56 protein-coding genes and 1 tRNA gene (2 of these 57 cut by a window edge) are annotated in these 54,308 nt (G+C 63.4%); 29 read left to right on the top strand and 28 right to left on the bottom strand.

What is annotated here, in order from left to right:
• The 3 genes from PXK07_RS06105 to PXK07_RS06095 form a co-directional block, all read left to right on the top strand.
• On the top strand, positions 1-500 hold the 3' portion of the coding sequence (locus tag PXK07_RS06105) for an OmpA family protein (RefSeq protein ID WP_274847311.1). 418 nt of this gene lie to the left of the window's left edge; 500 of the gene's 918 nt are visible here — the last part of the coding sequence; its start codon lies off the left edge, out of view; the stop codon is at positions 498-500.
• 270 nt (positions 501-770) lie between these two features.
• A complete protein-coding gene (locus PXK07_RS06100) occupies positions 771-2,162 on the top strand; it encodes an MATE family efflux transporter (protein WP_274847310.1) in 1,392 nt (463 codons plus the stop codon).
• On the top strand, positions 2,159-2,587 hold the full coding sequence (locus PXK07_RS06095) for a glyoxalase superfamily protein (protein WP_274847309.1): 429 nt from the start codon (positions 2,159-2,161) through the stop codon (positions 2,585-2,587). Before PXK07_RS06100 ends, PXK07_RS06095 begins: the two co-directional genes overlap by 4 nt.
• Positions 2,588-2,665: 78 nt before the next feature.
• On the opposite strand, the gene PXK07_RS06090 is transcribed toward PXK07_RS06095, so the two are convergent.
• Entirely contained in the window at positions 2,666-3,571 is a 906-nt protein-coding gene (locus PXK07_RS06090; protein ID WP_274847308.1) for a LysR family transcriptional regulator, read from the bottom strand.
• A 254-nt stretch (positions 3,572-3,825) separates the two neighbouring features.
• Here PXK07_RS06090 and PXK07_RS06085 point away from each other — a divergent pair, with 254 nt between their 5' ends.
• Together PXK07_RS06085 and PXK07_RS06080 are read left to right on the top strand one after the other, a co-directional pair.
• On the top strand, positions 3,826-4,149 hold the full coding sequence (locus tag PXK07_RS06085; protein ID WP_274847307.1) for an NIPSNAP family protein: 324 nt from the start codon (positions 3,826-3,828) through the stop codon (positions 4,147-4,149).
• Positions 4,146-4,490 carry an antibiotic biosynthesis monooxygenase family protein gene (locus tag PXK07_RS06080; RefSeq protein WP_274847306.1) on the top strand — a complete coding sequence of 115 codons (345 nt, stop codon included), beginning with the start codon at positions 4,146-4,148 and terminating at the stop codon, positions 4,488-4,490. The genes PXK07_RS06085 and PXK07_RS06080 overlap by 4 nt, the downstream gene beginning before the upstream one ends.
• A gap of 31 nt (positions 4,491-4,521) precedes the next feature.
• On the opposite strand, the gene PXK07_RS06075 is transcribed toward PXK07_RS06080, so the two are convergent.
• Both PXK07_RS06075 and PXK07_RS06070 read right to left on the bottom strand, forming a co-directional pair.
• Complete coding sequence (locus PXK07_RS06075; protein WP_274847305.1) at positions 4,522-5,463, bottom strand: CorA family divalent cation transporter; 942 nt, start codon at positions 5,461-5,463, stop codon at positions 4,522-4,524.
• Positions 5,464-5,671: 208 nt separating this feature from the next.
• The gene (locus PXK07_RS06070) at positions 5,672-7,699 is read right to left on the bottom strand and encodes an NADPH-dependent 2,4-dienoyl-CoA reductase (protein ID WP_274847304.1); all 2,028 of its coding nucleotides are present in this window, start codon (positions 7,697-7,699) and stop codon (positions 5,672-5,674) included.
• A gap of 136 nt (positions 7,700-7,835) precedes the next feature.
• On the opposite strand from PXK07_RS06070, the gene PXK07_RS06065 reads away from it, so the two are divergent.
• Together PXK07_RS06065 and PXK07_RS06060 are read left to right on the top strand one after the other, a co-directional pair.
• Positions 7,836-8,318, top strand: coding sequence for an RNA pyrophosphohydrolase (locus PXK07_RS06065; protein WP_274847303.1), 483 nt, complete (start codon positions 7,836-7,838; stop codon positions 8,316-8,318).
• Between the two features lies 1 nt (position 8,319).
• Positions 8,320-8,841: a hypothetical protein gene (locus PXK07_RS06060; RefSeq protein ID WP_274847302.1), complete on the top strand. Its 522-nt coding sequence runs from the start codon at positions 8,320-8,322 to the stop codon at positions 8,839-8,841.
• A gap of 9 nt (positions 8,842-8,850) precedes the next feature.
• Here the strand turns inward: PXK07_RS06060 and PXK07_RS06055 are convergent, their stop codons facing one another.
• Positions 8,851-9,741, bottom strand: coding sequence for an EamA family transporter (locus PXK07_RS06055; protein WP_274847326.1), 891 nt, complete (start codon positions 9,739-9,741; stop codon positions 8,851-8,853).
• 84 nt (positions 9,742-9,825) lie between these two features.
• On the opposite strand from PXK07_RS06055, the gene PXK07_RS06050 reads away from it, so the two are divergent.
• Complete coding sequence (locus tag PXK07_RS06050) at positions 9,826-10,314, top strand: MarR family winged helix-turn-helix transcriptional regulator (RefSeq protein WP_274847301.1); 489 nt, start codon at positions 9,826-9,828, stop codon at positions 10,312-10,314.
• A gap of 145 nt (positions 10,315-10,459) precedes the next feature.
• Here PXK07_RS06050 and PXK07_RS06045 read toward each other — a convergent pair whose 3' ends face one another.
• Positions 10,460-11,449, bottom strand: coding sequence for an adenosine kinase (locus PXK07_RS06045; protein WP_274847300.1), 990 nt, complete (start codon positions 11,447-11,449; stop codon positions 10,460-10,462).
• Entirely contained in the window at positions 11,446-12,090 is a 645-nt protein-coding gene (nth, locus tag PXK07_RS06040) for an endonuclease III (protein ID WP_274847299.1), read from the bottom strand. The genes PXK07_RS06045 and nth overlap by 4 nt, the downstream gene beginning before the upstream one ends.
• A 181-nt stretch (positions 12,091-12,271) precedes the next feature.
• Between nth and PXK07_RS06035 the strand changes: the two genes are divergently transcribed.
• From PXK07_RS06035 to PXK07_RS06020, 4 genes are all read left to right on the top strand, one after another.
• Positions 12,272-13,147 (top strand): bifunctional helix-turn-helix domain-containing protein/methylated-DNA--[protein]-cysteine S-methyltransferase, encoded by an 876-nt coding sequence (locus PXK07_RS06035; protein WP_274847298.1) that lies wholly within the window; start codon positions 12,272-12,274, stop codon positions 13,145-13,147.
• Between the two features lie 133 nt (positions 13,148-13,280).
• Positions 13,281-13,940 (top strand): OmpA family protein, encoded by a 660-nt coding sequence (locus tag PXK07_RS06030; protein ID WP_274847297.1) that lies wholly within the window; start codon positions 13,281-13,283, stop codon positions 13,938-13,940.
• Between the two features lie 129 nt (positions 13,941-14,069).
• Positions 14,070-14,612 (top strand): NADPH-dependent FMN reductase, encoded by a 543-nt coding sequence (locus tag PXK07_RS06025; RefSeq protein ID WP_274847296.1) that lies wholly within the window; start codon positions 14,070-14,072, stop codon positions 14,610-14,612.
• A 71-nt stretch (positions 14,613-14,683) separates the two neighbouring features.
• On the top strand, positions 14,684-15,505 hold the full coding sequence (locus PXK07_RS06020; protein WP_274847295.1) for an FAS1-like dehydratase domain-containing protein: 822 nt from the start codon (positions 14,684-14,686) through the stop codon (positions 15,503-15,505).
• Between the two features lie 226 nt (positions 15,506-15,731).
• Here PXK07_RS06020 and PXK07_RS06015 read toward each other — a convergent pair whose 3' ends face one another.
• The gene (locus PXK07_RS06015) at positions 15,732-16,790 is read right to left on the bottom strand and encodes an NAD(P)/FAD-dependent oxidoreductase (RefSeq protein WP_446728353.1); all 1,059 of its coding nucleotides are present in this window, start codon (positions 16,788-16,790) and stop codon (positions 15,732-15,734) included.
• Between the two features lie 64 nt (positions 16,791-16,854).
• Between PXK07_RS06015 and mnmD the strand changes: the two genes are divergently transcribed.
• Positions 16,855-17,553 (top strand): tRNA (5-methylaminomethyl-2-thiouridine)(34)-methyltransferase MnmD, encoded by a 699-nt coding sequence (mnmD, locus tag PXK07_RS06010; RefSeq protein WP_274847293.1) that lies wholly within the window; start codon positions 16,855-16,857, stop codon positions 17,551-17,553.
• On the top strand, positions 17,550-18,437 hold the full coding sequence (locus tag PXK07_RS06005) for a DMT family transporter (RefSeq protein WP_274847292.1): 888 nt from the start codon (positions 17,550-17,552) through the stop codon (positions 18,435-18,437). The genes mnmD and PXK07_RS06005 overlap by 4 nt, the downstream gene beginning before the upstream one ends.
• On the opposite strand, the gene PXK07_RS06000 is transcribed toward PXK07_RS06005, so the two are convergent.
• Positions 18,411-20,369, bottom strand: coding sequence for a lytic transglycosylase domain-containing protein (locus PXK07_RS06000; RefSeq protein ID WP_274847291.1), 1,959 nt, complete (start codon positions 20,367-20,369; stop codon positions 18,411-18,413). The two genes, PXK07_RS06005 and PXK07_RS06000, sit on opposite strands and share 27 nt — an antisense overlap.
• Before the next feature lie 140 nt (positions 20,370-20,509).
• Here PXK07_RS06000 and dapA point away from each other — a divergent pair, with 140 nt between their 5' ends.
• Complete coding sequence (gene dapA, locus PXK07_RS05995) at positions 20,510-21,382, top strand: 4-hydroxy-tetrahydrodipicolinate synthase (RefSeq protein ID WP_274847290.1); 873 nt, start codon at positions 20,510-20,512, stop codon at positions 21,380-21,382.
• A gap of 71 nt (positions 21,383-21,453) precedes the next feature.
• On the opposite strand, the gene PXK07_RS05990 is transcribed toward dapA, so the two are convergent.
• The 5 genes from PXK07_RS05990 to PXK07_RS05970 all read right to left on the bottom strand — a co-directional run bounded on the left by PXK07_RS05990 (position 21,454) and on the right by PXK07_RS05970 (position 28,274).
• The gene (locus PXK07_RS05990) at positions 21,454-22,341 is read right to left on the bottom strand and encodes a dimethyl sulfoxide reductase anchor subunit family protein (protein ID WP_274847289.1); all 888 of its coding nucleotides are present in this window, start codon (positions 22,339-22,341) and stop codon (positions 21,454-21,456) included.
• Positions 22,341-23,123, bottom strand: a complete 783-nt coding sequence (locus PXK07_RS05985) for a 4Fe-4S dicluster domain-containing protein (RefSeq protein WP_274847288.1) — start codon at positions 23,121-23,123, stop codon at positions 22,341-22,343. Before PXK07_RS05985 ends, PXK07_RS05990 begins: the two co-directional genes overlap by 1 nt.
• Positions 23,120-25,954 (bottom strand): molybdopterin oxidoreductase family protein, encoded by a 2,835-nt coding sequence (locus tag PXK07_RS05980; protein ID WP_274847287.1) that lies wholly within the window; start codon positions 25,952-25,954, stop codon positions 23,120-23,122. The genes PXK07_RS05985 and PXK07_RS05980 overlap by 4 nt, the downstream gene beginning before the upstream one ends.
• A 24-nt stretch (positions 25,955-25,978) precedes the next feature.
• Positions 25,979-27,025 carry a YeiH family protein gene (locus PXK07_RS05975; RefSeq protein WP_274847286.1) on the bottom strand — a complete coding sequence of 349 codons (1,047 nt, stop codon included), beginning with the start codon at positions 27,023-27,025 and terminating at the stop codon, positions 25,979-25,981.
• Between the two features lie 115 nt (positions 27,026-27,140).
• A complete protein-coding gene (locus PXK07_RS05970) occupies positions 27,141-28,274 on the bottom strand; it encodes a citrate synthase (RefSeq protein WP_274847285.1) in 1,134 nt (377 codons plus the stop codon).
• Positions 28,275-28,307: 33 nt separating this feature from the next.
• Between PXK07_RS05970 and PXK07_RS05965 the strand changes: the two genes are divergently transcribed.
• Positions 28,308-29,159, top strand: a complete 852-nt coding sequence (locus tag PXK07_RS05965; RefSeq protein ID WP_274847284.1) for a phosphate acyltransferase — start codon at positions 28,308-28,310, stop codon at positions 29,157-29,159.
• A 34-nt stretch (positions 29,160-29,193) separates the two neighbouring features.
• Here the strand turns inward: PXK07_RS05965 and PXK07_RS05960 are convergent, their stop codons facing one another.
• From PXK07_RS05960 to pdxR, 3 genes are all read right to left on the bottom strand, one after another.
• Positions 29,194-29,949 (bottom strand): TSUP family transporter, encoded by a 756-nt coding sequence (locus PXK07_RS05960; RefSeq protein ID WP_274847283.1) that lies wholly within the window; start codon positions 29,947-29,949, stop codon positions 29,194-29,196.
• A gap of 5 nt (positions 29,950-29,954) precedes the next feature.
• Complete coding sequence (gene xsc / locus PXK07_RS05955; protein ID WP_274847282.1) at positions 29,955-31,733, bottom strand: sulfoacetaldehyde acetyltransferase; 1,779 nt, start codon at positions 31,731-31,733, stop codon at positions 29,955-29,957.
• Positions 31,734-32,031: 298 nt separating this feature from the next.
• Positions 32,032-33,489 (bottom strand): MocR-like pyridoxine biosynthesis transcription factor PdxR, encoded by a 1,458-nt coding sequence (pdxR, locus tag PXK07_RS05950; RefSeq protein WP_274847281.1) that lies wholly within the window; start codon positions 33,487-33,489, stop codon positions 32,032-32,034.
• A gap of 124 nt (positions 33,490-33,613) precedes the next feature.
• Between pdxR and PXK07_RS05945 the strand changes: the two genes are divergently transcribed.
• Positions 33,614-33,925 carry an ArsR/SmtB family transcription factor gene (locus PXK07_RS05945; RefSeq protein ID WP_274847280.1) on the top strand — a complete coding sequence of 104 codons (312 nt, stop codon included), beginning with the start codon at positions 33,614-33,616 and terminating at the stop codon, positions 33,923-33,925.
• The gene (locus PXK07_RS05940) at positions 33,918-34,949 is read left to right on the top strand and encodes a permease (RefSeq protein ID WP_274847279.1); all 1,032 of its coding nucleotides are present in this window, start codon (positions 33,918-33,920) and stop codon (positions 34,947-34,949) included. The genes PXK07_RS05945 and PXK07_RS05940 overlap by 8 nt, the downstream gene beginning before the upstream one ends.
• A 230-nt stretch (positions 34,950-35,179) precedes the next feature.
• Here PXK07_RS05940 and PXK07_RS05935 read toward each other — a convergent pair whose 3' ends face one another.
• Both PXK07_RS05935 and PXK07_RS05930 read right to left on the bottom strand, forming a co-directional pair.
• On the bottom strand, positions 35,180-35,773 hold the full coding sequence (locus PXK07_RS05935) for a GNAT family N-acetyltransferase (RefSeq protein WP_274847278.1): 594 nt from the start codon (positions 35,771-35,773) through the stop codon (positions 35,180-35,182).
• Between the two features lie 99 nt (positions 35,774-35,872).
• A complete protein-coding gene (locus tag PXK07_RS05930) occupies positions 35,873-37,270 on the bottom strand; it encodes an aminotransferase family protein (protein ID WP_274847277.1) in 1,398 nt (465 codons plus the stop codon).
• 438 nt (positions 37,271-37,708) lie between these two features.
• Here PXK07_RS05930 and PXK07_RS05925 point away from each other — a divergent pair, with 438 nt between their 5' ends.
• The 3 genes from PXK07_RS05925 to PXK07_RS05915 all read left to right on the top strand — a co-directional run bounded on the left by PXK07_RS05925 (position 37,709) and on the right by PXK07_RS05915 (position 40,230).
• Entirely contained in the window at positions 37,709-38,485 is a 777-nt protein-coding gene (locus PXK07_RS05925) for a 3-keto-5-aminohexanoate cleavage protein (RefSeq protein WP_274847276.1), read from the top strand.
• A 2-nt stretch (positions 38,486-38,487) separates the two neighbouring features.
• Positions 38,488-39,816: an aspartate aminotransferase family protein gene (locus PXK07_RS05920; protein ID WP_274847275.1), complete on the top strand. Its 1,329-nt coding sequence runs from the start codon at positions 38,488-38,490 to the stop codon at positions 39,814-39,816.
• A 66-nt stretch (positions 39,817-39,882) separates the two neighbouring features.
• Positions 39,883-40,230 (top strand): hypothetical protein, encoded by a 348-nt coding sequence (locus PXK07_RS05915; protein ID WP_274847274.1) that lies wholly within the window; start codon positions 39,883-39,885, stop codon positions 40,228-40,230.
• A gap of 107 nt (positions 40,231-40,337) precedes the next feature.
• Here the strand turns inward: PXK07_RS05915 and PXK07_RS05910 are convergent.
• Together PXK07_RS05910 and PXK07_RS05905 are read right to left on the bottom strand one after the other, a co-directional pair.
• Positions 40,338-40,413: transfer RNA gene (locus tag PXK07_RS05910), tRNA-Ala, on the bottom strand.
• A gap of 200 nt (positions 40,414-40,613) precedes the next feature.
• Positions 40,614-40,937, bottom strand: coding sequence for a TIGR02300 family protein (locus PXK07_RS05905; RefSeq protein ID WP_274847273.1), 324 nt, complete (start codon positions 40,935-40,937; stop codon positions 40,614-40,616).
• Positions 40,938-41,033: 96 nt separating this feature from the next.
• Between PXK07_RS05905 and PXK07_RS05900 the strand changes: the two genes are divergently transcribed.
• The 3 genes from PXK07_RS05900 (at position 41,034) to PXK07_RS05890 (ending at position 44,083) form a co-directional block, all read left to right on the top strand.
• Positions 41,034-41,720 carry a M48 family metallopeptidase gene (locus PXK07_RS05900; protein ID WP_274847272.1) on the top strand — a complete coding sequence of 229 codons (687 nt, stop codon included), beginning with the start codon at positions 41,034-41,036 and terminating at the stop codon, positions 41,718-41,720.
• A 74-nt stretch (positions 41,721-41,794) separates the two neighbouring features.
• Positions 41,795-42,448, top strand: a complete 654-nt coding sequence (locus tag PXK07_RS05895; protein WP_274847271.1) for a GntR family transcriptional regulator — start codon at positions 41,795-41,797, stop codon at positions 42,446-42,448.
• Positions 42,449-42,637: 189 nt separating this feature from the next.
• Positions 42,638-44,083, top strand: coding sequence for an SPFH domain-containing protein (locus PXK07_RS05890; RefSeq protein WP_274847270.1), 1,446 nt, complete (start codon positions 42,638-42,640; stop codon positions 44,081-44,083).
• An 84-nt stretch (positions 44,084-44,167) separates the two neighbouring features.
• Here the strand turns inward: PXK07_RS05890 and PXK07_RS05885 are convergent, their stop codons facing one another.
• Entirely contained in the window at positions 44,168-45,130 is a 963-nt protein-coding gene (locus PXK07_RS05885; protein ID WP_274847269.1) for an acetyl-CoA carboxylase carboxyltransferase subunit alpha, read from the bottom strand.
• Positions 45,131-45,242: 112 nt separating this feature from the next.
• The gene (locus tag PXK07_RS05880; protein WP_274847268.1) at positions 45,243-45,839 is read right to left on the bottom strand and encodes a LysE family translocator; all 597 of its coding nucleotides are present in this window, start codon (positions 45,837-45,839) and stop codon (positions 45,243-45,245) included.
• Positions 45,840-45,912: 73 nt separating this feature from the next.
• Here PXK07_RS05880 and PXK07_RS05875 point away from each other — a divergent pair, with 73 nt between their 5' ends.
• Positions 45,913-46,365: an Lrp/AsnC family transcriptional regulator gene (locus PXK07_RS05875; protein WP_274847267.1), complete on the top strand. Its 453-nt coding sequence runs from the start codon at positions 45,913-45,915 to the stop codon at positions 46,363-46,365.
• Here the strand turns inward: PXK07_RS05875 and PXK07_RS05870 are convergent.
• Positions 46,362-46,967 (bottom strand): hypothetical protein, encoded by a 606-nt coding sequence (locus PXK07_RS05870; protein ID WP_274847266.1) that lies wholly within the window; start codon positions 46,965-46,967, stop codon positions 46,362-46,364. The genes PXK07_RS05875 and PXK07_RS05870 overlap by 4 nt on opposite strands.
• 80 nt (positions 46,968-47,047) lie before the next feature.
• Positions 47,048-48,007 carry an L-malyl-CoA/beta-methylmalyl-CoA lyase gene (locus PXK07_RS05865; RefSeq protein ID WP_274847265.1) on the bottom strand — a complete coding sequence of 320 codons (960 nt, stop codon included), beginning with the start codon at positions 48,005-48,007 and terminating at the stop codon, positions 47,048-47,050.
• Positions 48,008-48,312: 305 nt separating this feature from the next.
• Here PXK07_RS05865 and dgcN point away from each other — a divergent pair, with 305 nt between their 5' ends.
• Both dgcN and dgcA read left to right on the top strand, forming a co-directional pair.
• Positions 48,313-49,314 (top strand): N-acetyltransferase DgcN, encoded by a 1,002-nt coding sequence (dgcN, locus tag PXK07_RS05860; RefSeq protein ID WP_274847264.1) that lies wholly within the window; start codon positions 48,313-48,315, stop codon positions 49,312-49,314.
• 84 nt (positions 49,315-49,398) lie between these two features.
• Complete coding sequence (gene dgcA / locus PXK07_RS05855; protein ID WP_274847263.1) at positions 49,399-50,364, top strand: N-acetyl-D-Glu racemase DgcA; 966 nt, start codon at positions 49,399-49,401, stop codon at positions 50,362-50,364.
• Positions 50,365-50,383: 19 nt separating this feature from the next.
• Here dgcA and PXK07_RS05850 read toward each other — a convergent pair whose 3' ends face one another.
• On the bottom strand, positions 50,384-50,830 hold the full coding sequence (locus PXK07_RS05850) for a DMT family transporter (protein ID WP_274847262.1): 447 nt from the start codon (positions 50,828-50,830) through the stop codon (positions 50,384-50,386).
• Between the two features lie 108 nt (positions 50,831-50,938).
• Here PXK07_RS05850 and PXK07_RS05845 point away from each other — a divergent pair, with 108 nt between their 5' ends.
• The gene (locus tag PXK07_RS05845; RefSeq protein WP_274847261.1) at positions 50,939-51,799 is read left to right on the top strand and encodes a D-amino-acid transaminase; all 861 of its coding nucleotides are present in this window, start codon (positions 50,939-50,941) and stop codon (positions 51,797-51,799) included.
• Between the two features lie 5 nt (positions 51,800-51,804).
• A complete protein-coding gene (locus tag PXK07_RS05840; protein WP_274847260.1) occupies positions 51,805-52,806 on the top strand; it encodes a succinylglutamate desuccinylase/aspartoacylase family protein in 1,002 nt (333 codons plus the stop codon).
• Between the two features lie 78 nt (positions 52,807-52,884).
• Here PXK07_RS05840 and PXK07_RS05835 read toward each other — a convergent pair whose 3' ends face one another.
• The 3 genes from PXK07_RS05835 to PXK07_RS05825 all read right to left on the bottom strand — a co-directional run.
• Positions 52,885-53,682, bottom strand: a complete 798-nt coding sequence (locus tag PXK07_RS05835) for a DODA-type extradiol aromatic ring-opening family dioxygenase (RefSeq protein WP_274847259.1) — start codon at positions 53,680-53,682, stop codon at positions 52,885-52,887.
• Positions 53,683-53,822: 140 nt separating this feature from the next.
• Entirely contained in the window at positions 53,823-54,137 is a 315-nt protein-coding gene (locus PXK07_RS05830) for a DUF1244 domain-containing protein (protein WP_274847258.1), read from the bottom strand.
• Positions 54,138-54,201: 64 nt separating this feature from the next.
• A protein-coding gene (locus tag PXK07_RS05825) for an N-formylglutamate amidohydrolase (protein ID WP_274847257.1) crosses the window boundary here: on the bottom strand, positions 54,202-54,308 show its 3' portion. The gene runs 631 nt beyond the window's last position; only the last 107 of its 738 coding nucleotides appear in the window; the start codon falls outside the window, past its right edge — the gene reads right to left on this strand; the stop codon is at positions 54,202-54,204.

The following is a 54,308-nucleotide window of genomic DNA, read 5'->3' as shown; positions in this document are numbered from 1 at the left end:
AACTGATCGAGGTCACGCCCGAAGAAACGCCTCCCGTCGAGACCGTACAACCTGCCGGAGCTGACCCAGTGCAGCCCCCAGCGGTGGACGCATCGCAAGAGGCTGGCAGCGCGCCGCGCGCCCTCAAGGCGCAGTTGCTGAGTGAGGGGCACGCGATCTTGGGCGATCTCGACTTTGGATCGGGCGCCATTGCCCTGGGGCAGGAGAGCTACGAGAGCCTGACAGCGCTGGCGGCCTTCCTGGCCGAACACCCGGAGTATTCCGTGGTCGTGGTCGGGCATACCGATACGGTGGGCGGGCTTGAGGACAATACCCGGCTGTCGCAGCGCCGGGCGCAGGCGGTGAAGGACCACCTGGTGCAGAATGCCGGTGTTGCGGACGAACGGATCGCGGTGGAGGGGGCGGGCTATCTGGCGCCGATCGCCTCCAACCTGACGGCAGAGGGGCGCGAAGCCAATCGCCGGGTCGAGGTGGTCTTGCTGCCCCGCGAGCGTCCCTAGAAGCAGTCAAATTCCTCTTGCGACCCGGGCTGTGGCTGGTGTGGGGATCAGGCGACGCGGCCTGTTTTGATCGATCTGCCCCTTGACGCAGCCGGACCCGGTCCCCTATGTGGGCGCAGGGTCGCAGACGCCCGCCTCCCGCAGACAGTCTCCTGTCTTGGTGAAGTTCTGTAGCATAGCATCTCTTTGATCATCCCCCCTGCGTCTCGCGCGGGTGGCAATGCGGGTCCCATCCACTGAGCGAGATCCATGCATGAGGGCTGAAAAGCGATGCAAGATCCGACTCCCAACCCCTATCTGACCGGGCGATTGCCGGTCCTATTCGCCAAGACGGCGATACCCATCATTTTTGTCATGAGCATGAACGGCCTGCTGACGGTCGTGGATGCGCTGTTCCTAGGGCATTTCGTCGGCCCCGAGGCATTGGCGGCGGTGACGCTGATGTTTCCGTTCTTCATGGTGATCGTGGCCTGTTCCACATTGGTGTCTTCCGGAATGTCGAGCCTGGTGGCGCGGCATCTGGGCGGGCAGCGGTTGGATCAGGCGCGGCAGGTCTATGCCTCGGCCCATTGGCTGGCCTTGATCGTGGCGGCGGGTCTCATCCTGTCCTATTCGGGTTTTGGGCACGAGGTGACGCTGCTGGCCGCCGAAGGCGATGCCACCCTGGCGACACTGGCCCAAAGCTACATCCGCATCCTGGTGGTCGCCTCGCCGCTGATGTTTGTGCTGGCGATCAACTCCGATGCGCTGCGCAACGAAGGGCATGTGGGCATCATGGCCGCGATGAGCCTGTTGGTGTCGATCAGCAATATCGGCTTCAACTACCTCCTGATTGCGGTGTTTGACCTCGGTGTGGCGGGATCTGCCTATGGAAGCGTTCTGGCGCAGGTCCTGGCACTCGCGGCGATCTTCACCTTTCGCCAGCGTCGGCGCACGACCCTTCATCCAAGGCACCTGCTCAGCCATGCGGGGCTGGGAGAAAGCCGCCGAATTTTAGCGCTCGGCACCCCGCAAAGCCTGGGGTTTGTCGGCTTGGCACTGGGATCCACCTCGATCCTGATGGCGCTGCAGATGGTCAAGAGCCCCGACTATGCGGTGACGGTCACCGCCTATGGGATCGTGACCCGTGTTATGACATTTGCCTTCCTGCCCCTTCTGGGACTGTCTCATGCGATGCAAAGCATTACCGGCAACAACCATGGCGCCGGTCTTCATGACCGCAGTCAGACCTCCCTGCGCCTGGCGGTTCTGATTGCATTGGCGTTTTGCAGCATGGTGCAGGGCGGGTTCAGCCTGTTTGCGGCACAGATTGGATCAGCCTTTGTGGGCGATACTGCGGTGGTGGCAGAAGTGGCCGCGATCATGCCGGTGATCGTCGCCTTGTTCCTGATCGCGGGGCCGCTGATGATGCTGGGGGCGCATTTCCAGGCCATTGGCGATGCCCGCCGTGCGGCACTCCTGGGGCTTGCCAAACCCTTTGCCTTTTCCATCCCGCTGACCTTCGCCTTGCCGCTCTGGTTCGGTGCAGCTGCGATCTGGTGGGCCGGACCCGTGGCCGAGGCGCTGCTGCTCCTGCTGGCCCTCACGATGCTGACGGGCAGGGGGGGAAGGGGGACGATGGTCCTGGGGTTTGCCACAACCGAGAAGGGGGCAACATCATGAACGCCAATCTCCCCACCCTTGTCGAGGCCAAGGCACAGGCCCGGCGTCTGCGCGAGGGTCTTGCGGCAGAGGGACGCCAGATCAGCCACAGCCGCAGCCTGGAACTGGTCGCAAGCCAGCACGGCTATCGCGACTGGAACACCTTTCATGCGGCGCTGGGCAATCGGCCGCCGGACGGGTTCGTGCCGGGCGGCCGGGTCACCGGCCACTACCTGTCGCAGCCCTTTGCTGCGACGGTGCTCTCGGTCGAGATGCCACGCTCCGGCTGGTTCCGCCTGGTGCTGGATCTGGATGAGGCTGTCGATGTGGTCACCTTCGACAGTTTCTCAAACTTCCGCAAAAGGATCAGCGGCGTTGTCGGCCCTGCCGGAACCTCGCGCGAAAAGACTTCGGACGGGGTGCCGCACCTGCGGATCGACATCTGACAGGCCGAAATGAAAAAAGCCCTCGCAGCGATGCGGGGGCCAGTCTTCACGGGGAGGTATGTCAGTTGCGGAAGCCGGTCACCACTTCAGCGGGTCTCGGTCGGCAAAGGCATGCACCAGGAAATCGATGAAGGCGCGCACCTTGGGCTGGGTGAACTTGCCGGGCGGGTAGACCGCATAGATCCCTTGGGTTTCCATCGGCAGGTTGGGCATCACGTCCTCCACCAGCCCTTCGGACATGGCTTCGGAGTAGAGGTAACTGGGCAGATAGGCGATGCCGAGGCCGGAAATCGCGGCGTTCAGCAGGGATTGCCCGTCGTTCACCGACAGCCAGCCGGTGGTGCGCACCTGGCGTTTCTCGCCCGAGGGCGCGGTGATCTTCCAGACATTGCCGCTCGATTGGTTCGAGTAGTGCAACAGCTTGTGTTCGTTGAGATCGTCGATCTTCTGCGGGCGCCCGTATTGTGCCAGATAGGTGGGCGAGGCGATCATGCGCTTGGTGGTTTCGGTCAGTTTGCGGGCACGCAGGGAGCTGTCTTCCAGCTCGCCAATGCGCAGCGCCATGTCGAAACCTTCCGAGATCAGCTCCACATAGCGGTTGTTCAACACCATGTTGACGGTGATCTCGGGGAAATCGCGCAGGAAGTCCGACAGGACCGGTGATAGGTGATTGACCCCGAAATCGGTGGCGACCGAGATTCGCAGCAGGCCGGAGGGGGCCGATTGCATCGATGTCACCAGGGCGTCCGCTTCGCCGGCATCGTTAAGAACGCGTCGCGCCCGGTCGTAATAGGCCAGCCCGATTTCCGTGGGCGACACACGCCGGGTGGTCCGGTTCAGAAGCCGGGCGCCAAGGCGGGCCTCAAGGCTGGAGACATGTTTGGAGACGGCCGACTTGGAGATCCCCATCTTGCGTGCCGCATCGGTGAAACCACCTTGATCCACCACATTGGCGAAGGCCTCCATTTCGGTCAGTCGATCCATTTTGCCCGTCCTCGAACTCTGCGTCTGACCTAAGGGTTTGCCGTTCAATTCGGGCAAGAACGGGGCGAGCTTGGGATAATTGCGGGGTTTTTGCCGCATCGTTTACGTCTGCGAAACGCACCGTGGGTGACCGCATCGATCTGAACCGGCCATGGCTCTTTTGGGGAAGAGATCGCTTCGCTCCGCAGCGAAACATGAGCCACGTTCTGGCCGCTAGGGGTTCAGTGTCAAACAGCACGCCAAAGGAGTTTTTGATGCTGACATGTGTGATCCGCTATCAGATCGATCCGACCAAACGGGATCAGTTCATTCAATACGCCAAAGCCTGGGGGCAGGCGATTCCGCGCTGTGGTGCGGATCTGATCGGCTACTTTGCCCCGCATGAGGGGTCATCGACGCTGGCCTACGGGATCTATACTGTTGACAACCTGGCCGCCTACGAGGCCTATCGCGCCCGCCTTGCCGAAGATCCCTTGGGTCGCAGCAATTACGAGTTTGCCCAGCGCGAGAAATTCCTTGTCCGCGAGGATCGGACGTGGCTCAAACTGGTCTCCACACCGCATGGAGACAGCGCATGATTGCCATCATTTTCGAAGTGACCCCGGCGCCGGGAAAGAAGGACGCCTATCTGGAGGTCGCCGCCCGGATGCGGGATCTGTTGCAGGACATGGAGGGGTTCATCTCGGTCGAACGGTTCCAGAGCCTGACCAACCCGGAGAAACTCCTGTCGCTGTCGTTCTGGGAGGATGAAGAGGCGGTGACACGCTGGCGGGCGCTATCGGCCCATCGGGCAGCGCAGAAACAGGGGCGCGAGGATCTGTTTTCCGGCTACCGCCTGCGGGTGGCCGGTGTCATCCGCGATTATGGGATGGAGGATCGCGATCAGGCGCCGGGCGACAGCCGCAATCTACATGGTTGAGTCTGCGGCCTGTCGTGGCGGTTCAAGGGGGTCAGAACAGCCGGGACCAGCGCAACACGACGATCATCGCGGCGCTGAGCGCCACCAGCGCAAGGCATAGGATGGCAAAGGCCAGCGGTGTCTCCAGTCCGGGCATGCCCGCGACGTTCACGCCGAACAGTCCGGTGACAAAACCCAGCGGCAAGAACACGGCGGCTACGATCGACAGGATATAGCTGTTGCGGCTCATCTTGCGGGCCAGTTCCGCATCCGTATGGTCCTGGATCACCGCCAACCGGTGGTTCAGGGAGGTCAGGGCCTCATCGCTGAGGGTGACGAGGTTGACCGCCTCCCGCAAATCGGTCTGTTCCTCGGGGGTCATGATCCGGTCGCCCAGCTGTTGCAAGCGGGTGAGGGCGACGCGCTGCGGCTCCATATACCGGTGCAGTTTCAAGACGTCGCGCCGTGGTATCTTCAGGGCATCATCGGCCGGCAGGTTGCCCTCGTCGATCTGTTCTTCCAGCGTTTCGGTGGCCGCGGTCAGGTCCAGCACCACGTCCCGTGCGCGTAAGGCCAGCCCGTGAATGAGCTGGTCGAGGAAGCGACCGACCGTGCCAGGCCCCGTGCCGTTGGCGCAGCCCTGGCGGATGTCATCCAGGGCGAACACCTTGCGCTTGCGCACGGTGATGATGGTCTTGGGGGTGACCCACATGCGCAGGGAGACCATTTCCGCAGCTGCCGCGCCCGAGTTCAGGTTGACGCCGCGCAGGTTCAGGATCAGCCCATCGCCCAGAGCGTCGCAGCGTGGGCGGGTTTCCTGTTCCGTCAGCGCCCGGCCCGGGATCGGGGGCAGGTGCTCTGCGATCCAGCCAGCCAACTCCGGGTCTCCAAGGTCGAAATGCAGCCAGCGCAGGCTGCCGCGACCTGTCGGCTTCAGATCGGGGGCCTTGCGGCAATTCCCATCGGGCCAAAGGTCATAGGCGCAGATCGGCATGCGGGATCTCCCTCAAGGTGCATGTGCGCGTAGCCTAGACTGTTGTCCGTCCGGGAGCCAGTGTCCGGCGTTGCGGAAAAGGTTCCGGTTCGCGCGTGGCACCGCGCATCGCGCGGTGCCATGCCCAAGGCTGCCAAGGGGTCTCGGCGCAGCCGGGACAGCTGCAGGCGCGGGAGTGCCACCGTGCTGGGTGAGGCCTCCCGACCGGTCAGAGCGCTGCGGCCAGCCGGGTGCCCTGGTTGATGGCACGCTTTGCGTCCAGTTCCGCCGCAACATCCGCGCCGCCGATCACATGGGCCGTGATGCCTTGTGCCTCCAGCGCATCCGCCAAGGAGCGTTCAGAGAGCTGGCCTGCACAAAGCACGATCGTGTCGGCGGCAATCACGGTGGGGTTCTCCCGCGCTTCGCCAAAGCTCACGTGCAGGCCATCACTGTCGATCTTCTCGTAGTTCACGCCGCCCACAAAATTCACGCCCTTCATTTTCAGCGTGGCGCGGTGGATCCAGCCGGTGGTCTTGCCGAGGCCCTTGCCATGTGCCTGGGCCTTGCGCTGCAGTAGCGTCACCTCGCGGGCGGGGGCCTCGGGCTGCGGTCCTTCGGGGGCCAGGCCCGAGCGATGCTCGGCGGGGTCCGTCACCCCCCATTCCTTCATCCAGAGCGGCAGGTCCTCGGTGGGGCTTTTGCCCTCGTGCAGCAGGTATTCGGAGACATCGAAACCGATGCCACCCGCGCCGATCACCGCGACGCGCTTGCCGACCTCGGCCTTGCCGCGCAGAACGTCGATATAGCTCAGCACGTTGTCGCGGTCCTGGCCGGGAATGCCCGGATCGCGCGGGGTGACGCCGGTGGCGATCACCACCTCGTCAAAGCCCGTCAGATCCTCGGCCGCCACTTCGCGGCCCAGTTCCAGCGTGATACCCGCGTCAGCAACCATGGCGCGGTACCAGTCCACCAGCCCCCAGAACTCTTCCTTGCCGGGCACCTGTTTCGCCATGTTGAGCTGGCCGCCGATCTCATCCGCCTTGTCGAACAGAGTCACCTTATGGCCGCGCTGGGCGGCAGTGAGGGCCGTCGACAGACCCGCGGGGCCGGCACCGACGATGGCGACGCTCTTGGCCGCGGCAGCCGGTTCGATCACCAGTTCGGTTTCGTGGCAGGCGAGGGGGTTCACCAGGCAGGAGGTCAGCTTGCCGCCAAAGGTATGGTCAAGGCAGGCCTGGTTGCAGGCGATACAGGGCGCGATGCGGCTGGATTTGCCGTCTTCGGCCTTGGCCACGAAATGCGCATCGGCCAGCAAGGGGCGCGCCATCGACACCATATCGGCGCAGCCGGTGTCCAGCACCTCTTCGGCCACCTCGGGCGTGTTGATCCGGTTCGAGGTCACTACCGGGATCGAGACCTTGCCCATCAGTTTCTTCGTCACCCAGGCAAAGGCCGCGCGTGGCACCGAGGTCGCGATGGTCGGAATGCGCGCCTCGTGCCAGCCGATGCCGGTGTTGATGATGGTGGCGCCCGCCTTTTCGATTTCCTGCGCCAGTTGTACCACCTCGTCATGGGTGGAGCCATTGGGCACAAGGTCGATCATCGACAGGCGATAGATGATGATGAAATCGGAGCCGACCGCCTCGCGGGTGCGGCGCACAACTTCAATCGGCAGGCGCATGCGGTTCTCATAGGAGCCGCCCCAGCCATCGGTGCGCTTGTTGGTATGGGTGACCAGGAACTGGTTCAGGAAGTAGCCTTCGGAGCCCATGATCTCGACCCCATCATACCCGGCTTGCTGCGCCAGACGCGCCGCATTCACGATGTCCGAGATCTGTTTTTCGATGCCCTCTTCGTCCAGCTCGTTCGGCGGGAAGGGGGAGATCGGCGATTTCACGGCGCTGGGCGCCACGCATTTCGGGCCATAGGCATAGCGGCCCGCATGCAGGATCTGCATGGCGATCTTGCCGCCTGCCTCATGCACGCGGGTCGTGACGATGCTGTGGTTCTTCACATCCTCTTCGGTGGTCATCATCGCAGCCCCCGGCAGGACCGAGCCTTCGAGGTTCGGACCGATGCCGCCCGTCACCATCAGGGCGACGCCACCGCGTGCGCGCTCGGCGTAGAATTCGGCCACCCGGTTCCAGTCGCGGGTCTCTTCCAGACCGGTGTGCATGGAGCCCATCAGCACGCGGTTCTTCAGCGTGGTGAACCCCAGATCCAGCGGCGCCAGCAGTTTTGGGTACGCAGTCATCGACACTCTCCCTATCCTTTGGGCCGCAGGATCGCGCTTGGCGCGGGGTTTGTCACCTGTCAACGCGGCGTCACCCCCTTGCGTGCCCCGGCGGCAGCAGGTCTAATCATGGCAAGGATAGATCCAAGGAAGACCCATGACACCGGAAGACATCGCCAAACTGCCCTATCGCCGCAATGTGGGCGTCATGATGATCAACGCCGACGGGGCGGTCTTTGTCGGCCAGCGCTCGGACCGCTACAAGGATGCTTGGCAGATGCCCCAGGGCGGCATTGACGAAGGCGAGGATCCGCGCACCGCAGCCCTGCGCGAACTGGAGGAAGAGACAGGGGTGTTGCCCTCGCTGGTCGAGATCATCGCCGAATCCGAAACCTGGCTGCCCTATGATCTGCCGCATGACGTGGTGCCGAACTTCTGGGGCGGACGCTATCGCGGGCAGGAACAGAAATGGTATCTGATGCGGTTCTTGGGCTCTGACGATCAGGTGCGCATCGACACCGATCACCCCGAATTCTCTGCCTGGTGCTGGCAGCCGGTAGAGCATCTGGTGGAAAAGATCGTGCCTTTCAAACGCGAGGTCTACGCGCGGGTGGTCGAGGAATTCAGGAGGCACCTCTAGGATGAGACGCTTGCCGCACCTGTTGCGAAGCTTCGCGGTCGCTGTCGCATCTTTGGCGGCGCTGGGGGCAGGAACATCGGCACAGGCGCTCAGCTGCGCGCCCTGGGGTGTTACGGATGCCTATCTCAAGGCCGCCAGTTCCAACCGCTCCTACGCCATTCTCCAGGGGCGGCTCTCATTCGATGAACGCCGCCTGCCGCGGGCGCCTGCGAGCAATCCGAACGCTGCCCCTCCTGTGACCCAGTTTCGTGGGAGCTTCAATGGCGCGCTTCTGGGTGCGCGGGATTTTGACCGCGCCGTGAGGGCGGATGTGGTGATCGAGGTGCAATGCATGGGGCCCTGGTGCGGCAGGGCAAAATCGGGTGTGGAGTACCTGATCTTTGCCGAGCAGCGCGGCCGTGATCTGATCGTCCGGTTCGATCCCTGCGGCCAGTTTGCCTTTGCCGGGAATATCCACGCGCTGCGCAAACAGGTGCTGGACTGTCACCGTGGCACGGCCTGCGTGCCGCTTGCTCCACAGTGACAGGACCGCCTATTTGGCGGCAGCACTCAAGGGGTTTGAGGGGCTGCCGCGCCGAGGCGCTTTGGCTCCCTGCTGACCCAGCCAGAGGCTGAAAAGCGCAAGAGCCGCACCGATCATCTGATAATGGTTCAGCGTTTCCTGCATGAAAAGCCAGCCCAGGATCACCGCCGTCAGCGGGCTGAGCACGCCCAGGAGCGAGACGGCGGAGGGATCAATCCGCGCCAGCCCCCGGAACCACAGGATATAGGTCAGCGCACCGCCAATGAGGCTCATGTAGGCAAGGCCAAGAATGTTCTCTGCAGTGAAACGAGGTATCTCGGGCACGGTACAGAGGGTCAGCGGGATCAGCAGCAGGCCCCCGGCGGTCAGTTGCCAGGCGGTGAAGGTCAGCGGCGGCACCGGCGGCTGCCATTTGCGCGTCAGCACCACGCCAGCGGCCATGGAGAGCGCGCCGCCAAGCCCTGCGAGAACGCCGATCGTGTCCAGCTGCGCCGCGGGTGTCAGGACCAAGAGGGCAACACCGGCGATGCTGAGGGCTGCAGCCAGGATTGAGGCCAGTCTGATGGGGGCGTTCAGGACCAGCCCCGACAGGAAGACCACCACCAGCGGCTGAACCGCGCCCAAAGTGGCCGCGACCCCTCCCGGCAGGCGATAGGCGGACAGGAACAGAAAGGTCCAGAACAGCGAGAAGTTGAGCGCGCCCAGGACCAGCAGCTTTGGCACCCAGGTCATGGGAGGCAACTGGCGCACCAGCAGCAGTAACAGCAACCCCGCAGGCAGGGCGCGTAGCAGGGCCACGGTAAAGGGCGAATGGCCCGGCAGGAAATTGGTCGTCACGATATAGCTGCTGCCCCAGATTGCCGGTGCCAGCGCGGTCAGGATCAGGTCTCGGGTCTGCATCAGCGTCATCTCCATGTGTATCTTGAGGTCGAGATAAATCGCTTTCATCTTGACGTCAAGATATTTTGCCGCGAAACAGAATACATGGATCATGTGGATTTTATCACCCAGCAATGGGAACGGGAGCGGCCGGATCTTGATGTCACGGCCATGGGGATCATCGGCCGGGTGGGGCGTCTCTATCTGGCCTATCAGGCCGAGATGCAGAAGACCTTTCAGCGTTTTGGTCTCAACGCGGCCAAGTTCGACGTTCTGGCGACCCTGCGCCGGGCCGGTGTGCCATATGAGTTGTCGCCGGGCGATCTGTTGAAGGCGACCATGGTGGCCTCGGGGACGATGACCAATCGGATCGACCGGCTGGAGGCGGATGGGCTGGTGTCGCGCAAGGTGAACCCGGCGGACAGTCGCAGCTTCCTGGTCGGGCTGACCGATCAAGGCCTGGGGCTGATCAATGACGCGGTTGAAGCGCATGTGGCGACGCAGGCCGGTCTGCTTGGGGAGATGGCCGCTGAGGATGTCGAGCGCTTCAAGGCGCTATTGTCCAAGGCCCTGGTTGCGGCAGGCAGCCGCTGACATCCTGCGCGGGCTTGCGCCCTTGCGTCCTGCGGACGGCGGGGGCGAGCGTGGCGCGGAGCGGCTTTGCCGCTCCGCGCCACGCCCAACGGGAGATGGTGACCCTTAGGGCATCTTCGACCGGCGGGAGCTTTTCCGCCCGTTCTCAGAGAAGCCCTTCGGCCTTCAGGATCTCGCGCATGTCCTGTTCGGGGCGCGGTCCGATATGGCTGATCACCTCTGCAGCGCAGGCATTGCCGATCTTGGCGCAGGTTTCCAGATCGCGGCCCGTGGCCAGACCGAACAGGAAGCCGGCGGCGAATTGATCGCCGGCGCCGGTGGCATCCACCGGCACCACCTTGGTGACGGGCACATCGATGCGGGTTTCCCCGGCGATCACCGAGACCCCGTCACCGGAGCGGGTGCAGACCACCAGCGGACAGATCGCGGCGGTCTTGGCCAGCGCCTCTTCCAGATCGTCGGTTTCAAACAGCGAGCGGATCTCGTCCTCGTTGCCGATCACGAACTCCAGCTCGTTCTCGATCAGCGACAGGAAGTCGGCGCGGTGGCGTTCGACGCAGAAGGGGTCGGAGATGGCGATACCCGGCTTGCCGCCGCCCAGGCGACAATCGCGTGCGGCCTCCATGAAGGCCGTCTTGCCCTTGTCCTTGTCAAAGAGATAGCCCTCCAGGAACATGATCTGCGTCTGCCCGGCGACCTCGTTCGGTACGTCCGGAGAGCTGAGCTCGGAGGAAATCCCAAGATAGGTGTTCATCGACCGCTCGCCGTCGGGTGACACAAAGATCATCGACCGCGAGGTGGGCAGCTCACCGCCCGGTACTGGCGGGTTGACGAAATCGACGCCATCCTCGTTCATCGCGTCGGCATAGAAGCGGCCCAAAGCATCGTCATGCACCCGCCCGATAAAGGCGGCATCGAGCCCCAGCGCACCGGCGCCGGCGATGGTGTTGGCGACCGAACCGCCGGGCGTCTGCACCCGGCTTTCCATCGCGCCATACAGAACCTCGCCGCGTTCGCGCTCGATCAGCTGCATGATGCCCTTCTCGATCCCCATATGGTCAAGAAAGCTGTCGTCGCATTGGCTGATCACATCGACGACGGCGTTGCCGATGCCGACAATCTGGTAGGTTTTCATAAGTTCTTGTCCTCGTATTGGCACAGGTCGCGGATGAGGCAGGTGCCGCACATCGGCTTGCGTGCCTTGCAGTGATAACGGCCGTGCAGGATCATCCAGTGATGGGCGTGCTGCTGGAAATCGACCGGGATATTGTCTTCGATGGCGCGCTCGACCGCGTCCACATCCTTGCCGGGGCAGATGCCGGAACGGTTGCCGACCCGGAAGATATGGGTATCCACCGCCTGCGCCGGGTAGTGCCACCACATGTTCAGAACCACATTGGCGGTCTTGCGACCCACCCCCGGCAGCGATTGCAGCGCGGCGCGGGAGTTTGGCACTTCGCCGCCGTAATCATCGACCAGAATGCGGGCCATCTTGATGACGTTCTTGGCCTTGTTGCGGAACAGGCCGATCGTCTTGATATGTTCGATCAGCCCCTCTTCGCCGAGGTCCAGCATCTTTTGCGGGGTGTCCGCGATCTTGAACAGTTCGCGCGTGGCCTTGTTGACGCCTGCGTCCGTGGCCTGTGCCGACAGGGCGACGGCCACCACCAATGTGTAGACATTCACATGGTCCAGTTCGCCCTTGGGTTCCGGCTCGGCTGCCTGAAACCGCGAAAAGATCTCTCGCAGGGTGTGGTAATCGAGTTGCTTTGCCATGCCGCCCCTTTTGCCGATCCGTGTCCGACCACGCAAACGAAAAACGTCTCCTTGGTTTCGCAGGGCTTGCGACCTGTTGCCTCTGGAACAGGGGCATCGGCAGCAAAGCGCAAAATCCGGGTCGTTTGGCGCGCAGCTCTTGGTTACTCTCTCCGGAGTGCAAAACGCAGGAGAGCAGGCAATGACCGGTCAGGCGCAAGAAGACAGCTATCACTACGGCGTCATCCGGCGTGCGATCGAGGTGATCGACGCGGGCGGGGAAGATCTGAGCCTTGAGATGCTGGCCGCGCGTATGCAGATGAGTCCGGCCCATTTTCAGCGGGTGTTTTCGGCCTGGGTGGGCGTCTCTCCCAAGCGCTATCAGCAATATCTGCGGCTGGGTCACGCAAAGACGCTGCTGCAGGAGCGGTTTTCCACGCTAGAGACCGCCCATGCGGTGGGGCTGTCGGGATCGGGACGCCTGCATGATCTCTTCCTGCGCTGGGAGGCGATGAGCCCCGGCGAATATGCCCGCAAAGGCGCGGGGCTGCAGATCCGCTGGGGCTGGTTTGACAGCCCCTTTGGCCTGGCTCTGGTCATGGGCACCGAAAAAGGCATCTGCGGGCTGGCCTTCGCGGCAGAGGTCGGGGCTGAACCAACCATGGCCGACATGCGCGCCCGCTGGCCCAGTGCGACGTTCGTCGAGGATCCCATGGGGCTGCGTCCGCTGGCAGAGGCCATCTTTTCCCAACGCGGGGAGGCGGCGCTGCATATGATCGGGGCGCCGCTTCAGATCAAGGTCTGGGAGGCGCTGCTGCGCATCCCCTCGGGCCATGTCACCACCTATTCCGAGCTGGCGCGCGCCATAGGCTCCCCCCGTGCGGTGCGGGCGGTGGGGACGGCGGTGGGCAAGAACCCGGTCAGCTGGCTCATTCCCTGTCACCGCGCCCTGCGCAAATCCGGCGCCCTGGGCGGATATCATTGGGGCACGGGGGTCAAACGGGCCATGCTGGCCTTCGAGTCGGCACAGGACGACAGCAAGATCGCGGCCAGCGTGGAGGGGCGGCAATCCGCCTAAGGGCCTCGGTCTTTTCGTGAACGGGTCTTGAACGGGGATGGGACAGCCGCAATACTGCCCGCAAAACAGGCATGACTGCAGCTGGCTCGGGCCAGGCTGCACGCCACGCGGAGCAGGCAAAAGGCTGAAGGAAATGACGATTTTGAAAATCTCGACCGTGGCGGCGGTGAGTCTGGTTCTTGGCCTTGGCGCCTGTACCGACCCGGCCATGCTGAACAGGGATGGCAGCCCCAGCAAGGAGCGCCAGGGTTTGATCGCAGGCGGTATTCTGGGGGCCGGCATCGGTGCCCTTTCGGGAGCAAGCAATAAGACCGCAGCCGTGATCGGTGGCGCCGCCGCTGGTGCCCTTGCGGGCGGTTTGATCGGCAGCCAACTGGACAAGCAGGAAGCCGAGCTGCGACAGTCGATCGCTAATGATCGCATTGCCATCGTCAATACCGGAGACCGGCTGATCCTGCTGTTGCCGGATGATCTGACCTTTGCCACCGACAGCTCGGATCTTACGCCGTCGATCCGCGCGGACCTGCTGAAGGTCGCGGACAGTCTGGTGCGCTATCCCAATAGCACAGTGCAGGTGATCGGCCATACCGACAGCGATGGCGATGCGGCCTACAATCAGGGCCTGTCCGAGCGTCGCGCATCTGTGGTGGCCGATCAGATCCAGGCGGGCGGCGTGCCCTACAATCGGATCCGCACCATCGGTCGCGGAGAGGCGGAGCCGGTTGCCAGCAACCTCACCGAAGAGGGCAAGGCGCAGAACCGGCGGGTGGAGATCGTGATCATCCCGCAGTAGCGGGCGCGCTCTTTTGGGCACGCGGCTGTGAACTGATGCACATAGGCTCCGCAGCGACAGGTCTTTGCCTTTGAAACGGGCCGATCTAAGGTCTGCGCCATTGCGGCTTTGAACTCAAAGGACATTGATATGAGCAATCCGGTGCTTCTCACTCTGTCGGGATCTCTGCGTGCGGGGGCGAGCAATCGCCTGCTGCTGAAGGAGGCCGCGCGCTTTTTTGGCCCCTCCACCCATGTCGAAGGTGATCTGAACCTGCCGCTTTACAATGGCGATGACGAGGAGCGGGTCGGCGTGCCTGCTGCGGTGCAGGCGCTGGCGGATCAGATTGCCGCAGCCGATGCGGTGGCGATTTCCACGCCGGAATACAACAAGGGACCGTCGGGGGCCTTGAAGAACGCGCTGGACTGGGTGAGCCGGACCGATGGCGCCCCCTGGGCAGATAAACCCGTGGCGGTGATGTCGGCAGCGGCGGGGCGCGCAGGCGGCGAGCGGGCGCAGATGGTGCTGCGCGGCTTCATGGTGCCGTTCCAGCCGCGCCTCATTTCGGGGCCTGAGCTGCACCTGGCGAATTCGTCCAATGAGTTTGACGACCAGGGGCAGTTGAAAAGCGATCTCTATCGCAACACCCTTGAGACGCTGATGCAAAAGCTGCGCGCAGAAATCGGCCGTTGATCCGATGGTGCCGGGCGGGGCGGAGGTCTCCCGCCGCTTGTCCTTTTGGCGGGGCGGAGTAAAGTCGCGCCATGACAGAGCAGCCAGATACCCCGACCGAAGAGCGTCAGAGCGACGTAATGGATCCCGCCCGCGCCGCTGCCTTTGAGGTGGCGCTGGGGCGGCAGGCGACGATCAGCGCAGGCAGCCCCTTGCCGCCGTTTTTCCATCAGCTCTACTTCTGGGCGCCCCAGCCGCCTGAATGTCTGGGGCGGGATGGCCATCCGCGCGTGGGTGCGGCTGGCGGGTTGATCCCCGACCTGGGCTTGCCGCGCCGCATGTGGGCGGGTGGTCGTTTGCAGTTCGATGCGCCTTTGTGCGCCGGGATCCGGGCCGAGAAACACTCGGTGTTGGAGCGCGCGGAACACAAAGAGGGGCGCAGCGGACCGCTGGCCTTTGTGACCCTGCGGCACGAGGTTTGGCAGGAGGGGCGGCTGTGTCTGACGGAATGGCAGGATCTGGTCTATCGGGAGGATCCTGATCCGGCGGCGCAACAGCCGATTGCGCCTGAGGCGCGTCAGGATGAGACTGATGCACGGGAGGAGATGTTTTCCTCGACCCTGCTGTTTCGCTACTCGGCGCTGACCTTCAACGGGCACCGGATCCACTATGATCTCGATTATGCGCGCGATGTGGAGGGCTATGAGGGGCTGGTGGTGCATGGCCCCCTGCTGGCGCAGAAACTGATGCTTTTGGCGGAAGAGGTGATCGGCCCCTTGAAGCGGTTTTCCTTCCGGGCCTCTTCCCCCTTGATGCATTTTGAAACAGCTACCTTCTGCCGCAACGGGAATGATCTATGGGTGCGCGGCCCCGATGGGCGGCAATGCATGAGTGCCACGGCTGAAGGGGCCTGACGGAAGGGCTCCCGCCTGCCGGGCCATATTCTGCGAATATGACGCTGCCAGTTGGGCCCGGCGCCGCTGCGCGGCGCAAAAGGGGCTGAGAAGCGTTTTGAGGGGCAGGTCTGCCCCTCAAAAGCGCGATCCCGATTGTGGGGGTTGCGCTTCGCGTCAAGGGCAAGGCGCGCGATGCGCGCAGGCTGCGCCTCCCTTGACCCGGAGCACAGCAGAAACGCGCGCCTCAGAGGTTGTCTTCGATGCGGAACCCATGGGGAATGCTGTCGGTCTGCTCCAGAAGCAGGTCGGTCATGACCTCGGCCACCTTGGGGGCCATGCCAAAGCCGATCTTGAAGCCGCCGTTGGCGATGAAGTGACCGGGGCGATCCGGCCAGGCGCCCAGCATGGGCGCGCGGGACTTGGCGCGGGGGCGGACCCCGGCCCAGCGCTCGATCACCTGGGCCTGCTGCAGTAGAGGGAGAGCAGCGCGGGCGCGGGTGAGGATATCGTCCAGCTGTTCGTCTGTGCTTCCCGCGTCATCAAACTCCCGCTCGCTGGTGGAGCCGATGGCTACGGTACCGTCCGCATGCGGGATGATGTGCAGGCTGTCGGCATAGAGCTGGGGCACTTCTCCGGCGTCGTGACGCAGCAGGGCGGCCTGTCCCTTGACGCCGCTACCGATGGGTTTGCCGAGCAGTCGGTTCAGGTCTTGTAGCCCCGCGTATCCGCTGGCGTGGACAACCTGTCCTTGATCGTCCCCGTCTGAAAGGATGGGAACACCTTGCGCCTTCAGGGCCGCCACGAGGGCAGCGCAGGCGCGGCGCGGGTGCATGCGGGCGCTGAGCGTATCGTGGATCACGAGGCCGGTGGCGCTGGGCGGTGCCCAGTCTCCGAATGCCTCGGCCGGGCGGACCTTCCATTCGGCCTGTGGTCCTGCTTCTGTCCGCCAGAGCTCTGCTGCCGTGGCTTCGCGCTGGCGGGCCAGCTCCAGCGTGCGGGCGTCATTGATCGGTTGCAGCCGTCCTGTGCGCCCATATCCGGGTGAAACGCCGCCTGCCTGTTCCACCTCGGCCCAGAAGCCTTCGGCCCTCAACAGGCTTTCGAATTGGAACTGCTTCTTGGGGTTCCAGTTCTCCGGCACATGTGGCGCCAGCGCGCCCACAAGGCCGCCGCTGGAGCCGGCGCCCGGGCCGAAGGGATCGATCACCTGCACCTTTGCGCCGCGCCGGGCGCAGGCCCAGGCGATGGAGAGGCCGAAGATGCCTGCCCCGCGCACAGTGATATCAGCCGTGATATCTGCCATTGCCATTCGCCCGCCCTTTCGCCAGTGTCGCGCCACTTCGCCATATCACTTAGGGGAAAACAGCATGGCAGACCAGCAGGCCCGTGATCGGCAAGCCCGTGATCAGCAGGCCAGCCTCAGCTGGCGCGACGGCAGCGTTCCGGTGTCAGACCAGTTCGACGATCCCTATTTCTCGATCCAGGACGGGCTGGCGGAGACAGAGCATGTGTTTCTGGCCGGGAACGATCTGCCGACGCGCTTTGCCCCCGGTTTTCACATTGCGGAGCTGGGTTTTGGCACCGGGCTGAACCTGCTTGCTGCCTGGAAACTGTGGGAGGAAAGCGGGCAGAGCGGCGCGCTACGGTTCACCAGCTTCGAGGCCTTCCCAATGGTGCCCGCCGATATGGCAAAGGCGCAAACGGCCTTTCCCGCCGTCACCCCCTGGGCCGAACGATTTCTGGCAAAATGGAGCGGGGAGGGCAGCTGCACCTTTGACACCCTGCAGTTTCAGATGGTCAGGGGCGACGCGCGCCTGTCGCTGCCGGAGTGGACAGGGCAGGCCGATGCCTGGTTTCTGGACGGGTTTTCCCCGGCCAAGAACCCCGAGTTGTGGGGCGAGGATCTGATGGCGGAAGTGGCCCGGCACACGGCGCCCGGCGGCACGGCAGCAACCTATACGGCGGCGGGCTTCGTGCGTCGGGGGCTGGAGGCGGCGGGTTTCACCGTTACCCGCATCCCGGGCTATGGGCGCAAGAGACATATGACAAAGGCAGAACTGGCATGAGCAGCACAGAGACCCACGCGGCAGGAGATAACACGCGCCTTGGCGTGCTGCTGATGATCGGCGCCACCATCGTCTTTGCTCTGCAGGACGGGATCTCGCGCCATCTGGCGGGGGAATACAACGTCTATATGGTGGTGATGATCCGCTACTGGTTCCTGTCGCTCTTCGTGGTGTCCATCGCGTTGCGCCAGCCCGGCGGGCTGAAAAAGGTCGCCCGCACCCGGCAGATCTGGCTGCAGATCTTTCGCGGTTTCATCTGCGCGGCCGAAATCTGCGTCATGGTGCTGGCCTTTACCCTTTTGGGGCTGGTGGAAAGCCATGCTGTGTTCGTCTCCTACCCCTTGTTGATCGCGGCGCTGTCGGGACCCATCCTGGGCGAGAAGGTCGGGATCTGGCGCTGGAGTGCGATTCTGGTCGGTTTCCTGGGGGTGCTGATCATCCTGGAACCCGGCGTTGGCGTCTTCCAACCCGCGGCCCTTGTGCCGCTTCTGGCGGCCTTGATGTTTGCCCTATACGGGCTGCTGACGCGCTATGCGGCGCGAAAGGACAATTCGGCGACCAGTTTCTTTTACGTGGGCGTTGTCGGCGTTGTCTTCATGACGCCGATCGGCCTCTGGAACTGGGAGGCGATGAGCGCGCCGGATTGGGGCTGGATGGGGCTGTTGTGCCTGACCGGGGCACTTGGGCACTACCTTCTGATCCGCTGCTACGAGGCTGCCGAGGCCAGCGCGGTGCAGCCCTTTGCCTATCTGCAGTTGCCCTGGGCGGCTATGCTGGGGCTTGTGGTCTTTGCCGAGACGATCCGCTTCAACGTGGCGCTCGGCGCCGGTATCGTTGTGGCGGCGGGGCTCTTCACCCTATGGCGTGAACGCCGCAAGGGTTGAGCCTTTCAGCTCGCGCGAGAACGGGATCGGCAGGGGCGCCTTGCCCAGCCGCGCGCGGTAGACCGGCAGGCTTTCGGTCACGCGCATCACGTAGTTGCGGGTCTCGTTGAAGGGGATGTGCTCGATCCAGTCGATGATGTCGGGGGTGCCGTCGCGGGGATCGCCGTAGCGCTCCATCCAGGCGAGGGGGCGCCTTGGGCCGGCATTGTAGCCGGCCGCCATCATCACCACGTTGCCGCCGAATTCCTCGGCCAGGCGCGCGAGATACTGCGCGCCAAGGGTGGCGTTGTAATCCCATTCGGCGGTCAGGCGGGCGGTCTTGTGATCGTCCAAAATGCCCAGCTCCCCGGCCACCAGTTTTGCGGTGGCGGGCATCACCTGCATCAGCCCGCGCGCGCCCGCATGGCTGATCACGCCCGCGTCGAATTCGCTTTCGCGCCGGGCGATGGCGAGGGTCATCTCAGGTGCCATGGGCAGTTTCTGCTCGGCGACCGGATGCAGCGGGTAGTATGCGCCTTTCAGCTCGACCCCGTCTTGCGCGGCCCGTTTGCCGATCATCACGGCGAGGTGGGGTTGACCCATCTCGACGGCCATCTGGCCCAGCTGCAAGGCCTCTTGGGGGGGCAGGCTTTCAGTCAGATGGGTCAGGAAACGCTCTCCCAGGGACAGCTCCCCGGCACGCAAGAGCTGCAGCCCGGCCTCGGTCACCGAAGAGTTCAGAAAACGCGCGCTGCGCCAGCCCGGCAGGGCAGGCGGGGTTGCCAGCTCTGGATCGAATGGACGTCCCAGTGCCTCGGCGGCGAGGATCCCGTAGAAGGAGGTCTGATAGGCGGCACCCTTGGCATAGGCGGCATGGGCCTGTTCCACCTGGCCAAGCGCTGCATAGGCGCGGCCCAGCCAGTAGCCGCCGCGCCCGATGGAAATGGGCGTCTCGACGGAGGAAAGGAAGCGTTCGAAATGCTGCGCAGCGAGCGCTGGATCATTGAGCTTGCGCAGGGCGATATAGCCGGCCAGCCATTCGCAATCGGAATAGCCATAGCCCGCGTCCGGGGTCGAGAAATGATGCGCGGCCAGTTGGTAGGCCCGTTCGTTATTGCCATCACGCATGTCCTGACGGGCAAGATCGCGGCGGCGGCGCAGCCAGTCTTCGGGGCGGCCAAGCCTGTCGGCGCTGGTGCTGCGCTCCATCAGCATCTCGATGGCGCCCTCGCGTCGCCCCTTCTGATCGCGCCAGTCGAAACGGTCATAGGCAAGGCCCGCATCATCTTTCAGATCGCCGGGCACTGCGGCGATCTTGGCATCAACGCCCGCGGTGCGTTCCTGCAGGGCGATGCGCGCCTCGGCCAGTTTGCGGGGGCCATCCGGCACCAGGTCGAGCATGCGCCGGGCGCTGACCAAGTGGTGATCCCACAACAGCCGATCCAGGCGGGCCACGTGATGCGGTCTGAGCTGGGAGCCAAAATCCGCAAGAAAGGCAGACTGCAGCTCTTCGGTCATCGGCATGGTTTGCCAGGCGCGGATGATCTCGGCCTCAGCCTCGCTGCGCCGCCCGGCCCGGATCAATGCGCGGCCCAGGCTCAGCGCGCCTTCGGCGGTCTTGGGGCTGTGGTTCGAGTAGAAGGAAATCGTGACGGGATGCGGCGCCTTGGCCAGGTTTTCCTCCTGCTGCTGTCGCAGGTAGGGCAGGCCGGGCCAGTCCGGGCGCCGCGCCAGGAAGGACATCACATCCCGCGATGTCCCTTCGCCCGCGCGCAAGCGATGCCATTCGACGATATCGCGGGCAACCGTGGTTTCCGGCCCGGCCCGTTCCCCTGCCGCGTTCCAGTCCTTGTCCCGCACCAGGTCCAGCGCCTCTGACAGGCGGTCCGCGCGGGCGGGATCGGCGCCAAGAAGCGGGAGGACCAGTAGAATGAAGGTCAGAATGCGTGTCATCTCTTGCATTTTCTTGTGAACAGGGGATAGAGGCTTTGACGATAAGCCGTGACGGGCCGGTATCAACTCAAATCCCGGTCATGTCCACCATTCCGGCGGGGCTTTGCCTGCCGATCACTCGCAACTAAGGGAGCGTGCCCATGTTCAAAGGCTCTATGCCAGCCCTCGTCACTCCGTTTCGCAACGGCGAGTTGGATCTGGATACGCTCAAACACCTGGTAGAATGGCAGATAGAGCAAGGCTCGACCGGTCTGGTCCCCGTGGGCACCACCGGCGAAAGCCCGACGCTGAGCCACGAAGAGCACGAAACCGTGATCGCCGAGGTGGTGAAGGCCGCCGCGGGCCGGGTGCCGGTCATCGCAGGCGCTGGCTCCAACAACACGGTCGAGGCGATTCGCTTTGTCGAATTCGCCGCACGCATCGGCGCCGATGCGGCCCTGGTGGTGACGCCCTATTACAACAAGCCGACCCAGCGCGGCATGGCGGCGCATTTCACCGCGCTGCACGACTGCGCCGATATCCCGATCGTGATCTACAACATCCCGGGCCGTTCGGTGGTCGACATGAGCCCGGCGACCATGGGTGAGCTGGCCAAGCTGCCGCGGATCGTGGGCGTCAAGGACGCCACCGGCAAGCTGGAGCGTGTGAGCCAGCAGCGCGCCTCCTGCGGTGCGGATTTCATCCAGCTGTCGGGTGAGGACGCCACCGCGCTGGGCTTCAACGCCCATGGCGGCGTCGGCTGCATCTCGGTCACCGCGAACGTGGCACCGAAGCTCTGCGCCGAATTCCAGGCGGCGACCCTGGCGGGCGATTACAAGACCGCGCTGGAGTATCAGGACCGCCTGATGCCCCTGCACGAGGCGATCTTTATCGAGCCGGGTCTGGTGGGCGCGAAATACGGCCTGTCGAAACTGGGCCTGTGCAGCGAAGAGGTCCGCTGCCCGCTGACCACGCTGGAAGACAGCACCAAGGCGGCGATCGACGCGGCCATGAAACACGCAGGCTTGCTGTAAGGCACATCTGAACAGTTGTCAAAAAAGGCGGCTCCGGGTGGGCCGCCTTTTTCTTTGTGTTCAAGTCAGGTTCAGCGCTTACCGTAGTAGAGGCCGACCACATGTTCGGCCTCGGCAAAGAACAGCCAGCGCAGGCAGGCGACCCCGGCGATATGCAGCAGCACCGCAAGGCCCGCCATCAGGTGCTTCAGCATCAGCCCCGAGAAGGGGATGACCATCAGCGCAATCGGCAGGGCAAAGGCGAGGGCAAAGCCGATCACCCGCAGTTTCAGCGCGTGTTTGCGGCCCAGCACATAGGTGAATTCGCGCAGCAGGTAGTTGCTGCCCGTGTGCGGCGGCTCGAATGCACGCACGGCGCCGCGATCCCCCAGTCCCGTGGCTGTGCCGATGTCTGTGCCGGATTGCGCCAGCGGCTTACCCGTCTTGGCCCAATAGATGAGCTGAATCGCCCCGGCCAAGGCCAAGAGCCAGGGCGCAAGGCTTTCGCGTCCGGCCAACAGGGCTCCGCCCGCGATTGCGAAACTGAGAAACACCATGGGTGTCAGCGGGCTATGCCAGCGTGGGATCGTCTTCAGCTGGGTGTAGATCATCGCCGTGGTGAAGACCGTGCCGATGCTGAGTACCGCGCCAAGGGCACCTAAGAAACGCCAGTCGGTCTCAAGGAAAACGGCACCGGCAGCGTAGATTGCCATGATAACCAGCGCGGCGACGGCAGCGCATCCCTCGCGGCTGAGCCAACTTGTACGCCACTGGCTGAAGGCCTTCCAGGCGCGTTCGGGGTGACCCAGATGAAAGGTCGAGGCCAGCAGTCCGCCCACGGCCAGCGCATAGGCGATGGCGTAAAAGACGAAGGCGACCCAGCCGGTGACCGAAGGCATGCCAAGCCCGAGGAAGGCGAGCAGTCCAAAGCCAAGCCCTGACAGGGTGGTGAAAATGATGACGGAAGGGGCCGGATGCATCAGGAATTTCCTCCGGGCAGTTTATCAAGCGCCTTGTCCAGCCAGCCAAGGAAGCCGGTAGGTTCTTCCGCGACAGGCGCCAGTAGCGGAGCCAGCACGTCGATCTGATCCTCGATCCGGTCCTTGGGGCGGGGTGGCAGGTATTTGTTGACGGGTTTGGTGCCCATCTCGGGCATCAGGTCCATGCCGCCGCGCGCTGCGACCAGTTGCGAGACATCACTGTCCGGATCTCCGAGATCGCCGAAATGCCGCGCCCCTGCGGGACAGGTGCGCACGCAAGCGGGGATGCGGTCCACTTCGGGCAGGTTGTCGTTATAGATCCGGTCCACGCAGAGGGTGCATTTCTTCATCACGCCTTCGGCCAGGTCCAGCTCGCGCGCGCCATAAGGGCAGGACCAGGCACAAAGCCCGCAGCCGATACAGTCGCTTTCATTGACCAGAACGATGCCATCCTCGACCCGCTTGTAGCTGGCGCCGGTGGGGCAGACGGTGACGCAGGGGGCATCCTCGCAGTGCAGGCAGGATTTGGGGAAATGCACCAGCTGGGCAGCGGGGGCGGGCTGGGCGCCTGTGGCCTGTGGTTGCACCTCATAGGAATGCACCCGGTTGAGGAAGGTGCCGGAGGGATCGGCGCCATAGGGATCCTGATCCGACAGCGGCGCGCCGTAGTTTTCGGTGTTCCAACCCTTGCAGGAAATCACGCAGGCATGGCAGCCGACGCAGGTATCCAGATCGATGACCAGACCCATCTTGCGGTCTGTCTGTGCAGGTAATTCGGTCATTTGCCCACCTTCCATTTCAGATCCTTTGGCCCCGTTCCCACCGGCGAGGTGATCGGCGCGAAGGCAGGCTGGCTTTCGCTCATGCCGTCCGGCGGCGCGGCCTTTTCGATCTTCACCTTGAGGTCGAACCAGGCGGCCTGGCCGGTGATCGGATCCGAGTTCGCCCATCTTAACCCGTCGCCCTTGGGGGGCAGCAGCTCGTGGATCAGGTGGTTGAGCAGGAAGCCCTTGGTGGCCTCGGGCGCGTTTTCGTCCAGCGCCCAGGCCCCCTTGCGCTTGCCGATGGCATTCCAGGTCCAGACCGTGTTTTCATTGAGCGCGGCCATCTCCATCACTGGCACGGTGATCTCCCCGTGCGGAGAAGAGACCCGCGCCCAATCGCCATCAGACAAGCCGTTTTCGCGCATCAGTTTTGTCGGCACATACAAGGGATTGCGCCCATGCAGCTGCCGCAGCCAGGCGTTCTGGCTGCCCCAGGAGTGATACATCGCCATGGGGCGCTGGGTCAGAGCGTTGACAGTGAAACCCGCGTTGCCCTGCTGATCACTCTCATACCAGATCGGCAGCGGATCCATGGTGGCCGTGATCCGCGCGCGCAGATGGTCGGGCGGCTGGCGCTCCCCGTATCCTTCGGCTGCCAGTTGAAAGCGGCGGAGCGGCTCGACATAAAGCTGGAACAGGTAGGGTTCGGGCTTGTCATATAGGCCCATGCCCACCGCCCAGTCCTGATAGGCCCTGTTCCAGGGTTTGTAGTAGAGCGCCGCATCGGGGATGTGGCTGACGTGGAAACCGCCGTTTTCAATGTAGCGGTCCAGTTGCGCGGGGTTTGCTGCCCCGCGCCCGGACTCGCTGCCATCCCCGCGCCATCCCGAAAGCGGGCCGATGCCGGGCTTGCGTTCGTGATTGACGATATAATCGGCGTAATCCTGATACTTGGCGCTGCCGTCCTCGGCGGTGAAGCCAGGCAGTTTTAGCCGGTTTGCCAGTTGCACCAGAGCGGTCTGGAAACCGCGCACGTCCCGGTCCGGCTCCACCACCGGCCAGCGGATCGCATCGGCGGCGGCATCCGCTTCGCAGATCGGGCGGTCGAGCAGGGAAATGCAGTCGTGCCGCTCCAGATAGGTGGTGTCTGGCAGGATCAGGTCGGCATAGGCGACCATTTCGGAACTATAGGCGTCCGAATAGATGATGCGCGGGATGACATATTCGCCGTCCGCATCGGTATCGGTCAGCATCTCGATCACGCCGCGGGTGTTCATCGAGGAGTTCCACGACATATTCGCCATATACATGAATAGCGTGTCGATCTTGTAAGGGTCCCCTGCATGGGCGTTGGAGATCACCATATGCATCAACCCATGGGCGCTCATCGGGTTTTCCCAGGTAAAGGCCTTGTCGATACGCGCCGGGCTGCCGTCTTCCTTGAGGGCCAGATCATCGGGGCCGTGCACGAACCCCAGATGCGGGCCATCCAGCGCGCAGTCGGGTTTCACGCCACAGTGGGGTTTGGGATGCGCGGTCGCGGGCTTGGGGTAGGGCGGTTTGAAGCGAAAGCCGCCCGGAACCTCCACCGTGCCGAGAAGGATCTGCAGCACATGCAGCGCCCGGCAGGTCTGGAAGCCGTTGGCATGGGCGGACACCCCGCGCATCGAATGGAATGACACGGGCCGCCCCACCATGGTCTGATGCGTCTCGCCACGAAAATCGGTCCATTCCTGCTGGATCTCGAAGGCCTCGTCAAAGGCGACGCGGGCGATCTCGGCGGCGATGGCGCGAATGCGGCTTGCCGGAATGCCGCAGTGATCGGCCACCGTTTCGGGCGCGTAGTCATCTGACAGGTAGCGTTCCGCCATGAGGTGGAACACAGGCCGGTGCGTGACGCCCGCATGGCGGTAGGTGGCATGCAGATCGGGGCGCACGCCGGGCTGGTCAAAGGGCGCGGGCTTGCCGGTCTTGCGGTCGATCACCAGCTCCTTGCCTGCCTCATCGCGCAGGAACAGGCCCTGTTCCGGCCCCTCGCTGGCGTTCACCAGAACCGGGGCGTTGGTGTAGCGGCTGAGGTAGTCGAGATCGATTTTCCCGGCTTTCAGCAGCACATGCACCAGCGACAGGATGAATAGCCCGTCGGTGCCCGGCGTGATGCCGACCCAGTCATCGGCCACCGCGTTATAGCCAGTGCGGATCGGGTTGACGCCAATCACCCGCGCGCCGCGTGCCTTGATCCGTCCAATGCCCATCTTGATCGGGTTGCTGTCGTGATCCTCCGCGACGCCAAAGAGCAGGAACAGCTTGGTATGGTCCCAGTCGGGTTGGCCGAATTCCCAGAAGGCGCCGCCCATGGTGTAGATCCCGGCCGTTGCCATATTGACCGAGCAAAAGCCCCCATGCGCCGCATAGTTGGGCGTGCCGAAGTTCTGCGCCCAGAAACTGGTGAAGCTTTGCGACTGATCCCGTCCGGTGAAGAAAGCCAGCTTTTCCGGTGCAGTTTTGCGCAAGGGTTCCAGCCAGGACACCGCCAGATCCAGCGCCTCGTCCCAGGTGATTTCCTGAAACTGCCCCGACCCGCGCGGACCGACCCGGCGCAGTGGCGCGCGCAGCCGCGAGGGCGCATTGTGCTGCATGATGCCGGCGCTGCCCTTGGCGCAGAGAACGCCCTTGTTCACAGGGTGATCGCGGTTGCCTTCGATATAGGCGACCTGTTTCCTGCCGTCGCTGCCGGTCTTCATGTGCACATTGATGCCGCAGCGGCAGGCACACATATAGCAGGTGGTCTGACGCACCTCTTCCGAGACGTCGGGTGAGGTGTTCACCCGGGGTTGCTGGACTGTCATCTGGCCTCCCTGTGCTTTGCTCCGTCAGGTCAGTAGCTTGATACCTGTCAGAACGAACCCTGCGATGAACAGGGTCTCAACGATGATCAAGGCGATGGCGGCTCCTCCAACCGACAGCACCTGTTTCAGATTGCTTTTCATGCCCACGGCGGCAATTGCGATCAGCAACAGCCAGCGCGATGTATCGCTCAGAACCGCCGATAGCTGCACCGGGATCAGCTCAAACGAGCTGAGCACGGCCAGGATAATGAAGGCGACGACAAAGCCCGGAAGCAGCGGCGGCTGCTGTCCTTCGCTCTGTACCGAGACGCGGGCGCGGATCACCAGCGATGCGACCAGAACCACTGGCGCCAGCATCGAGACACGGATCAGTTTCACCAGCGTGGCGGTGTCGCCGGTCTGTTCCGAGATCGAGAAACCGGCGCCAACCACCTGCGCCACATCATGGATGGTGCCGCCGATGAAGACGCCCGCCGCAAGATGGTTGAACGCAAGATAATTCGCCAGGATCGGATAGGCGATCATGGCAAAGGTCGACAGCACGGTGACCCCCATGACGGTGAAGACCAGCCGTTCCTCGGAGCGGTCATCGCGGGGCAGGATGGCACTGATCGCCATTGCCGCCGAGGCGCCGCAGATGGCCACCGACCCGGCGGTCAGCAGGGCAAAGCGCCACTGATGGCCAAAGAACCGCGCCACCAGCATGCCAAATCCGATGGTGGCAACGACACCGGCGATGGTCAGCAGGATCAGCTCCACCCCCAGTCCCATCATGATGGTCATGGACACCCGTACCCCCAGCAGCGCCACCCCCAACCGCAGAAGGGCGCGCGCCGAAAAGGCGACCCCCGGCACGGTCTTGCCCTCTTCGCCCAGAAAACTGACCGCGATGCCCAGCAACAGCGCCAGGAGCATGGCCGGGGTTGCGTATTGCTCGGCGAGGAACTGCGCCGTCATCGCGACGATCACCGAGATGGCGACGCCGGGAAACAGCTCCTGAGCGCGTGATTTCAGCAGTGCAATCCGGTTGCCTGAGGGCTGTGCGACGGTATTCATGCGCGTCTGGGTCATTCTGTTGCGAGATCCAAATCTGTGGTCAGGCTAGGGTGGTTTTTGCGTCTCTGCGAGACAATTTCCGCCCTGGAGGCGAGAGTTTGGGACGATTTCCCGATCCGAGAGGCTGCCTTTATCGCTGTGAAAGGGGCGTGTAGCTGCGCGGTTCCGGTCCGTTGTAAAGCGTCAGCGGGCGGATCAGGATATTGCCGCGCTGCTGTTCGATGCACTGGATCACCCAGCCCGGCATGCGACCGATGGCAAAGATCGGCACATAAAGGTCCATCGGGATGCCGTGCAGCTGGTAGATCACGCCGGAATAAAAATCGACGTTCACGTTCAGCCCGTGGCGCGCGTAGGGAGACATCGCCTCGACCACCGCCTGCAGGATCTCGTACCACTCGGGGGCGCCCATTTCCTCGCCCAGCTTGCGCACGCCCTCGCGCATGTGGCGGGCGCGGGGATCCTCCTTGCGGTAGACCCGGTGACCAAATCCGGTAACGGCCTCCTTGGCCGCGCGCTTGGCCTTCACATAGGTGGCGGCCTTGTCCGGGGTGCCGATCTCGTGGACCATCTTCATCACGTCCTCTGCCGCACCACCATGGGCGGGACCGGCCAGGGTCGACAGCGCCGTGACGATGGCGCCATGAAGATTGGCCTCGGTGCCGATGGTGACGCGGGCCGCAAAACTGGAGGCGTTCGAGCCGTGCTCGGCATGCAGGATGAAATCCACATCCGCCAGACGCGCCGCATCCGCGCTGGGTTTTTCGCCCTTCAGCATCCACAGCCAGTTGGCGGCATGGCCCAGGGACATATCCGGCGCAACCAGATCGCGCCCGTTGCGGATCGCCTCATGGGCGGCGATGATCATCGGCACCTGGCTGGTAAGGCGGATGCCATTGGCGACAAAGGCCTCTTCACCCACCGCCTGGCTGGCGGGGTCCAGCGCGGCCAGGGCGGAAACGGCGGTGCGCAGAACATCCATCGGATGGCCGTCCTTGCAGGCGCGGATGATGGCGTGGACCTCCTGCGGCAGGACCCGCGCCGCCTTCAGTTGCGCATCGAAATAGGCCAGCTCTTGCGCAGTCGGCAGCTCGCCGTGGATCAGCAGGTAGCAGACCTCCTCAAAGGTGGAATGGGTGGCCAGATCGTGGATCGAATAGCCGCGATAGCTCAGCTCGCCCTTGGCGCCATCGATGTCGGAAACGCCCGAGCGCTCGAAATAGACGCCTTTGAGGCCCCGGTTGATCTTGACGTTTTCGCTCATAGCTGGCTCCTTCCTATGGCAAGGGAGAATGATATGTCGGTATTGGAAAATGCGGTTGAGGCCGCCAAGGCGCGGCAGGCGCGGGTGGTCTTTCCCGAAATGGAGGATGCCCGCGTTGCAGCGGCGGTTGCGCAGCTGCGCCGCGATGGCCTGTGCGAAGCCTTGCCGCTGGCAGAACCGTCCGAGGCCCATGTGGAGGCCCTGGTCGCCGCGCGCGGTCTGAAAGAGGGAATCGCAAAACGTATGATTTCCAAGCCCTTGTACCGCGCTGCCGCGATGGTCGCCGTGGGAGAGGCAGATGCCATGGTGGCGGGCGCTGATGTGCCCACTCGCCGGGTGATCGAGGCCGCCAGCATCGGGATCGGCTTGGCCGAAGGGGTGTCTGTGCCCTCGTCCTTCTTCCTGATGCTCTTCCCGGATGGGCGCGAGCTGGTCTTTGCCGACTGCGCGGTGAACGTGGCGCCCGATGCGGACCAGCTTGCCGATATCGCACGTGCCTCTGCCGCTTCGGCAAAGGCGCTCTTGGGCGCGGCGCGGGTGGCGATGCTGTCCTTTTCCACCGGAACCTCGGGCGACGGAGACAGCGTTGCGCGGGTGCGCGAGGCGGCCGAGCGTGCGGGCTTTGCCGGGCCGGTGCAGGCGGATGCGGCCCTCAACGCTACGATTGCCGCCAAGAAGGGGATCGAACCGCTGGAGGCCAATGTGCTGGTGTTCCCGAACCTTGATGCGGGCAATATCGGATACAAGCTCTGCCAGGAGTTGGCGGGAGCCCAGGCGCTGGGTCCGTTCCTGCAGGGCTTTGCGCGACCGGTCTGCGATCTCAGCCGCGGCGCCAGTGTCGAGGACATCGTCGCCGCCACGGTGCTGACCGCAGCGCAGGCCTGAGGATCGGTTCGACCGGCACGCATTCGGGGTTTCATCACAGCACCCGCGCGATATTGAGCGCGGCGAGTGCGGTCAGCAGGATGACAACTCCACGGCGGAAGCTGGCCTGATCGGCAGTTGCAAAACGGCGGCTGCCGACCCAGATCCCGGCGCCAAGGATGGGGAAGGCAAGGACGACGCCGATCAGCGTATCGGTACCCGTCAGCCCGTTGGCCGCCATCACTGGCAGGGCCATCATGTCGATTCCGGTCAGGAACACGATCATGGTGGCGCGGAACACGGCGGGCGGGATGGGCTGTGCGGTCAGGAAGGCAGCGGTCGGCAAGCCTCCGACGCCCGCGCTATTGGCCATGCCGGAGATCACGCCGACGCCGAGATTGCCGAGCCCGCCAATCGGGCGGCGCAGCTGCCAGCCGCTGAGCAGGATCAGGCTCAGCAGCAGCACCAGCGCGGAAATCACGAGCCGTGCCTGTTCCTCTCCGAGGCGCGCCATGACGGTCACGGCAGGCACCGTGGCAATGGCTGCCCCACCCAGCAGCATCAGCGTGCGGCGCCAGTCCACATGGGGGCGGATGCCGCGCGCCTGAAAGGCGGTCATGGCGATCTCGCAGGCGAAAACCACCGGGATCAGCGGCAGCGGATTGGTCACAAGGGCGGCCAGGATGATGAAGATCGCGGAAAATCCAAATCCCGAATAGCCGCGAATGAAGGCCGCCACGAATAATGCGGCGGCCAGAAAGCCCCCCTGACCTGCATTCAGATCAAATGGCAGATCGAGAGGGAGCATCATTGCGTTCAGCCGACCTGCTGCGGGCGCATGTCGTCGGCGGAGATGCCCGCGACTTCAACCGGCTTTTTCATCGCGTCGCGGCGGAAGGGTTCGCCCAGCTCCTGGTTGATCATTGCCTCGATCAGGGTGGTGATGCCGTTCTTCTGATCCTCGACCGCCTGGGTAAGGGCGGCGGTCAGCTCGTCCATGGTGCGGGCGACGACGCCCTTCAACCCGCAGGCGCTGGCGATCCCGGCGTAAGAAACCTGCTGATCCAGCTCGGTGCCGACGAAATTGTCATCGAACCACAGGGTCGAGTTGCGCTTTTCCGCACCCCATTGGTAGTTGCGGAAGACCACCTGGGTGACGGCAGGCCATTCATCGCGGCCAATCGCCGTCAGCTCGTTCACTGCGATGCCGAAGGCGCCGTCACCTGAGAAGCCGACGACCGGCACGTCCGGGCAGCCGATCTTGGCGCCGACCACGGCAGGCAGGCCATAGCCGCAGGGGCCGAACAGGCCGGGCGCCAGGTATTTGCGGCCTTCGTCGAAGGACGGGTAGGCGTTGCCGATGGCGCAGTTGTTGCCGATGTCGGAGGAGATGATCGCCTCGCGTGGCAGCGCCGACTGGATCGCGCGCCAGGCCATGCGGGGGCTCATCCAGTCCGGCTTGTCGGCGCGGGCGCGCTGGTTCCAGGTGGTGCCGGGATCGTCATCCTCGTGGTCCATCGAGCTGAGCTGCTGCGCCCAGCGGGACTTGGTCTCGGCGATCTTGGCCTTGCGCGCATCGCGACCTTCATCTCCGGCGCTGTCGCTCAGCTGGTTCAGGATGGCGGTTGCGACCTTGGCCGCATCGCCGACAATGCCCACGGTGACGGGTTTGGTTAGGCCGATACGGTCGGGATTGATGTCGACCTGGATGATCTTGGCCTCGGTCGGCCAGTATTCCATCCCGTAGCCCGGCAGGGTCGAGAAGGGGTTGAGCCGGGTGCCAAGGCACAGAACGACATCAGCCTCCTTGATCAGATCCATCGCCGCCTTGGAGCCGTTGTAGCCCAGCGGGCCTGCAAACAAGGGGTGCGAGCCGGGGAAGGCGTCATTGTGCTGGTAGCCGACGCAAACCGGCGCATCCAGGCGTTCGGCCAATGCGCCCGAGGCAGCGATACCGCCCTTGGACAGCACCACGCCAGCACCATTCAGGATCACCGGGGCCTTGGCGTTGGACAGTAGGTCCGCGGCCTGGGCCAGAGCGCTTTCGCCACCGGCGGGGCGTTCAAATTCGACGATGGCGGGCAGTTCGATGTCGATCACCTGCGTCCACATATCGCGCGGAATGTTCAGCTGTGCCGGGGCCGAGGCACGTTTGGCCTGCATGATCACCCTGTTCAGCACTTCGGCCACGCGGGAGGGATCGCGGACCTCTTCCTGGTAGGCGACCATGTCCTCGAACAGTTTCATCTGTTCGACTTCCTGGAAGCCGCCCTGGCCGATGGTCTTGTTCGCGGCCTGGGGGGTGACCAGCAGCAGCGGCGTGTGGTTCCAATAGGCGGTCTTTACGGCGGTGACGAAGTTGGTGATGCCGGGGCCGTTCTGGGCGATCATCATCGACATCTTGCCGGTGGCGCGGGTGTAGCCATCGGCCATCATGCCGGCGCTGCCTTCATGCGCACAGTCCCAGAAGGTAATGCCTGCCTTGGGGAAGAGATCCGAAATCGGCATCATGGCGGATCCGATAATCCCGAAAGCATGTTCAATCCCGTGCATTTGCAGGGTCTTAACAAAGGCTTCCTCGGTGGTCATTTTCATGTGGGTGCTCCTGATGCAACGCAGACAGAGCCGACAGACGCCGGACATTATCTCCGGTTTAGGCTGTCGCGCGAGGGTGGGTTAGGGCCAGTTTATTATGCGAGTAGGGCCAGAATTTCCGGGTGCCGAAAACGCGTGAAACCGGTGTCGGTGCGCTCCCGCCCGTCGCCTCTGCATCCAAGATGCATTGCTCCCGTTGGGCGTGGCGCCGCGCCCTGCGCGGCGCCACGCCCAAGGCTTTGCCGCGCATCTTGAATGCGGGGCAAAGGCGCGGGAGGGCTGCCGAATAAGGGCGGTGCTATGCCCGCAGGGCCTCGCCCAGCAAGGCCAGGCCGGGTTCGATGCGGTTTGCGGGAATGGACGAATAGCCGAGGCGGTAATAATTGTTGCGACGGTGATCAGCCGAGAAGAAGGGGGCGCCCGGCTCTATGATGACGCTCTTTTCCTTCAGGTGCTTTGCAGCGGTCACGGTATCGACCCCGTCGGGTGCGCGCATCCACAGGGAAGAGCCGCCATAGACCCCGACTCCCGAGATCTCCAGCCCGTGGGTGGCGACGGCCTCCTCGATCACCAGGCGCCGGTTGTGCAACTCTTTCGCCATCCGGCGGATTTGTGAGTCGTAATGTCCCAGTGACAGAAAATAGGCGACGGTGCGCTGGATATGCCCGGGCGGGTGGCGCAGGACGCTGGCGCGCAGGGCGCGGGCCTGGCGAATGAAGGCCTCCGAGCCGACCAGATAGCCCAGCCGCAGCCCGGGAAACAGCGATTTGGAGAAGCTGCCGATATAGACAACCCGCCCCTCCGTATCGAGGGATTTCAGCGCGGGCGAAGGGGCGCCGAGAAAGGACATCTCGAATTCGTAGTCGTCCTCGACAATCACGGCGTCAATGTCATGGGCCTTTTGCAACAGTGCCTTGCGCCGGGCCATGGGCATGGTTGCCGTGGTGGGGCTTTGGTGGCTGGGGGTGCAGAAGATCACGTCGGTGTCCTCTGCGATCTCGTCAGGCGGCAGGCCGTCACCGTCCACCGGGATGCAGTCCATCTGGCAGCGCATATGGGCAAGCTGGTCGCGCAGCGTGTAATAGGTCGGATCCTCGATCGCGGCCTTGCGCCCCCGGTTGAGCAGCAGCTGGATCGTAAGCCAAAGCGCGTTCTGGGCGCCGAGGGTGATCAGGATCTGCTCCGGCCTGGCGATGACACCGCGGCGGGGTAGGGTGTGGCGGGCGATATATTCGATCAGCAAGGGGTCGTCCTGATCGAAATAGTCATTGGTAAGCGCGGAGAAATCCTTCTGGCCCAGGGCGCGCAAGGCGCAGAGCCGCCAGTTGGCATGATCAAACAGGGCCGGATCGGCCTGTCCGTAGATGAAGGGGTAGCGGTAGCTGCGCCAATCCTGCGGTTTGTGCGGGGTGTCGCCGCCGGTAAAGCTCTGCGCGATCGCCTTGGACCAATCCACCGCATCATTCGAGCTTTGTGGTGGCGTGTAGCTGGGGGGGATGGGAGCGCTTTCCGAGACATAATACCCGGACCGTCCGCGCGAGGTCAGGTAGTCATTGGCCAGCAGTTCCGTATAGGCCAGCGTCACCGTTATGCGGCTGATCCCCAGGTGGCTGGCAAGTTTGCGCGACGAGGGCAGTTTCTCTCCGATCCGGAAACGCCCCGACAGAACACCTTCGGCGATCATCTCCTGGATCTGCGCCTGCAGGGTGCCTTGGGCATCTGGATTGAGGAAGAAGGTATCGACGGAAATGGCCATGCCGCGACAGTAGGCTGGCCTTAGGTGGAGTGCAATCTGGACTTACCGACGCCCATGCGATTTCCACCTTGCCTCCTACTTCGAATCTATATAACTAGATTTGTAGTTTAATTGAGGTGCCAAGATGGAATGGGAAGAAGCGGCCAGCGGTTTTGCGGCCATGGGATCCGAGGCGCGGCTCAAGGTTCTGCGCTGTCTTATTCGGGCAGGCCAGTCGGGCCTGATGGTGCAGGAGGTGCAGGAGCGGACCGGTTTGCCGCCCTCGACCCTGGCGCATCATCTGAAGTTTCTGGCAGGGGCGGGGGTCGTGATTCAGGAAAAGATGGGTCGTGCGACACTGAACCGGGCCGATTTCACCCGCCTCAGACAGCTGGCAGATTTCATCCTCAGCGAATGCTGTTCGGATCAACAACGGGAGGCCGCGAACGATGGCTGATCTCACTCAAAACCCGAGTGCCTCGCAACAGGCGATGCGCTGGCTGAAGACGCCCTGGACGCTGAGCGCGCTGCTGCTTGTTGCGGTGGCCCTGCTGGATCCGGGGAATTTTCAGACCGTGGTCACATTTGCGCTGAAGGCCCTTGCACACACGGGGCGCTATATCCTCTTTGCCGTGCTGCTTTTGTCCTATCTAAAAGCAACCGGCGCCGAGACCATGGTGGCGCGCGCCTTTGAGGGGCGCGAGGTGCGGATGATTGTCCTGGCGGCGATGTTCGGGGGATTGGCGCCCTTCTGTTCCTGCGAGGTGATCCCCTTCATTGCCGGTCTCCTGGCGCTGGGCGCCCCCCTGTCGGCGGTGATGGCCTTCTGGCTGTCCTCGCCGCTGATCGATCCGCCGACCCTGTTGATCACCGCCGGGGCGCTGGGCTGGCCCTTTGCCATTGGCAAGGCGGTAGCTGCCGTGGGGCTGGGCCTGTTCGGCGGTTTTGCGATCAAGGCGCTGATGGGCTATGGGGTATTCGCAAATCCGCTGAAGCAGGTGCAGAAATCCAGCTGCTGCGGCTGCGGCGCTCCGAAATTGGATGCCAAGCCGGTCTGGGCCTTTTGGGGGGAAGCTGCCCGCCGTGAGACATTCCGCAGAGAGTTTGTGTCAAACGGTCTGTTCCTGTTGAAATGGCTGGCGCTGGCCTATGTGCTGGAGGCGCTCTTGGTGTCTTACGTGCCTGCGGATATGATCGCCGGTCTCGTCGGCGGCGAGGGGGTCGGCCCGATTGCCGTGGCAGCCCTGGTGGGGATGCCTGCCTATCTCAACTCCTATGTGGCGCCGCCCCTGTTGGCGGGGTTGGTGGAGCAGGGGATGAGTGCCGGTGCGGCCATGGCCTTCATGATTGCAGGGGCGGTGAGTTCGATCCCGGCGATGGCGGCGGTCTGGTCGCTGGTCAAGCCGCAGGTCTTTGCCACCTATCTGATATTGGGCGTGAGTGGCGCGATCCTGTCTGGCATCCTGTTTCAGATGCTGTGAGCTATCCCGTGGGCGGGGTGCTCCCGCCCGGATCGGGGCAATCTGCAGATTACCCCTCTCCCGTTGGGCCTGGCGCCGCGCTGACGCGCGGCGTTTCCTTTTGCCGAGATGGCCCTTAAGGGGCAGCTTTGCCCCTCAAGGGCCCTGTGCGAGTCTGTTTTAATGCGTGCGTCAAGGACACGCCGCCTGACGGCGGGGCCTTGCGGCCTCCTTGACCCACAGGGAAAGTGTCAGCGGCTTGTCATGAACTCCAGGTTGGCCCTGATCGCGGGCCAGTCGGCAGCGGTAATGGAATAGACGGCGGTGTCGCGCTGGGTGCCGTTCGGCAGGATCATATGGGCACGCAGGATGCCGTCGAGTTGCGCGCCGAGCCGTTCGATGGCTGCGCGGCTTTGCCGGTTCAGGCGGTGGGTGCGGAATTCCACGGCGATGGCATCGCGATCCTCAAAGGCGTGGCGCAGCATCAAAAGCTTGCAGGCGGTGTTGAGCCCGCTGCGCTGTACGGATTTGCGGTACCAGGTGGAGCCGATCTCGACCCGCCGGTTGCCATGGTCGATGTTCATATAGGTGGTCATGCCCACGGCGCGCCCTTCGGGATCGAGGATGGCAAAGGGCACCATGGAGCCGGCCTCGAGCAGCGCCAGGCGGCGGTCGATCTCGGCGGGAACGGCTTCCGGAGTGGGGACGGAGGTGTACCAGAGCCGATGCAGCGCCCCGTCTGCGGTAGCCTCTGCCAGATCGGCGGCGTGATCCTGGGACAGGGGGACCAGTGCCACCTGCGCGGATCGCAATTCGGTGGGCGTCATCCAGGGGAGGGGGGACATGTCTTTGTTCCTTTTCATGTCGCGGTGCCGGACAGGACGAAAGGCGGCCCGTTTAGAAGGGCCGCCTTTCGCTGATCTTGTCCGTCCGCTTTGGCGGGGTCAGCCAAAGACCTTGGTCAGGGCCACGTCCACCGCATCGGTGATGGCATCGATATCCGCCGCCGTGGCGATCAGCGCGGGGCTGAAGCACAGGGTGTTGTTCTTGCCTGGAATCGAGCGGTTGGTGACGCCGATGATGACGCCCTGGGCCCCCACTTCGGCGACCACCGCCTGGGCCTGCTTCTCGTCCACAGGTTCCTTGGTTTCGCGGTCGCTGACCAGTTCGGCGCCAAGGAACAGACCCTTGCCGCGCACATCGCCGATCACGGGGTGCTTTTCCTGCAGCGCCTTGAGGTTGGCCAGCATCCGCTCGCCCATGGCCGTACAGTTCTCAAGCAGGCCCTCGTCCTCGATGATCTGCATGTTGACCAGTGCCGCCGCAGGACCGGCGGTGCAGCCGCCAAAGGTGGAGATGTCGCGGAAGTAGTTCATGGGATCGCTGGCATCGTCCTTGAACAGATCAAAGACTTCCTCGGTCGTCACCATGCAGGCAATCGCCGCATAGCCCGAGGCGACACCCTTGGCCATGGTCACGAAGTCGGGCTGGATGCCGTAGTGCTGGTAGCCGAACCAGGTGCCGGTACGCCCGATGCCGCAGACGACCTCGTCGATGTGCAAGAGGATATCGTATTTCTTGCAGATTTCCTGAACGCGCGGCCAGTAGCCTTCGGGCGCCTCGATCACGCCGCCACCGGCGGTGACGGGTTCCAGGCAGAGCGCGCCGACGGTTTCGGGGCCTTCGCGCAGGATCACCTCTTCGATCAGGTTGGCGGCGGCGATGCCGAACTCTTCGCCCGACAGATGCTCAAGCCCCAGTTCGTGCTTGCGGTACTCCATGCAGTGCGGGACCTTCACGAAACCGGGGGCGAAGGGGCCGTATTGCGCGTTGCGCTCTTCCTGGCCGCCTGCGGACATGGCCGCCAAGGTGCCACCGTGATAGTCGCGGTCGCGATAAAGGATCTTGTTCTTCTTGCCGCCGTATTTCTTGTGCGCGATCTGGCGCACCATCTTGAAGGCCTTCTCGTTCGCCTCGGAGCCGGAGTTGGTGTAGTAGACGCGGCTCATGCCGGGCATCTTGTCGATCAGTTTCTCTGCGAAAAGCGAGCCGGGGATCGAACCCGCGGACTGCGCGAAATAGCAGAGCTTCATCAACTGGTCATAGACCGCCTTGCAGATCTCCTCGCGGCCATAACCGACGTTCACCGTCCAGACGCCGCCAGAGACGGCATCCAGCCATTCCTTGCCGTTCTGGTCCCAGACCCGCATGCCCTTGCCTTCGACGATGATGCGCGGATCGGTGGTTTCAAAGGGCTTGTGCTGGATCAGGTGGTGCCAGACGTGGGCCTTGTCGGCGTCCACGACGCGGCTGAGATCGTTTTCGTTGAACGTGCCGTCCATGACATGTCCTTCCCATGGTTTATGTTCTTGTTCGGGTTGCGGTCCGGGCTGCCCTGGCGCAGTGGGACTCTCTCAGATCTGACGAAACGCCAATTTGATCATTTCTGATAGGTCCAGATGAAGGCGGGCCGTGTGGCCAGAGCAGCCGTGTGTTGAGCAGATTTCGGGGTAAACAGACTAACCCCTTGCAATTGTTCATAGAACCTTTGTTTTGCAGCTGGCGGTGCGGGCTGGGGACTCTTGCTTTTGTGATGAATGCCCGCTTGGAGACTGCCAGGAAAACCGGCGTTTGGTGGCCTTTATAGCACGGGTCCTCCTGCAGAGGCGGGTATCAGCAGGCTCACCGAATAGGAAGATCATTTGATCTTTATTGGTGTGATTGAGAGCGCTCTTTATTTCGGTCAAGACGGGGCCAGGCAATTGCACGGAGGCCTTCTTGTGGCGGATTTCAGGGTGATGGTGGCGCCAAACGGGGCGCGGCGGGACAAACAGCATCATGCCGCCTTGCCGATCACGGTGGAGGAGGTGGTTGAGACCGCCGCCCGCTGCCATGCGGCTGGGGCCGGGGCCTTGCATCTTCATGTGCGCGACGACGCCGGGCGGCACTCGCTGGATGCGGGGCGCTATCGCGAGGCGCTGGCGGTGCTTGCGCAGGCCGTGCCCGGCATGGCGGTGCAGATCACCACGGAAAGCGCGGGTGTATATGGCCCGCAGGATCAGCTGCACTGCCTGGAAGAGCTGCGCCCTCCGTGGGCCTCGGTCTCGGTGCGGGAAATGGCGCGGGATCCGGGTGTTGCGGCGCGGGCCTATGCGATCAGCGCCGAGGCGGGCACCCGGGTGCAGCATATTCTATATGGGCCGTCCTGCATCCAGCAGTTGCGGGCGTGGTACAAGGACGGGACCGTGCCGTCGGGCATGAGGGAGGCGATCTTTGTCCTGGGGCAATACGCGCCGCCCGTCCTGGCGGAACCGGATCACCTTGCGGGCTTCCTGAGTGCAACTGCCGACCTGGACCTCGCCTGGACCGCCTGCGCCTTTGGCCGCAATGAACGCGCCTGCCTACTCGCGGCGATTGCTGCCGGAGGGGATGCGCGCATAGGATTTGAGAATAACCTGGAAACGCCGGACGGTGCGCTGCTGCAGGACAATGCAGCCTCGGTCGCGGCCCTTGTCAACGCCGCGCAAACCGCGGGTCACTGCCTGAAGGAGGGCTGAACATGTCGCATGTATTTCCCCGTCACACCAAGGCGAAGCTGCCAACCGCCGTGGGCGGCGAGGGCTGTTACCTGATCGATTCCACCGGCAAGCGCTACTTCGATGGTTCGGGCGGGGCTGCGGTGTCGTGCCTTGGGCATTCCGACGCCGCCGTGATCGCGGCGGTGCAGGAGCAGGTCGGCAAGCTGGCCTTTGCCCATACCGGCTTCATGACCTCTGAACCGGCCGAGGCGCTGGCGGATCTGTTGATCGCCAATGCGCCGGGGGATCTGGACCGGGTCTATTTTGTTTCCGGCGGTTCGGAAGCGACCGAATCTGCGATCAAGCTGGCGCGACAGTATTTCCTTGAAAAGGGCGAGCCGGAGCGCCGCCATCTGATCGCGCGGCGGCAAAGCTATCACGGCAACACCCTGGGTGCCCTTGCGGCGGGCGGCAATGCCTGGCGGCGCCAGCAGTTCGACCCGCTTCTGATCGGGGTCTCCCATATCGCGCCCTGCTATGAATATGTGGACCGGGCCGAGGGCGAGAGCAGTTTCGATTACGGTCAGCGTGTCGCGAACGAGTTGGAGGCCGAGATCCTGCGCCTGGGGCCGGAAACGGTCATGGCCTTCATGGCGGAGCCGGTGGTGGGTGCGACCTCGGGAGCGGTGCCTGCGGTTGAAGGCTATTTCAAGCGCATCCGCGAGATCTGTGACCAATACGGCGTGCTGTTAATCCTGGATGAGGTCATGTGCGGCATGGGCCGAACCGGGCATCTGTTCGCCTGCGAGGCAGACGGGGTTTCCCCCGATATCCTCTGCATCGCCAAGGGGCTTGGCGCCGGCTATCAGCCGATCGGCGCGATGCTCTGTTCCCGGCAGATGTACGAGGCAATCGAGGGCGGCAGCGGCTTCTTCCAGCACGGGCACACCTATATCGGCCATCCGGTGGCCACGGCCGCCGGTCTGGCGGTGGTGCGCCAGATGCTGGAGCGCGATCTGATTTCCCGCTGCGCCACGAAGGGCGCGCGTCTGCAGGCGGCGCTGGAGGATCGCTTCGGCCAGCATGCCCAAGTGGGGGATATTCGCGGTCGCGGGCTGTTCCGCGGGATCGAACTGGTTCAGGACCGTGTCGGCAAAACGCCGTTTGACCCCGCGCTGGGGCTGGCGGCAAAGATCAAGAAGGCCGCGTTTGAGGCGGGTCTTATCTGCTATCCGATGTCCGGCACCCGTGATGGCCGCATGGGCGATCACATCCTCCTGGCGCCGCCCTTCATCATCAGTGACGAGCAAATCACCGAAGTGGTCGACAAGCTTGAGCTGGCAATCACGGCATCCTTGCCGCAAGGCTGACAGGTGCGATTGTATCGCACGGGGCGATGGCCTTAGACTTGCCGCGGGCAGGGGAGGGCCATCGCCATGATAATCGCTATCGTCAGAATCCCTTTGGAGGGACCGAAACGGGACACCGACCTGGTCACAGGGCAATCCGTCGAGGCCACGAAGATCTTTCATGAGGTCAAGGGGCTGCGCCGCAAGTACTTCCTCAACTGCGCGGCAGGCGGCGGTGGTATCTACGAATTCGCCACCCGCGCCGATGCAGAGGCCTGGTTCCATGATGGCTGGGCGGACTGGATGGAGGGCCGGTTCGGCGTGCGTCCGACGCTGGAGATCTTCGACAACCCCGTGGTGCTGGACAATGAACAGGGTGAGGTGCGCGTCAACGGCGCCCCCATTTCGCCGCCCTGGCAGAAAAGCGAGGGCTGACGCAGGGCGCGTGCCTGAGCGGCCGTGCCAATCACGCGTCGACCGAGAAAGCGCACATCAATGACCCGGCCCAGAGGCGGGATATGTGCTGGTGAAATTTGGAGAAATGGTGGAGCCTAGCGGGATCGAACCGCTGACCTCCTGCATGCCATGCAGGCGCTCTCCCAGCTGAGCTAAGGCCCCATTTCCATCCGATTTGGCGGCTGCCTTATCGGTGTGAGAGGTCGTTTAAGGGACGATGGCGCAGGCTGCAAGCGCAAAATGCATCATCGTTCAGAGATTTTTTCGGTCGCTGTCCTCTGGCTTGAAGCAGGGCCTCAAAATGCCTTTGGACGCGGTGCCGGGAGGGCAGGTGGTTCTGCCCTCCATACCGCCGGATCGGATCAGGACTCGTCGTCTTCGGAGGCTACATCCGCGATGTCGTCCAGCGAGACGTTGTCATCATCGTCATCGTCCAGAACATCATCGCCCAGATCCAGATCGACGTCCTCGTCATCCTCCAGAACCACGTCATCGCCTTCGATGTTTTCCTTGGCTTTCAGCGTTGCCGCATCTTCCGAGTCGGCTTCGATCATGCGGCTCTTGCCGGTGTCGAGCGCGACGACCTCGCCCGTGTAGGGGCTGACGATCGGGTCCTTGTTCAGGTCATAAAAGCGTTTTCCGGTGGTCGGGCAAACGCGCTTTACACCCCATTCTTCCTTGGGCATGTGGATCCCCTTGATTTACTGGTGAGTCGTAGACGATTCAGGTGCCTTGCCATATGAGGGATGCACTGTCAAAGCCTTTGCCGCAAAGGAGAGCCGATGAGCGCCCATCACCTGCCAGGAGACCCGCCGGTGCCGCTGATTCTACGCCGCTCTGCCCGTGCGCGGCGGATCAGTCTCAGGGTCTCATCCTTGGACGGGCGTGTCACGATCACCCTGCCCAGGACCCTGCCGGAACGCGAGGCGCTGGAGTTTGCGGTCGAGAAGGAAGGCTGGATCCGGGGCCATCTGGCGCGGCGTCCCGATAATGTGGATGTGACATTCGGAACCCTGCTGCCCGTTGCGGGGCAAGAATTGCAGGTTGTGCCGGGGCAGGGGCGCGGCGTGCGCATCACCGGGGGCGAGATTGCCGTGCCCGGGGCGCGTCCTGCAAAGCCGTTGGAGCGATACTTGCGGGAACTGGCGCGGGACCGTCTGGCCGGGGCTTCGGACGAATATGCCGCGCGGCTGGGGCGCGGGTTTTCGCGGATCGTGCTGCGCGACACGCGGTCGCGCTGGGGCTCGTGCTCTTCTGCCGGGGCCTTGATGTATTCATGGCGCCTGATCCTCGCCCCGGCGGAGGTGCTGCGCTATGTTGCGGCCCATGAGGTGGCGCATCTGCAGGAAATGAACCACTCTGCCGCCTTCTGGTCGCTGGTGGAGGATCTTTACGGAGACTACGCGGCACCGCGCGCCTGGCTGCGGGAGAATGGCAGTGCGCTGCACCGCTACCGGTTCGGGTCTTGAGACTGGCGCGGGGGGCTGAAAGCCCCTTGCGGTTCCGGGATTGACCTCTGATCCATTTGTGATCACAACAGGCTATGTCTTTACCCTCACGTTCAACCTCTGAAGGGCTGTCTTCGGCCCATGACCGGGTCTACCGGACGTTGCGCACCCGTATCATGCATGGGGAGATCGCACCGGGGGAAGCTTTAACCCTGCGCGGGATCGGTCGCGAATTCGATGTCTCGATGACGCCCGCGCGCGAAGCGGTGCGTCGCCTGGTGGCCGAAGGCGCGCTGTTCCTGTCCTCCTCCGGCCGGGTGTCGACGCCGGAGCTGAGCAACGAGCGGATCGAGGAACTGGCTGCCCTCAGATCGCTGTTGGAGGTGGAACTCTCCAGCCGGGCGTTGCCGCGCGCCCATATGGCGCTGATCGACCGGTTGCAGGCGATCAATGTCACCGTGGCCGAGATGGTCTCCAAACGGGATGCGGTGGGCTATATCCGGGCCAATCTGGAATTCCATCGCACGCTTTACCTGCGCGCGCAGGCCCCGGCCATGCTGGCGATGGCGGAAACCGTCTGGCTGCAACTGGGTCCCACCATGCGCGCGCTCTATGGCCGTCTGCGCCGCACCGAGCCGCCGCACAATCACAAGCTGATCATCGCCGCGCTGAAGGCGGGGGATGAGCCGGGGTTGCGGCTGGCGGTTCGATCCGATGTGACGCAAGGATTGCGTCTGCTGGCAGGCTAGGTCCCGGCTAGATCCCGCCAAATCAGATCACATCCGGCCAAATCCGGGCGCATCCCTGGCACCAGTGGACAAAGGCCGCCGGAAATTCCCATGGGCAGATAGGGCGTCTGCGCCGTATGCTTGACGACATCGCGGCACCACGCGGGGCCGTGCTCGACAGTTTGCCTTTATCTTGGATGGATTTTTCGAATGCTCTTTATGCCAATACTCGGTCTTTTCATCATTGCCGCAGGGTTTGTCATTCGCCGCAGCCTTGATTTCCCCGACAACCCCAATCTGGACGGTGCCGTCAACATGGCCGGTTGGGCGGTCAAGGTGGGCGGTATTCTCCTTTTTGTCCTCTCCACCTTCCAGGGTATGTTCTTCTATGCCGAACCCGGCTTCAAATACCACGTGCGCACCATCCTCGGCGAAGAGAAGATGGTCTCGGACACCGGCTATAACCTCTATCTGTTCGGGCGTTACAATGCCTGGAAGAACGCCATGTCGGTGCAGGCATCGGCCACGGGGCGGGGCGAGGTCACGGCGGAAACCGACAGCAGCCAGATGAGCGCGAACCTGTCTCCGAAGTCGCTTGTCTTCCTCGACCAGGTGGATGCCTTCGTCTCGGCCACCGCGCGTTTTGAGCTGCCAAGCGATCAGGAGGCCTTCCTGCGCCTGGCCCGCCAGTACCGCACCCCGGAAAACCTTCTGCGCACCGAACTGGTTCCCGCATTTGAGGAAACCCTCGGGGCGACGGCCGCCCTGATGTCGGCGGAAGACTACTTCCAGGGCGGCAAGACCGAATTCAACAATGAATTCCAGCGACAGATGGAAAACGGCATCTACCTGGTGCGCCGGATCGAACAGCGGGTTTCGGCCGAGGCCGACCGCCGCGGTAGCGCCAATGCCGCCTTGGGGGAAAACCAGGAGCAATATGGAGATGACTCCAAGACGATCTTTGTGGTGCAAAAGCTGCTGGATGAGACGGGCCAGCCGCGCCGCAAGGAACAGAGCTTTACGAAGTTCGGTATCTCGGTGACCTCGGCACGGGTCACGGATGTGAACCCCAACCAGAAGTTCAAGGACCGGATGGCACTGCGCCAGCAGGCGGCGGCGGATCGGGCCATCGCCCGCGAACAGCGCATTCAGGAAGAAGAACAAAAGCTCCTGGCAGTGGCGCGGGGTGAACGGGAAGTGGCGGAACGTCAGGCCGCCGCCAAGGTGATCCAGATCGAACGCACCACCGACGCTGAGACCGAAAAACAACTGGCCATCACCGCGGCGGAACGCGAACGCGAAGCCGCGCGGATCGCGCGCGAACAGTCCGAAATCCTGCTGGAGAAGGCCCGCATCGATGCCGAGGCCGTAAGAGTCGCCGCCGAGGCGGAAGCCTATGCCAAGCAACAGATCCTGGAGGCGGACAATGCCCTGGCGCAGAAACTCGACGCCGAGGTGGAGATCCAGCGCCTGTGGGCCGAAGCCTTTGCCCGCCGCAATGTGCCGACCTATGTCTTCGGGGGTGGTGGCGCCGCAGAGGGGGGTGCCCCCGTCGGATCGGATGACGAGGCGTCGCGCCTGTTCCAGATCCTGACCCTGCAGGCCGCCGAGCGCCTGGACTACGACCGCAACATCTCGCAGGACCCGCAGAAATAGCGGGCTGTGAAACACCCTAAACGAAAACACTCCCGCCTGAACCTGGGCGGGAGTGTTTCTGGTTTCAGGACTGTTGTGACGTGATCAAGCCGCCAGCCCTTTAGAGCCGATATCAAGGAACTTCTGGCGGCGGTCCTTGATCAGCGCGGCACCGTCCTTGCCTTTCAACTCGTCCAGCATCGCGGTGATCGCGGCGCCGACAGAATCGATGGTGGATTTGGCATCGCGATGGGCGCCACCCATCGGTTCGGCAATGATGCGGTCGATGACGGCCAGTTCCAGAAGGTTCTGCGCGGTCAGGCGCAGCGCCTCGGCGGCTTCGCGCATCTTCTCGGCGTCCTTCCACAGGATCGAGGCGCAGCCTTCGGGGCTGATCACCGAGTAGACCGCATGTTCCAGCATGGCGACGCGGTTCGCCGTGGCAAAGGCAACGGCACCACCCGATCCGCCTTCACCGATGATGACGGATACGACAGGCACGCCGATCTTTAGGCTCATCTCGGTGGAGCGGGCGATCGCCTCGGACTGGCCGCGTTCCTCGGCCCCCTTGCCGGGGTAGGCGCCAGTGGTATCGACCAGGGTAATGACCGGCAGACCAAAACGGCCCGCCATCTCCATCAGGCGCACCGCCTTGCGGTAGCCTTCGGGGCGGGCCATGCCAAAGTTATGGGCGATGCGCGACTTGGTGTCGGCGCCCTTCTCATGGCCGATCACCATCACCGGCTGATCGTTGAAACGTGCAAGACCGCCCATCACGGCGAGGTCATCGGCGAAGTTCCGGTCGCCCGCCAGGGGGGTGTATTCGGTGAACAGCGCCTCGATGTAATCCTTGCAATGAGGGCGCTCGGGGTGACGGGCCACCTGGCATTTCCGCCAGGGCGTCAGGTCCTTGTAGAGGTCCTTCAACAACTGGGCGGCCTTGGCATCCAGGGCCGCGGCCTCGTCGGCCACATCCATCTCTTCGTTGGTGCGGGCCAGAGCGCGCAGCTCTTCTGCCTTGCCCTCGATTTCGGCCAGCGGTTTTTCGAATTCCAGATATTGGGTCATGTCGCCTCGCTCACGCGGTTTCGCCGTATATGGCCTTGTGTGGGCGCAGATGCAACTCGGCAGATGCGGCAGGCCTGCAATTTGGGCTGCGGATTACGGGGCGCACATAGCCTCAGGTCGGCCAGATCACCGGGTAGAGCGAGGCAACCAGCAAGCCGGCCATCACCCAGTTGAACAGGGTCAGGCGGCGCGGATTGGTCAGAATACGGGCCATCTGTTGCCCCAGCACGGTCCAGGAGCTGACCGAGGGCAGGTTGATCGCGCCAAAAAGCGCGGCCACCAGGAGGATCGCCCAGATGGTCTGATCCGGCGCATAGGCACTGATCGAGGTCAGCGCCATCGCCCAGGCCTTTGGATTGACCCATTGAAAGGCGGCGGCCTGCACGAATGTCATCGGGCGCCCTTTGGTGTCGCCGGTCTCTGCCGGTCCCGCATTGGCGATCTTCCACGCCAGGTACAGCAGGTAGAGAACCGAGACCACCTTGAGAACGGTATAGCTGATCGGGAAGGCGTCGAAGATCTGGATCAGCCCGGCGCCCACCAGAATCACCATGAAGACAAATCCCAGCGCCACCCCCAGCATATGCGGGATGGTGCGGCGGAACCCGAAATTCGCACCCGAGGCCATCAGCATCAGGTTGTTGGGCCCCGGCGTGATCGAGGAGACGAAGGCAAAAAGCGCAAGCGCGAGGATCAGATCATAGGTCATGACCGTCAATTTGACGCGCGAAACGCAAAATGAAATTGCGTTCTTGTGCGTCTGCCTTCTATTTTTGCAATCAATGGCGAAAACGGACCGAATAAATCAGCAGATATTGCAAGAGCTGTCCCGCGATGGGCGGATCAGCAATCTTGAATTGGCCGAACGTGTGGGCCTGTCGCCTTCGGCCTGTCTGCGCCGGGTGCAGGAGCTGGAGCGAACAGGCGTCATCACCGGCTACAAGGCTGTTCTGGACCGCGAGGCGATGGGGGTGGGGTTTGTCACTTATATCGGCGTGGGCCTCGGCGAGCACACCAAGGAGGCGCAGGAGGCCTTCGAACGCGCCATGCAGGCCGCGCCCGAGGTGGTGGAGTGCCACAATATCACCGGTACCATCGAGTATCTTCTGCGCGTCGAATGCGCCGATCTGCCCAGCTACAAGCGGTTTCACACGGATATTCTGGGCACCTCCCCCTATGTGACGGCGATCACCACCTATGTCGTAATGGGCTCGCCCAAGGACATGCGCGCCTAGGCGTCCTTCAATAGCGCGCGGACCGCGGTGTCGGGCGAGGTCAGCACCGGTACGGTGCTGTCGATCAATGGGGCGGCCCCCGCCATCGAGGCCTGCGCCAGCACCACGCAGGAGGTGTCTGCGACCAGGGTGAGGGAGGTGTTCACCCAAGTGGCGATCTGCCTGTGAAACGCATCGTTGTTGCCATCCGTGAAGTGATGCCACAGGCCGGTCAGCGGCAGGGCGCGTATCTCTGCGCTCTTGCCCCGCTCCCGAAAGGCACGTTCCAACAGAGCGGTGGAGGGCGCGCGGGTGCTATCGAGACAATAGGCCAGCATCACCGGCCCGCCGATTTCGGCGGCCTTTTGCATCATTGGCCAGTCAATGCGGGTGGCGCCTGCCTTTTCAGCCACATCACCGATGGTGGTGCAACTGCACAAAACCGGACCCTGAACGGCCTGAATGGCCTGGGTGATGTCTTGGCGCAGCGCTGCATCTATGCCGCCCTGGGCGCGTTCCAGCCAGTCGGGGCGCACCACATGGGTTAGATCCGCATCCGGGGCGAGGCGGTCGAAGGTCTCCACATGCGCCTTGGCGGTGTGAAACAGGGTGAGATCGGCCAAGGGACACCTCCGGACGGCAAAAGGGGCACCTGATCGGCGCCCCTTCCAGTTTAATCGTAATTCGGCCTCGGTCGATAGGGTCAGCTTGCGGCGATCAGCTCGGCCTGGGCGACGATCACCTCGGCCTGTTTGATTGAGGCGATATCCACCAGGCGCCCCTTGTAAACCGTGGCGCCTTCGCCATTGGCCTTGGCTTGCTCCATCGCGGCGAGGATCTCGCGGGCCTCGGCAACAGCTTCTTCCGAAGGGGTGAATACCTTGTTGGCCAGGGCGATCTGCTTGGGGTGGATGGCCCATTTGCCAACCATGCCCAGCGTGGCCGAGCGTTTTGCCTGCGCGATATAGCCTTCGTCATCGGAGAAGTCGCCGAAGGGGCCGTCCACCGGCAGAACGCCATGGGTGCGGCAGGCGGCGACGATGGCGGCCTGGGCCCAGTGCCAGGGGTCGGACCAGTGCTTTTCACCTTCGCGCAGCATGTAGTAGTTTTCCTGCGTGCCGCCGATGCCGGTGGTCTGCATGCCCATGGAGGCGGCAAAGTCGGCAGCCCCCAGGCTCATCGCCTGCAGACGGGGAGAGGAGGCTGCGATCTCTTCCACATGGGCGATGCCGGCTGCCGATTCGATGATCACCTCGAAGGAAATCGGTTTCGTGCGGCCCTTGGCGCGTTCAATCGCGGTGACCAGCGCATCCACGGCGTAGACATCCGCCGCGCAGCCGACCTTGGGGATCATGATCTGGTCCAGCCGGTCGCCTGCCTGCTCCAGCAGGTCCACCACGTCGCGGTACCAATAGGGCGTGTCCAGACCGTTGATGCGGACCGACATGTATTTCTTGCCCCAGTCCACGGTGTTCAGCGCCTCGATCACATTGGCGCGGGCCACGTCCTTGTCGGTGGGCGCAACCGAATCTTCCAGGTCAAGGTTGATCACATCCGCAGCCGAGGCGGCCATCTTGGCAAAGAGTTTGGTGTTGGAGCCGGGGCCGAACAGCTGGCAGCGGTTGGGGCGTGCCGGGGCGGCGGGCTGGATGCGAAAGCTCATGGTGGCTCTCCTTGCTGGGTAAGGAAATTACGAATTTGACTGCCATTGTGGTATGAAATTGCGTCTCTGCTTGCAAGGCGTAGTTTGCAATTGCAGCATTGAGTTGCTGCGATTGCATGGGTTTCTTCTGTTTGGACGTAGATCCCCGCAAGCGACAGGGCTTCTGCGGGGAAATCTTCGATCAGATATCGATATGGTCGAAGAATCTTCGAATAGGGGGGCTGTGCAAATGCAAAATCGGGACCGTTTCGCGGGGTGGCGCACTTAACATTCGCGATGAATCACTGAACCACGGAGGCCCCGAGATGATCGAGACACCCTATCTGCTGTTCCTGGGCGATGCGCCTGACATGCTTGCGGCCAAGGTTGCCATCGGCATCCGCGACTGGCGCCCGGATCATGCGGTCGGCCAGATCTCCCTGCCGGGCTGCGGTGCGGATCTGGGCCTGACCGAGATGACCCTGGAAGAGGCCAAGGCGGCCGGCGCCAAAACCCTGGTGATCGGGGTTGCCAACCGGGGCGGCATCATCTCTCCCGCGTGGAAGGAAGTGCTGATCAAGGCGCTTGAGATGGGCTATGACATTGCCTCTGGCCTGCACAACCTGTTGCGCGACGAAGGCGATCTGGTTGCTGCGGCCCAGACCCATGGCGGCACCCTGCATGACGTCCGGGTGCCCACCGTCGGATACCCGATCGCCAATGGCGTCAAGCGGACCGGCAAGCGTTGCCTGGCCGTTGGTACCGATTGTTCGGTCGGTAAGATGTACACCGCGCTGGCGATGGATGCCGAGATGCAGAAGCGCGGCATGAAATCCACCTTCCGCGCCACCGGCCAGACCGGCATCCTGATCACCGGCCATGGCGTGCCGCTGGATGCGGTGATTGCCGATTTCATGGCGGGCTCCATCGAGTACCTGACCCCGGACAACGACGCAGATCACTGGGACCTGATCGAGGGCCAGGGATCGCTGTTCCACATCTCCTATTCCGGTGTCACCATGGCGCTGGTGCATGGCGGTCAGCCCGATGCGCTGATCCTGTGCCACGAACCCACCCGCGAACACATGCGCGGCCTGCCGGGCTACAGCCTGCCGACCCTGGAAGAGCTGCGTGACACCGCGCTGCCGCTGGCGCGCAAGGCCAACCCGGAGTGCCAGGTTGTCGGCATTTCGGTGAACACCCAGCACCTGGGCGAAGAAGAGGCCGTGGCCTATCTGAAAGAAGTGGAAGACCGCATGGGTCTGCCTGCCGTGGACCCCTACCGTCACGGCGCGGGCCGCCTGGTGGACGCGCTCGCCGCAATCTGATTTCTAAGGGGGGCGTCTGGCAACAGGCGCCCTTTTTACGTCCATTCAACCAAAGTCCCAATCCATTCCTCGAAAGGATCACCCATGAAAGTCACCGTGACGCCGGATCAATTCAAACTGGCACGGGCCTTTACCATCTCCCGCGGCTCGCGGACCGAGGCAAAGGTGCTGACCGTTCGGATTGAACAGGACGGGGTGACCGGATGGGGCGAATGCGTGCCCTATGCGCGCTATGATGAAACGAACGAGAGCGTGACCGCCCAGATCACCGGCCTGCCTGCGCATTTCACCCGGCAAGAGCTGCAATCCCTGCTGCCCGCAGGGGCGGCTCGCAATGCGGTGGATTGCGCGATGTGGGATCTGGAGGCGAAACAGGCGGGCAAACGGGTCTGGGAACTGGCGGGCCTGCCGGAGCCGGGACCGGAGATCACCGCCTATACCCTGTCGCTGGACACGCCCGAGGTGATGCGGGAGCAGGCTGCTGAGAACGCTCATCGCCCGCTGTTGAAGATCAAGCTGGGCACCGCCGATGACATGCCCCGCCTTGAGGCCGTGCGCGCAGGCGCCCCGGATGCCAAGATCATCATCGACGCCAACGAGGGCTGGAGCGCCGAGGTTTACGCAGAGCTTGCGCCGCACCTGGTGCGCCTGGGCGTGTCGCTGGTGGAGCAGCCCCTGCCTGCCGGTGAGGACGACGCGCTGATCGGCATGGAACGCCCGGTGCCCGTCTGTGCCGATGAAAGCTGCCATGACCGTGCCAGCCTGCCGAAACTCAAGGGCAAATACGATGTGGTCAACATCAAGCTGGACAAAACCGGCGGGTTGACCGAGGCGCTGAAATTGCGCGAGGCGGCGCTGGCCGAAGGCTACAAGGTGATGGTCGGCTGCATGATGGGCTCGTCGCTGGCGATGGCGCCTGCGGCGCTCTTGGCGCAGGGGGCGATGGTCACCGATCTGGATGGGCCGCTGCTTCTGTCCGAAGATCGCGAGGTAACAATGGAATATGACGCTGCCGGTGTGCATCCGCCAAGCGCGGCGCTTTGGGGCTGAGGCCTGGTTGGGGCAGCGCTCAGGCGCGGCCTGCGATCTGGGTCAGGAAGACACCCGCGCCCATCACGGCGATGCCAGCGGCGCGGGCCAATGTCAGCGGGTGCTGCGCGGCACCGAACAGGCCGAAATGGTCGATGATGGCAGCCGAGATCAACTGGCCGATCAGCACGAAGAAGACCGCATTGCCAACGCCAAAGGTTGGGGCGACCCAGGTGATGGTCAGCACGTAAAAGGCCACGAGGCAGCCCGCAAGGAACAGATGGGGTGGGGCGCCGACCGCTGCTTTCAGGGAGCCGCCCGCCATCAGGAACACGATGCCCGTCGTGAGGAGGGCCACGAGGAATAAAATCACACCTGCCGCCACGGGCGAGCCCATGCGCTGACCCAGGGCGGCATTCAAGGCAGCCAGCACGGGAATTCCGATCCCCGCAACCAACATGATCATTGCGGATTGCGTTGCGGGCATTGTGGCTTCCCCTTTTTGAAAATTCTCGCTAGGCCAGTTGCGACAGTGATCGCGACGCGGTCTTGATCCGTCAACCCATATCGTCGCGTCCAGAGCAGGAGACACACTATGACCCGCACCGTTTATGTGAATGGCAGCTATCTGCCGGAAACCGAAGCCACCGTTTCTATCTTTGATCGCGGGTTCCTTATGGCGGACGCGGTCTATGAGGTGACCTCGGTCCTGGGCGGCAAGCTCATCGATTTCGAAGGCCATGCCGTGCGTCTGAAACGCTCGCTGGACGAACTCGACATGGCTGAGCCCTGCAGCAAGGAAGAACTCCTGGAAATCCACCGCAAGCTGGTGGAACTGAACGGTATCGACGAAGGGCTTGTGTACCTGCAGGTGACCCGTGGTTCCGATGGCGACCGTGATTTCGTCTTCCCGAGCGCGGATACCAAGCCGACCATCGTGCTGTTCACCCAGAACAAACCCGGTCTGGCCGACAGCCCCGCCGCCAAGAAGGGCGCCAAGATCATCTCGATCGAGGACATTCGCTGGGGCCGCCGCGACATCAAGACGGTACAGCTGCTGTACCCGTCGATGGGCAAGATGATGGCCAAGAAGGCCGGTGCCGATGACGCCTGGATGGTGGAAGACGGCTATGTGACCGAGGGCACCTCGAACAACGCCTATTTCGTCAAGGATGGCGTGATCGTGACCCGCCCGCTGTCCAATGACATCCTGCACGGCATCACCCGCAAGGCGGTTCTGCGCATGGCGGCAGAGGCACAGCTGAAGATCGAAGAGCGTCTGTTCACCATCGACGAGGCGAAAGAGGCGGACGAAGCCTTCACCACTTCTGCCTCTGCTTTTGTGATGCCGGTTGTCGAGATCGACGGCGTTGCCTTGGGCGATGGCACGCCCGGCCCGATCGCAAAACGCCTGCGCGAGATCTACCTGGAAGAATCCGTGAAGGCCGCAATCTGATAGGCATGGTCTCCCCCGTCACATCGGAGGTGGATTTCGGGGCCGAGGGGCGGCAGCAGGGCTTTTTACGGGTGCCTCATTCGGTGCATCGCAGTGCCTATGGCTGGATCCCGGTTCCCGTGGTGTGCCTTTGTAACGGGGAGGGGCCAACCGTTCTATTGATGGGCGGTGTCCATGGCGACGAATATGAGGGTCAGATCGCCATCTCGAACCTGGCGCGCAGCCTGGCGGCGGAGGAGATTCGTGGCCGGGTGATCTTCCTGCCCATGGCCAATGCACCGGCGGCAGAGGCGGGCCTGCGCACTTCCCCAATCGATGACGGTAACCTCAACCGGTTGTTTCCGGGCGACCCCAGTGGCACGCCCAGTCAGGTGATTGCCCACTACATCGAAGAGGAGTTGCTGCCGCTCTGCGATGTGATGGTGGACCTGCATTCCGGCGGATCATCGCTTTATTACCCGCCGACGCTGCTGCGGGGACAGGGCTGGACCCAGGAAGAGGCCGCGCTGCTAAAGCGGCTAGAGGCGGCCTTCGACCTGCCCTACGCCTGGGTCTTCACCGGCGGTGGCGGGCCGAACTCCACCGCGCGCACGGCGATGGGCGGGGCCAACCGCAAGGGGGTTGTTTCGGTCATGGCGGAGCTTGGCGGCGGCGGCGCGCTGGATCCTGAGATCCTGAAGGTGACGGAACGCGGGCTGCGGCGGATTCTGCATGGTCTTGGGGTGTTGCCGGGGTATGAGCCTGATGTGCAGCGGGGCACCCGCGCCTTGCATGCGCAGGGGTCGGTTTATGCCTATGAGGCGGGGATCTATGTGCCCCTGCGCGACATCGGAGACACGGTCCAGGAGGGAGAAGCGATCGGTTACATCCATCGCCCCGATACGCCTTGGGCGCCCCCCAAGGAGGTCACAACGCCCTATTCAGGCCTGATCCTTGCCAAGCGCGTTCCCGGTCCCGCCCGGCGCGGTGATGCGCTTGTGCAGGTGTTCCGGGACGCGGAACCGTAGGCGGCCGGCTCTGGAAGAGGTGAAGCCTTTGCCAGGGCCATGGCTGTTGGGGATCTCGGCCTTCCATCAAGGGCTGCGTCAGCCGAACCGGAAACTTGACGCCGTGACGCCGCCAAAGATGTCCGTCTGGTGATAGACCCGTGTTGCCGGTTCTTCTTCGGCGGCGCCGAGTGCGGCAAAGAGCGGCACCAGGTGATCTTCCTGCGCGTGGCAGGCGCGGGCGTAAGGCGCGCTCTCCCAGTTGAGCAGCGCTTCTGTCCGTTCTGCGCTTGGCAGGGCCATCACCTCTGTCAGCCAGGTGTCAAAGGCCTCTGACGGGGTTTTCGCGCGTGGACCGAATTCGCGCAGGTTGTGATAGCTGAGGCCGGAGCCCACGATCAGCACCCCTTCCTCGCGTAAGGGCGCAAGGGCGCGGCCAAGGGCGAAATGCTCAGCCGGGCTGTACCCGTGGCGCATGGAGACCTGGAACAGCGGCACATCCGCATCTGGGTACATCACCGCCATCGGAACGAAGGTGCCGTGATCGTATCCTTGTTCAGCGTCCATCGAGACCGGCAACCCCGCCGCTGCGATCAGATCCGCGGTGCGCTGTGCCAGCTCTGGCGCGCCCGGAGCGGGATATTGGATCTCGTAGGTTTCCGGCGGGAAGTTGTAATAGTCATAGACCATCGGCGGGCGGGGCGATGTCATGACGGTAAAGCTCTCCGCCTCCCAATGGCCCGAGATCATCAGGACGGCCTTTGGCCGCTCACCGATCTCATAGGGCATCCGGGCAAGCGCCTCTGCCAGCGGCGCGAGCGCGGCGCTCATATTGGGAATCCACGGCCAGGGACCGCCGCCGTGGGAAATGAAATAGCTGGGCATCCGTGAACGCATCCGAACCTCCTTGACCACATGTTGTTGGTTCAGATGTTAATAACTGCCCGCCGCCGGAGGTATCCCCAGCAGCGAACAGATCCTGTGCGCCGCTGTGCGCATCGGTCGCCAGCGGTGCAGAGAAGGCTTGGGGATAGCGCTCAGGCCTTGTCGGTGACGTTTTCCTTGAAGGCGACTTCGAACTCGGCCTGCTTTTCCGGGCTGGCCTCGGTCTGGTAGTTGGATTTCCACTCATCCATGGTCATGCCGTAGAAGATCTCGCGCGCTTCGGTCTTGCCCATCTCGATGCCGCGTTCATTGGCGGCTTCCTGGTACCAGCGGCTGAGACAGTTGCGGCAGAACCCGGCCATGTTCATCAGGTCGATGTTCTGCACATCGGTGCGATCTTCCATCAGGTGTTTCTGCAGGCGGCGGAATGCGGCGGCCTGAAGTTCGATCTCTGTCTGCTGGTCCATAGGGGTCTCCCGGTGTCTTGCTGTCGATACTATGTGGGTGCGGCCGCCCGGAGGCAAGCGCAGGCTAGAGCCCGGAGGCAGCCAGGGCTCGAGGTAGCACCTGCGCCAGCCGCTCTGCCCACTGCCGCTGCCCGGCGGCATCGGCAATCAGGTCGTTGCGCAGCTCGATCA

The organism is Phaeobacter sp. QD34_24 (genome assembly GCF_028890115.1).
Classification (GTDB): Bacteria; Pseudomonadota; Alphaproteobacteria; order Rhodobacterales; family Rhodobacteraceae; genus Phycobacter.
Note: the sequence above shows the minus strand (reverse complement) of the source record. Positions and strands in the feature narration are given on the sequence as shown.

Excerpts from the sequence above, each read along its gene's own strand:
- PXK07_RS06100 (WP_274847310.1), top strand. The coding sequence starts at position 771 with ATGCAAGATCCGACTCCCAACCCCTATCTGACCGGGCGATTGCCGGTC.
- PXK07_RS06095 (WP_274847309.1), top strand. The coding sequence starts at position 2,159 with ATGAACGCCAATCTCCCCACCCTTGTCGAGGCCAAGGCACAGGCCCGG.
- PXK07_RS06090 (WP_274847308.1), bottom strand. The coding sequence starts at position 3,571 with ATGGATCGACTGACCGAAATGGAGGCCTTCGCCAATGTGGTGGATCAA.
- PXK07_RS06085 (WP_274847307.1), top strand. The coding sequence starts at position 3,826 with ATGCTGACATGTGTGATCCGCTATCAGATCGATCCGACCAAACGGGAT.
- PXK07_RS06080 (WP_274847306.1), top strand. The coding sequence starts at position 4,146 with ATGATTGCCATCATTTTCGAAGTGACCCCGGCGCCGGGAAAGAAGGAC.
- PXK07_RS06075 (WP_274847305.1), bottom strand. The coding sequence starts at position 5,463 with ATGCCGATCTGCGCCTATGACCTTTGGCCCGATGGGAATTGCCGCAAG.
- PXK07_RS06070 (WP_274847304.1), bottom strand. The coding sequence starts at position 7,699 with ATGACTGCGTACCCAAAACTGCTGGCGCCGCTGGATCTGGGGTTCACC.
- PXK07_RS06065 (WP_274847303.1), top strand. The coding sequence starts at position 7,836 with ATGACACCGGAAGACATCGCCAAACTGCCCTATCGCCGCAATGTGGGC.
- PXK07_RS06060 (WP_274847302.1), top strand. The coding sequence starts at position 8,320 with ATGAGACGCTTGCCGCACCTGTTGCGAAGCTTCGCGGTCGCTGTCGCA.
- PXK07_RS06055 (WP_274847326.1), bottom strand. The coding sequence starts at position 9,741 with ATGCAGACCCGAGACCTGATCCTGACCGCGCTGGCACCGGCAATCTGG.
- PXK07_RS06050 (WP_274847301.1), top strand. The coding sequence starts at position 9,826 with ATGGATCATGTGGATTTTATCACCCAGCAATGGGAACGGGAGCGGCCG.
- PXK07_RS06045 (WP_274847300.1), bottom strand. The coding sequence starts at position 11,449 with ATGAAAACCTACCAGATTGTCGGCATCGGCAACGCCGTCGTCGATGTG.
- nth (WP_274847299.1), bottom strand. The coding sequence starts at position 12,090 with ATGGCAAAGCAACTCGATTACCACACCCTGCGAGAGATCTTTTCGCGG.
- PXK07_RS06035 (WP_274847298.1), top strand. The coding sequence starts at position 12,272 with ATGACCGGTCAGGCGCAAGAAGACAGCTATCACTACGGCGTCATCCGG.
- PXK07_RS06030 (WP_274847297.1), top strand. The coding sequence starts at position 13,281 with ATGACGATTTTGAAAATCTCGACCGTGGCGGCGGTGAGTCTGGTTCTT.
- PXK07_RS06025 (WP_274847296.1), top strand. The coding sequence starts at position 14,070 with ATGAGCAATCCGGTGCTTCTCACTCTGTCGGGATCTCTGCGTGCGGGG.
- PXK07_RS06020 (WP_274847295.1), top strand. The coding sequence starts at position 14,684 with ATGACAGAGCAGCCAGATACCCCGACCGAAGAGCGTCAGAGCGACGTA.
- PXK07_RS06015 (WP_446728353.1), bottom strand. The coding sequence starts at position 16,790 with ATGGCAGATATCACGGCTGATATCACTGTGCGCGGGGCAGGCATCTTC.
- mnmD (WP_274847293.1), top strand. The coding sequence starts at position 16,855 with ATGGCAGACCAGCAGGCCCGTGATCGGCAAGCCCGTGATCAGCAGGCC.
- PXK07_RS06005 (WP_274847292.1), top strand. The coding sequence starts at position 17,550 with ATGAGCAGCACAGAGACCCACGCGGCAGGAGATAACACGCGCCTTGGC.
- PXK07_RS06000 (WP_274847291.1), bottom strand. The coding sequence starts at position 20,369 with ATGACACGCATTCTGACCTTCATTCTACTGGTCCTCCCGCTTCTTGGC.
- dapA (WP_274847290.1), top strand. The coding sequence starts at position 20,510 with ATGTTCAAAGGCTCTATGCCAGCCCTCGTCACTCCGTTTCGCAACGGC.
- PXK07_RS05990 (WP_274847289.1), bottom strand. The coding sequence starts at position 22,341 with ATGCATCCGGCCCCTTCCGTCATCATTTTCACCACCCTGTCAGGGCTT.
- PXK07_RS05985 (WP_274847288.1), bottom strand. The coding sequence starts at position 23,123 with ATGACCGAATTACCTGCACAGACAGACCGCAAGATGGGTCTGGTCATC.
- PXK07_RS05980 (WP_274847287.1), bottom strand. The coding sequence starts at position 25,954 with ATGACAGTCCAGCAACCCCGGGTGAACACCTCACCCGACGTCTCGGAA.
- PXK07_RS05975 (WP_274847286.1), bottom strand. The coding sequence starts at position 27,025 with ATGACCCAGACGCGCATGAATACCGTCGCACAGCCCTCAGGCAACCGG.
- PXK07_RS05970 (WP_274847285.1), bottom strand. The coding sequence starts at position 28,274 with ATGAGCGAAAACGTCAAGATCAACCGGGGCCTCAAAGGCGTCTATTTC.
- PXK07_RS05965 (WP_274847284.1), top strand. The coding sequence starts at position 28,308 with ATGTCGGTATTGGAAAATGCGGTTGAGGCCGCCAAGGCGCGGCAGGCG.
- PXK07_RS05960 (WP_274847283.1), bottom strand. The coding sequence starts at position 29,949 with ATGATGCTCCCTCTCGATCTGCCATTTGATCTGAATGCAGGTCAGGGG.
- xsc (WP_274847282.1), bottom strand. The coding sequence starts at position 31,733 with ATGAAAATGACCACCGAGGAAGCCTTTGTTAAGACCCTGCAAATGCAC.
- pdxR (WP_274847281.1), bottom strand. The coding sequence starts at position 33,489 with ATGGCCATTTCCGTCGATACCTTCTTCCTCAATCCAGATGCCCAAGGC.
- PXK07_RS05945 (WP_274847280.1), top strand. The coding sequence starts at position 33,614 with ATGGAATGGGAAGAAGCGGCCAGCGGTTTTGCGGCCATGGGATCCGAG.
- PXK07_RS05940 (WP_274847279.1), top strand. The coding sequence starts at position 33,918 with ATGGCTGATCTCACTCAAAACCCGAGTGCCTCGCAACAGGCGATGCGC.
- PXK07_RS05935 (WP_274847278.1), bottom strand. The coding sequence starts at position 35,773 with ATGTCCCCCCTCCCCTGGATGACGCCCACCGAATTGCGATCCGCGCAG.
- PXK07_RS05930 (WP_274847277.1), bottom strand. The coding sequence starts at position 37,270 with ATGGACGGCACGTTCAACGAAAACGATCTCAGCCGCGTCGTGGACGCC.
- PXK07_RS05920 (WP_274847275.1), top strand. The coding sequence starts at position 38,488 with ATGTCGCATGTATTTCCCCGTCACACCAAGGCGAAGCTGCCAACCGCC.
- PXK07_RS05915 (WP_274847274.1), top strand. The coding sequence starts at position 39,883 with ATGATAATCGCTATCGTCAGAATCCCTTTGGAGGGACCGAAACGGGAC.
- PXK07_RS05905 (WP_274847273.1), bottom strand. The coding sequence starts at position 40,937 with ATGCCCAAGGAAGAATGGGGTGTAAAGCGCGTTTGCCCGACCACCGGA.
- PXK07_RS05900 (WP_274847272.1), top strand. The coding sequence starts at position 41,034 with ATGAGCGCCCATCACCTGCCAGGAGACCCGCCGGTGCCGCTGATTCTA.
- PXK07_RS05895 (WP_274847271.1), top strand. The coding sequence starts at position 41,795 with ATGTCTTTACCCTCACGTTCAACCTCTGAAGGGCTGTCTTCGGCCCAT.
- PXK07_RS05890 (WP_274847270.1), top strand. The coding sequence starts at position 42,638 with ATGCTCTTTATGCCAATACTCGGTCTTTTCATCATTGCCGCAGGGTTT.
- PXK07_RS05885 (WP_274847269.1), bottom strand. The coding sequence starts at position 45,130 with ATGACCCAATATCTGGAATTCGAAAAACCGCTGGCCGAAATCGAGGGC.
- PXK07_RS05880 (WP_274847268.1), bottom strand. The coding sequence starts at position 45,839 with ATGACCTATGATCTGATCCTCGCGCTTGCGCTTTTTGCCTTCGTCTCC.
- PXK07_RS05875 (WP_274847267.1), top strand. The coding sequence starts at position 45,913 with ATGGCGAAAACGGACCGAATAAATCAGCAGATATTGCAAGAGCTGTCC.
- PXK07_RS05865 (WP_274847265.1), bottom strand. The coding sequence starts at position 48,007 with ATGAGCTTTCGCATCCAGCCCGCCGCCCCGGCACGCCCCAACCGCTGC.
- dgcN (WP_274847264.1), top strand. The coding sequence starts at position 48,313 with ATGATCGAGACACCCTATCTGCTGTTCCTGGGCGATGCGCCTGACATG.
- dgcA (WP_274847263.1), top strand. The coding sequence starts at position 49,399 with ATGAAAGTCACCGTGACGCCGGATCAATTCAAACTGGCACGGGCCTTT.
- PXK07_RS05850 (WP_274847262.1), bottom strand. The coding sequence starts at position 50,830 with ATGCCCGCAACGCAATCCGCAATGATCATGTTGGTTGCGGGGATCGGA.
- PXK07_RS05845 (WP_274847261.1), top strand. The coding sequence starts at position 50,939 with ATGACCCGCACCGTTTATGTGAATGGCAGCTATCTGCCGGAAACCGAA.
- PXK07_RS05840 (WP_274847260.1), top strand. The coding sequence starts at position 51,805 with ATGGTCTCCCCCGTCACATCGGAGGTGGATTTCGGGGCCGAGGGGCGG.
- PXK07_RS05835 (WP_274847259.1), bottom strand. The coding sequence starts at position 53,682 with ATGCGTTCACGGATGCCCAGCTATTTCATTTCCCACGGCGGCGGTCCC.
- PXK07_RS05830 (WP_274847258.1), bottom strand. The coding sequence starts at position 54,137 with ATGGACCAGCAGACAGAGATCGAACTTCAGGCCGCCGCATTCCGCCGC.